This window comes from Actinotignum saccati, from assembly GCF_051265055.1.
Lineage (GTDB): Bacteria > Actinomycetota > Actinomycetes > Actinomycetales > Actinomycetaceae > Actinotignum.
On record NZ_JBOZCC010000013.1, the window covers coordinates 1 to 40,837 of the forward strand.

31 protein-coding genes and 2 tRNA genes are annotated in these 40,837 nt (G+C 63.4%); 24 read left to right on the forward strand and 9 right to left on the reverse strand.

The features are described from left to right. The 13 genes from manA to ACRQEC_RS08850 form a co-directional block, all read left to right on the forward strand. A partial coding sequence (gene manA / locus ACRQEC_RS08790; RefSeq protein WP_435729944.1) for a mannose-6-phosphate isomerase, class I occupies window positions 1–1,193 on the forward strand: 1,193 nt, incomplete at its 5' end. 310 nt (window positions 1,194–1,503) lie between these two features. Beyond that, the gene (locus tag ACRQEC_RS08795) at window positions 1,504–2,979 is read left to right on the forward strand and encodes an NCS2 family permease (RefSeq protein WP_284889479.1); all 1,476 of its coding nucleotides are present in this window, start codon (window positions 1,504–1,506) and stop codon (window positions 2,977–2,979) included. A gap of 226 nt (window positions 2,980–3,205) precedes the next feature. Beyond that, the gene (locus tag ACRQEC_RS08800; RefSeq protein WP_306471102.1) at window positions 3,206–4,810 is read left to right on the forward strand and encodes an MFS transporter; all 1,605 of its coding nucleotides are present in this window, start codon (window positions 3,206–3,208) and stop codon (window positions 4,808–4,810) included. Beyond that, window positions 4,803–5,507, forward strand: coding sequence for a metal-dependent transcriptional regulator (locus tag ACRQEC_RS08805; RefSeq protein WP_284889477.1), 705 nt, complete (start codon window positions 4,803–4,805; stop codon window positions 5,505–5,507). Before ACRQEC_RS08800 ends, ACRQEC_RS08805 begins: the two co-directional genes overlap by 8 nt. Before the next feature lie 413 nt (window positions 5,508–5,920). Continuing rightward, on the forward strand, window positions 5,921–6,655 hold the full coding sequence (locus ACRQEC_RS08810) for a C40 family peptidase (protein ID WP_284889476.1): 735 nt from the start codon (window positions 5,921–5,923) through the stop codon (window positions 6,653–6,655). 128 nt (window positions 6,656–6,783) lie between these two features. Next, on the forward strand, window positions 6,784–7,695 hold the full coding sequence (locus tag ACRQEC_RS08815) for a universal stress protein (protein WP_026428423.1): 912 nt from the start codon (window positions 6,784–6,786) through the stop codon (window positions 7,693–7,695). Window positions 7,696–7,892: 197 nt separating this feature from the next. Further along, window positions 7,893–7,964, forward strand: a tRNA-Arg gene (locus ACRQEC_RS08820). 219 nt (window positions 7,965–8,183) lie between these two features. Then, complete coding sequence (locus ACRQEC_RS08825; protein WP_051278161.1) at window positions 8,184–8,462, forward strand: hypothetical protein; 279 nt, start codon at window positions 8,184–8,186, stop codon at window positions 8,460–8,462. After that, window positions 8,455–9,270, forward strand: coding sequence for a zeta toxin family protein (locus tag ACRQEC_RS08830; RefSeq protein ID WP_284889472.1), 816 nt, complete (start codon window positions 8,455–8,457; stop codon window positions 9,268–9,270). The genes ACRQEC_RS08825 and ACRQEC_RS08830 overlap by 8 nt, the downstream gene beginning before the upstream one ends. Before the next feature lie 9 nt (window positions 9,271–9,279). Further along, window positions 9,280–10,593 carry a glycosyltransferase gene (locus ACRQEC_RS08835; protein ID WP_284889470.1) on the forward strand — a complete coding sequence of 438 codons (1,314 nt, stop codon included), beginning with the start codon at window positions 9,280–9,282 and terminating at the stop codon, window positions 10,591–10,593. Next, entirely contained in the window at window positions 10,590–11,594 is a 1,005-nt protein-coding gene (locus ACRQEC_RS08840) for a PIG-L deacetylase family protein (protein ID WP_284889468.1), read from the forward strand. The genes ACRQEC_RS08835 and ACRQEC_RS08840 overlap by 4 nt, the downstream gene beginning before the upstream one ends. Window positions 11,595–11,663: 69 nt before the next feature. Beyond that, a complete protein-coding gene (locus ACRQEC_RS08845; protein ID WP_284889465.1) occupies window positions 11,664–16,418 on the forward strand; it encodes a PDDEXK-like endonuclease domain-containing protein in 4,755 nt (1,584 codons plus the stop codon). Window positions 16,419–16,524: 106 nt separating this feature from the next. Further along, window positions 16,525–16,812, forward strand: a complete 288-nt coding sequence (locus tag ACRQEC_RS08850; protein WP_284889464.1) for a hypothetical protein — start codon at window positions 16,525–16,527, stop codon at window positions 16,810–16,812. 160 nt (window positions 16,813–16,972) lie between these two features. On the opposite strand, the gene mscL is transcribed toward ACRQEC_RS08850, so the two are convergent. The 4 genes from mscL to ACRQEC_RS08870 all read right to left on the reverse strand — a co-directional run bounded on the left by mscL (window position 16,973) and on the right by ACRQEC_RS08870 (window position 19,100). Continuing rightward, window positions 16,973–17,356: a large conductance mechanosensitive channel protein MscL gene (gene mscL, locus ACRQEC_RS08855; RefSeq protein ID WP_026428418.1), complete on the reverse strand. Its 384-nt coding sequence runs from the start codon at window positions 17,354–17,356 to the stop codon at window positions 16,973–16,975. Window positions 17,357–17,406: 50 nt separating this feature from the next. Further along, window positions 17,407–18,039 carry an SAF domain-containing protein gene (locus ACRQEC_RS08860; RefSeq protein ID WP_284889463.1) on the reverse strand — a complete coding sequence of 211 codons (633 nt, stop codon included), beginning with the start codon at window positions 18,037–18,039 and terminating at the stop codon, window positions 17,407–17,409. A gap of 108 nt (window positions 18,040–18,147) precedes the next feature. Next, complete coding sequence (locus tag ACRQEC_RS08865) at window positions 18,148–18,357, reverse strand: FmdB family zinc ribbon protein (RefSeq protein ID WP_081689984.1); 210 nt, start codon at window positions 18,355–18,357, stop codon at window positions 18,148–18,150. 107 nt (window positions 18,358–18,464) lie between these two features. Further along, on the reverse strand, window positions 18,465–19,100 hold the full coding sequence (locus ACRQEC_RS08870; protein ID WP_284889462.1) for a 5-formyltetrahydrofolate cyclo-ligase: 636 nt from the start codon (window positions 19,098–19,100) through the stop codon (window positions 18,465–18,467). Window positions 19,101–19,238: 138 nt separating this feature from the next. Between ACRQEC_RS08870 and ACRQEC_RS08875 the strand changes: the two genes are divergently transcribed. The 5 genes from ACRQEC_RS08875 to ACRQEC_RS08895 all read left to right on the forward strand — a co-directional run bounded on the left by ACRQEC_RS08875 (window position 19,239) and on the right by ACRQEC_RS08895 (window position 25,040). Further along, window positions 19,239–20,465, forward strand: coding sequence for a molybdopterin molybdotransferase MoeA (locus tag ACRQEC_RS08875; RefSeq protein WP_284889460.1), 1,227 nt, complete (start codon window positions 19,239–19,241; stop codon window positions 20,463–20,465). Window positions 20,466–20,593: 128 nt separating this feature from the next. Next, window positions 20,594–22,075: a DUF6667 domain-containing protein gene (locus tag ACRQEC_RS08880; RefSeq protein WP_284889459.1), complete on the forward strand. Its 1,482-nt coding sequence runs from the start codon at window positions 20,594–20,596 to the stop codon at window positions 22,073–22,075. 147 nt (window positions 22,076–22,222) lie between these two features. Next, window positions 22,223–22,298, forward strand: a tRNA-Ala gene (locus ACRQEC_RS08885). Between the two features lie 639 nt (window positions 22,299–22,937). Beyond that, the gene (locus tag ACRQEC_RS08890) at window positions 22,938–24,233 is read left to right on the forward strand and encodes a DNA cytosine methyltransferase (protein WP_284889456.1); all 1,296 of its coding nucleotides are present in this window, start codon (window positions 22,938–22,940) and stop codon (window positions 24,231–24,233) included. 9 nt (window positions 24,234–24,242) lie between these two features. Continuing rightward, window positions 24,243–25,040 carry an endonuclease gene (locus ACRQEC_RS08895; RefSeq protein ID WP_284889454.1) on the forward strand — a complete coding sequence of 266 codons (798 nt, stop codon included), beginning with the start codon at window positions 24,243–24,245 and terminating at the stop codon, window positions 25,038–25,040. 151 nt (window positions 25,041–25,191) lie between these two features. Here the strand turns inward: ACRQEC_RS08895 and ACRQEC_RS08900 are convergent, their stop codons facing one another. The 3 genes from ACRQEC_RS08900 to ACRQEC_RS08910 form a co-directional block, all read right to left on the reverse strand. Continuing rightward, window positions 25,192–25,836: an ABC transporter ATP-binding protein gene (locus tag ACRQEC_RS08900; protein WP_284889452.1), complete on the reverse strand. Its 645-nt coding sequence runs from the start codon at window positions 25,834–25,836 to the stop codon at window positions 25,192–25,194. Between the two features lie 8 nt (window positions 25,837–25,844). After that, entirely contained in the window at window positions 25,845–27,140 is a 1,296-nt protein-coding gene (locus tag ACRQEC_RS08905; protein WP_284889451.1) for an FtsX-like permease family protein, read from the reverse strand. A 104-nt stretch (window positions 27,141–27,244) separates the two neighbouring features. Continuing rightward, entirely contained in the window at window positions 27,245–28,609 is a 1,365-nt protein-coding gene (locus tag ACRQEC_RS08910; protein WP_284889449.1) for an ABC transporter permease, read from the reverse strand. A 244-nt stretch (window positions 28,610–28,853) separates the two neighbouring features. Here ACRQEC_RS08910 and ACRQEC_RS08915 point away from each other — a divergent pair, with 244 nt between their 5' ends. The 3 genes from ACRQEC_RS08915 (at window position 28,854) to ACRQEC_RS08925 (ending at window position 32,370) form a co-directional block, all read left to right on the forward strand. After that, the gene (locus ACRQEC_RS08915) at window positions 28,854–30,374 is read left to right on the forward strand and encodes a threonine synthase (protein WP_284889447.1); all 1,521 of its coding nucleotides are present in this window, start codon (window positions 28,854–28,856) and stop codon (window positions 30,372–30,374) included. 168 nt (window positions 30,375–30,542) lie between these two features. Then, window positions 30,543–31,457: a ribokinase gene (locus tag ACRQEC_RS08920; RefSeq protein ID WP_284889444.1), complete on the forward strand. Its 915-nt coding sequence runs from the start codon at window positions 30,543–30,545 to the stop codon at window positions 31,455–31,457. A 49-nt stretch (window positions 31,458–31,506) separates the two neighbouring features. Further along, window positions 31,507–32,370, forward strand: coding sequence for a Cof-type HAD-IIB family hydrolase (locus ACRQEC_RS08925; protein ID WP_284889442.1), 864 nt, complete (start codon window positions 31,507–31,509; stop codon window positions 32,368–32,370). A gap of 12 nt (window positions 32,371–32,382) precedes the next feature. Here ACRQEC_RS08925 and ACRQEC_RS08930 read toward each other — a convergent pair whose 3' ends face one another. After that, window positions 32,383–33,270 carry a hypothetical protein gene (locus ACRQEC_RS08930; protein WP_320756876.1) on the reverse strand — a complete coding sequence of 296 codons (888 nt, stop codon included), beginning with the start codon at window positions 33,268–33,270 and terminating at the stop codon, window positions 32,383–32,385. 389 nt (window positions 33,271–33,659) lie between these two features. On the opposite strand from ACRQEC_RS08930, the gene ACRQEC_RS08935 reads away from it, so the two are divergent. Next, window positions 33,660–35,051 (forward strand): NAD-dependent succinate-semialdehyde dehydrogenase, encoded by a 1,392-nt coding sequence (locus ACRQEC_RS08935; RefSeq protein ID WP_284889438.1) that lies wholly within the window; start codon window positions 33,660–33,662, stop codon window positions 35,049–35,051. Between the two features lie 115 nt (window positions 35,052–35,166). Here ACRQEC_RS08935 and ACRQEC_RS08940 read toward each other — a convergent pair whose 3' ends face one another. After that, the gene (locus tag ACRQEC_RS08940; RefSeq protein WP_284889436.1) at window positions 35,167–36,651 is read right to left on the reverse strand and encodes an amino acid permease; all 1,485 of its coding nucleotides are present in this window, start codon (window positions 36,649–36,651) and stop codon (window positions 35,167–35,169) included. Window positions 36,652–37,317: 666 nt separating this feature from the next. On the opposite strand from ACRQEC_RS08940, the gene ACRQEC_RS08945 reads away from it, so the two are divergent. Next, entirely contained in the window at window positions 37,318–38,127 is an 810-nt protein-coding gene (locus ACRQEC_RS08945; RefSeq protein ID WP_284889435.1) for a hypothetical protein, read from the forward strand. Between the two features lie 627 nt (window positions 38,128–38,754). Next, on the forward strand, window positions 38,755–39,945 hold the full coding sequence (locus ACRQEC_RS08950; RefSeq protein ID WP_284889433.1) for a cobalamin-independent methionine synthase II family protein: 1,191 nt from the start codon (window positions 38,755–38,757) through the stop codon (window positions 39,943–39,945). Window positions 39,946–40,837 lie beyond the last annotated feature (892 nt).

A 40,837-nucleotide genomic window follows, 5' to 3' on the forward strand; every position in this document is an offset into this window, starting at 1 on the left:
GGGCCGGCCCGGCGCGCGGCACCCGCGCGCCAGAGCGCACAGAACTTCGAGAATATCCGGAACTTCCGGACCGCCCGGATCGCCTACATCACATGGAATCCGTGGAGCTGTCGGAAACCGCGGCGCTCCCGGAAGAATCCACCACCCTGGTAGCGCCCGGCGGGCCGAGCCTACGCGATCTGATCGCCCGGGCGCCCGAGGAGATGCTCGGCGCGGATGTGGCCCGCCGGCACGGGGGCGAATTACCGTATTTACTCAAACTTATTGCCCCGCACCAGCCGCTCTCCCTCCAGGTTCACCCCTCCCTCGAGCAGGCCCGTGCCGGTTTCGAGCGGGAAGAAGCCGCCGGAATTTCCCGCACCGCTCCCCACCGTTCCTACCGGGATCGCAATCATAAACCGGAACTGGCCTACGCACTCACGCCTTTCGAGGCGATCTGCGGGCTGCGCACCCCGCGGCGCATCGCCGAAGTACTCGGCGGCCTCGGCCTGCCCCTCACCGACCGGCTTGCCGCCCTCGTGGAAGAACGCGGGGTGGGAGCGGTCTTTGCCGATCTCCTTTCCGCGGGAACCCGCCCCGAACCCGAGCAGATTGAGCAGGTGGTAGCCGCCTGCGCCGCCCGCCTGGAGCGAGGCGCCTCGCCCTCCCCGCGCGCGGACCGCATTGTGGAAACCCTGGCTCAGCACTATCCGGGCGACCCGGGAGTGGTGGCCTCCCTCCTCATGAATCCGGTGACCTTACGCCCCGGAGAAGCCCTCTTTATCCCCGCCGGGACGGTGCACGCTTACCTGTCCGGAACCGCGGTGGAAATCATGGCGGCCTCCGATAACGTGCTGCGCGCCGGCCTCACCCCGAAACACGTGGACGTGGCCGAATTGCTGCGGATTATGGACGACGCCGCAGTCCCGCCCATCCGTATCGCACCCGAGCATATGAGCGAAGCGGTTTCCACTTTCTATGTTCCCGTGGACGACTTTGAACTCTCGGTGGTTCACCTGCGCGATGCCACCACCGTTGAAAAGCTGCGCTCGCGCGGCCCGCGCACCGTGGTCTGCCTGGAAGGCGCGGTGGAAGTCTTCGCCGGGGGCCGGCGTGAACCGCTCAACTCCGGGCAAGCGGTTTTCGTGCCGCACTGTGATGGAGAATTAGCGGTCCGCGGGTTTGGCGACGTCGTCGTCGCATCTGTTCCGTAACAACCCGGGCCGGGCGCGCTGGTATTCGCATCGCAGCGAGATCCGGCGCTGCCGCGCGTGGCCGGACTCACGCGGGAGGTGCAGGGGTGGAAAACCGCGCCACCGCGCCATTTCTCCACCGCATCCCGCGCGCGTCTCGAAATATGAGATAAAAACAGCGAAAAAGCGTCCAAATAATGAGACGCGCCTTGCGTGGGTGGTGACCGCAGTTCAAGAATGGGTGCCGGTGGCGGTCAGGACCGCCCGTCAATCTTGCGGATCACGCGCTCGCCAGCGCATAACGGACCGCACGACTACCGAGGAGATCTTCGTGAGCGTAACTTCCACGCACGTCGAGACGAACCACAGCACAACCTCCGAGCCGAAGCGGGATTTTTTCCGGCTGCGCGAACGCGGGACCACCGTGGCCCGCGAACTGCGCGGCGGGCTGGTCACCTTCGTGGCCATGGCCTACATTCTGGTTCTTAACCCCATTATCCTGTCGGGTCCGGATTCCACCGGCGCCTACCTGGGCGGCGGCACCGAGGGCCCGAACCTCCCGGCGATCGCTGCCGGCACCGCCATCGTGGCCGGCCTCATGACGCTGCTCACCGGCGTCATCGCCAATTTCCCGCTCGCCATGGCGGCCGGGCTGGGCCTCAATACCATCGTCGGCGTAGTCATCGTGCAGATGCCCGGAATGACCTGGGCTGACGGTATGGGAATTATCGTTATCGAAGGTATCGTCATCACGCTGCTCGTGGTGACGGGCCTGCGTGAAGCCATTTTCCGGGCGGTGCCGAAGTTCCTGCGCACCGCCATTTCTGTGGGCCTGGGACTCTTCATCACCCTGGTCGGGCTGGTCAACGCCGGCCTCATCCGCCCCGGCGAAGGCACCATCATGTCCTTCGGGATCAACGGCTCCATCGCCTCCTGGCCGCTGGCAGTCTTCGTTTTCGGCCTCTTCCTCACCGCGATCTGCCTGCTGCGCGGGGTGCCCGGCGCGCTCCTCATCGGCATCGTGTCCTCGACCATCGCGGCCGTGATCGTCAATATTATTGCCAAGCCCGGAAGCGTGGCCGGCGGCGACGTGACCGGTTGGAACGGCGGGGCGCCCGCCCTCAACGGCTCCCCGGTGCAAATCCCCGACTTCTCCACCCTCGGATGCTTCTCCGTGGTGGGGCCCTTCCAGAAGCTCGGTGTTATTTCCGTGGTGGTGCTGGCATTCTCCGTTATGCTCGCCGACTTCTTCGACACCATGGGCACCATGGTCGCGGTCGCTTCCGAAGGTGACCTGCTCGACGAAGATGGCATGCCCTACCACACCTCGCGCATCCTGCTCCTCGATTCCCTCGCGGCGCTGGCCGGCGGTATGGGTGGCGTATCCTCGAACACCTCTTTTGTTGAGTCGACGACGGGCGTAGCTGACGGTGCGCGCACCGGCCTCGCATCGGTAACCACCGGCGCCCTCTTCCTGCTCTCCATCTTCTTCGCACCCCTCGTCACCCTGGTTCCTTCCGAAGCGGCCGCTCCTGCGCTGGTCGCGGTGGGCTTCCTCATGATGCAGCAGGTCACCGAGATCGACTGGGACGATCTGAGCGTGGGGATCCCGGCCTTCCTCACCGTTGCCCTCATGCCCTTCTCCTACTCCATTACGGTAGGCATCGGGGTGGGCTTCATCGCCTACGTCATTATGGCGGTCGCGGCCGGCAAGGCCCGCAAGGTTCACCCGCTCATGTGGGGCACCCTCGTTGCCTTCGTGATCTACTTCCTGCTTGACCCGATTCAGAAACTCCTGCTCGGCTAAGAACTTTGGCTGCCAGCTTATTCACGGCGGGGCCGCCCCTCAGGGGCGGGCCCGCCGTGCGTCGTCGTACTATTTTCGCCGGTGAGACAAAGGCGAGCTTTGCCTGGCCGTGCGTGATAAACTCACCGCAGATAGCGCAGCTGCGAGCCCGCCGCGCCCGTCGGCCGCTATAGTTATCGGATTTTTCCGCAGGGGGCAGGATTTAGTGGGGCGTACATTCGCCAGTTTGAAATACCGCAACTACGCTATTTGGTTCGCTGCCTCGTTGGTCGCCAATACCGGCGGGTGGATGCAACGCACCGCCCAGAACTGGCTCGTCATGAGCGACCTCACCAATAATGATGCTTTTGCCGTGGGTATTGTGACGGCGCTGCAATTCGTCCCTATTCCTTTTATTATGCCGCTGGCCGGCGCCCTCGCTGATCGCCTGGATAAACGCAAAATGGTGGTTCTCACCCAATTCGGGATGCTGCTCACCGCGGTGGCCCTGGGGGTGCTGGTGCTGCTGGGCTGGGCGAATGTGCTGGTGGTTTGCCTGTTCGCTCTGGCCATCGGGGTGATTCAATCCTTCGATAATCCGCCGCGCCTCGTTTTTATTTCCGAATTGGTGCCCCCGCGCTGGCTGCCCAACGCCGTGGGCCTGAACTCCATGTCCTTTAATATTGCGCGCCTCATCGGGCCGGCGCTGGGTGGTTTGCTAATCGGGGTGATCGGCACCGGCTGGGTCTTCATTATTAACGGCATCATGTTCGGGGCCACTCTTATTGCGCTGGCGCTTATGCGCCCGGAGGAATTCCATCCGGCGCCGCGGCCGGAAAAGAAAGTTTCCGCAATTCAAGGAACGATTGACGGCCTGCGCTACGTGGGCAACCGTTCCGACCTCCTCGTGATTTTCGCGGTGGTGGGCGTGGTGTCCTGCCTGGCTATGAATACCCCGCTCACCACGGTGTCCATGTCCACCATGGAATTCCACGCCGACTCCACCCAATTCGGCATTGTTTCCTCCATGGTGGCGGTGGGTTCGCTGTCCGGTGCCGTAGTGGGGGCGCGGCGCACCAAGCAGCCGCGGGTGCGTTCCGTGGTGGGAGCGGGCGTGGCCATGGGTATCGCGGTGACCGCGAATGCGCTGGCCCCGAACCTGCTGATCTACACCCTCACCCTGGTGCCGGTCGGTTTCTTCATGCTCATCATGCTCACCGCCGCCAATGCCGCGGTGCAGATGTCGACTTCTCCGCAGATGCGCGGACGCGTGGTCTCCCTCTACCAGACGGTTAACCAGGGCGTGACCCCGATTGGTTCGCTGGTGGTCGGCGGTATTTCCGGGGCGGCCGGGGCGCGCTGGGGCGTGGGCATCGGCGCGATTGGCTGCCTGGTGGCCACCGTGGGCGCCTACCTGTGGGGCCGGCGCAAATGGGATGTGGAAGTGCATTACCGGGTGCGCCACCCCTTCCAGCTGGAGATCCTCGGACCGCTCGAACACGAAAATGAGGAGCGCGAAGCGCAGCTGCGGGCCAATCGCACCGGGCAGACGGATAGCGGGCAAAGCTTCACCGCGGAGGATCACGACGAAGTCGAAGCCGATCTTTTCGAACCGGAGGACGAAGCACACGATAGCGAGTTGCGGTCGAGTGAGGCATCGGCCGCCGCTGTACAGGGAACGGAACCGAACGAAAGCGCGCCGGGCGAGAGTGCAGCGAGCGGCTCGGAAACTGGGCATTCCCCGCAGCGCGCGGGCAGCTTAGAATGGCAAGATACGCATGAGGAGCCGGATGCGGGCGGGCACCCGGATGCCGCCCCCGCCGCAGAGACGAAGGAGACGCGCGATGAGTGATGACCTTGTTGATACCCGCGAGATGTACCTCAAAGCGGTCTACGAACTCGAAGAGGAAGGAATCGTTCCGCTGCGTGCCCGGCTCGTGGAGCGCCTGAGCCAATCCAAACCCACCGTCTCGGAAACCGTGGCGCGCCTGGAACGTGACGGCATGATGTACCTGGATACCGACCGTGCCATCGTGCTCACTGACGAAGGCCGCCGCATCGCCACCAGCGTGATGCGCAAACACCGGGTAGCCGAGTGTTTCCTCCTCCACGTGCTGGGGATGCCCTGGGAGCACGTGCATGCAGAGGCCTGCCGCTGGGAGCACGTGATGTCTCGCGAACTGGAAGAACGCATTTCCCACGTGCTGGGCGAGCAGGGCTACGAACTCAGCCACGATCCTTTCGGTAACCCGATTCCCGCGGAAAATTCCATGGGCCCCGGCGCGGATATTGCCGCGCGCACCGGCTTGCTCGCCGTGGCGGATTACCTGGAACGTAACCCGAACGGAGGAAAGGTCACCATTGCGCGCATCGGCGAAGTGGTGCAAACCGACGACGATCTCCTCGAAGCCATGGCCGCGGCCGGCATTAAACCCGATGCCGCGGTGACTATCAGTGTTGAGGACGACGGCGGTATCCTCGCCCACGGGGCAAGCGGAGTTCTTCCTCTAACTGACTGGATTCGCAAACACCTGCTCGTGCACGCCTGAGGCGGCCGGGCTGGAGGCGGTGCGCTTCGAGTAGCCGTGGTGACGGCCGGGTGGCAGCGGTGAGTTCCGGGCGGCCGGACTGTATCAGGTAGCAATGAAAGCCGGATTATCGGCCTGGCGGAGCGGTAGTGCGGCGTCGTCGTGCCCGTGGTCTCCACCACAGTTCGTCACCTCAGCGTGACGTAAGCCGCGAAAAAGTATATCAAAACGTTATAAACGGGTGCTGGGGAAAGCCTGATATCACGCGAAAAAAGCGGAGGAAAGGCCGGGAGCTCGCCGTTTTGGGATGATAACGGCCCTCCTGTGCCACTTGTTACATAAACGTGACAATCCGTTGCCTAATCGTTACGCTAATGGACGTACCGAAAGTGCCCCGCGGGGCGCGCAGGAAAAGTTTTGTAGGAGATCATCCCATGACCGGACGCCACGCTCTTGATACGCGGTCGCAGGCTCACAACCTGGCGAACCCCGCAGTACGTGGTCTCACCGCAGCTCTCGTTGTGGGCGGCGCAGCAGCACTGATCGTTCCGAATGCGGCGGCTGATACCGCGGCGGCGCCCGCCAAGGCGGCACTGTCCAACCCGCACGCGCAGGACGTTGCCGCTGGCATCGCCGGCACCACGAGCGCCACCTCGGAATGGAAGATCGAACAGATCAACATTCAATCCGCAGCTCCGGCTATTGAAGTAGCTGCCCCGGCCGCCAGCACCACCACCGCCGCGGCTGAAACCGCCACTACCTCTTCTGATAATGCTGCCACTCCCGCCGCCGCGGGCATTGGCGTGGAAGTGGAAGCAGCGCCCAGCGCCATCGGCTCCTCCGTTCTTGACACCGCCCTCAGCGGCGTGGGCTCGCCCTATGTGTGGGCTGGCACCACCCCCTCGGGTTGGGATTGCATCGGCTTCGTGCGCTGGGTCTACGCCCAGCACGGCGTTGCCATCGGCGGGTACACCACCTCGGTGCTCTCGGTGGGCCGCCAGGTTTCCTACGCGGAAGCCCAGCCCGGTGACATCCTCTACTGGCCCGGCCACGTGGCGATCTCGCTGGGCAACGGCCAGAATGTGGCGGCGTGGAACCCGAGCATGGGTACCCGCGTGGGCCCGGACTCGTGGTGCGGTGATACCCCCATCGTGATTCGCGTTTCCTAAAGCGCGCCTGTCGCGAGGTTTGAGAAGATTTATGTGCGAACGCCGTCGGAGCTCCCGGCGGCGTTCGTATTTTACGCACAGTTCCACCCCGGGGCGGGCTCGTGGGAGAATGGGCAACGGAGGTAACGATGTACCAGCATGAGAATTCCGTGGTCGTCGGGGTGGATGGCTCCCCTGAATCGCGCGCAGCACTTGTGTGGGGCGCGCACGTGGCCGTGAGCCGCAATGCCACCCTGCGGGCCCTTACCTGCTACCAGGAAGGCCCTGATCCGCGCGGCTCCTATGAGAGCGCCATGAGTATTGCGCGGGAGGCGCTCGCCCAGGAAGGTGTGGCGAGCCTGGCAGGGCTGGAAGCCACCGCGGTAGCGCTGCCCGGGGATCCGGTTGAGCTGCTCCTGGCAGAATCCAAAACTGCTTCCCGGCTGGTGGTCGGGTATTCCGGGGCGGATACCGCGGATATTGACCAGCTGGGTGTGGTGGCCGGCGCGATTGTTTCCAAGGCGTACTGCCCGGTTGCTGTGGTGCCGCTCCAGCATTCGCGGCGCCTGCCGATCCGCCACATTGTGGTGGGCGTGGATGGCTCGCAGGAATCGAAATACGCGCTTAATTTGGCGGTGCGGATGGCCGGGCGCTGGGGTGCGCAGGTCTCCGCAATTAACGCGGTATCGGTGACGCGCGCCGGTGGCGGCCTGCTTCCCGGCGGGGATATGACCCGCGAAATTCTGGATGATACCCGCCTGGGCCTGGAAGAAACCGTGGCCGAAGTGCTGCGCGGGGATGAAACCGTGCAGGTGCGCTGCTACGCGGTGGAAGGCTCCGCGGCGGAAATCATGGCGGAGTTTTCTAGCTCCGTGGATCTGGTGGTCGTGGGCGCGCGCGGCCGCGGCGGAATTACCGGGCTGCTCTTTGGCTCCACCAGCCACACGCTGCTCCTCGGTACCCAATCGCCGGTGCTCGTGGTTCCGACCCACGCCACCAAGAACCTCCACGTTCCGGATACTAATGTGCCCTGGGATGTGCCCGATCCTTCGGCGCGGTAGCTGGCGCGGTGGCGTGAGGTGCCCGTGTGGTCTCGCGCGCAGGGACTGGGCAACAGCGCACATTCCGGCGGTAAGTAAGCCGCGATAAGTAGCGCGGCACTGCACGCGGTAAGTGGCGCCCACGGTGCCACGCAGAGTAACCTGGAACGGTTATCTTATTCCTACCGTCGTTCGGATGAACGGTCGGCGGTGGGTCCGCCCTCGTAGCTCAGGGGAAGAGCGACCGCCTCCTAAGCGGTAGGTCGAAGGTTCGAATCCTTTCGGGGGCACAGTAGATCGGTACGCGGGTGCGCGTAACCGGGCCGGCACATAGTGAACTGCTGGAGGATCATGGCAGCAATAATGCACGAGAGCAATGATCTGTTTGCTCACGCGCAGAGATATGGTGTTGGTGTGACAGAACTCGTATGCATAGTACGGTCAGCGTGGGGTAGCCCGTGTGGGGACTACTGCTTAGGATAGAACAAGGGCGAAAGGGGCGTGACACCATGACGGAGCCTTTTGGTTACGAGGACTATTCCGACACGGTTCTTTATGACGTGTTCTATGAAGCGGGAACGATGCTTTGCGGGCGGTATATTTCCCTCTCCAGGCAGGCGGATATTGCGGGTGACGAAGCACGTCGAGCGGTTTATGACGGTAAATACCTCGAGCTCATTGAGCAACGCGATGCCGTGAATGAAAATGATCGGGCGGAACAGATTCGCTGTATTCGCTCGTGGCATGCACTGCGTGAGCAATTACCCGCCACTCTTTCTCATGTGTGATCTTGATATCCGTGCAGAGTGGATCCGTCGCGTCAAACCGAGAGTATTCGCCAGATCTCGGGTATCGCTATCGCCAGTATCTATTTTTCTCGGTGGCCAGCCGGGTGCCGGTAAAACCAAAACACAAAAAACGGTAGTATCTCGCTATCTCGATGAAAATATTACGCGCATTATCGGCGATGATCTGCGAGCTTTTCATCCCGACTATGACTGGCTATGTCAGAACGATCCTCTCCAGATGCCTCACATAACTGCCCAAGCCTCTGGCCAATGGATCGCGATGTGCATCGATTGGGCGTCACAAAACTCATTTTCCACTCTGGTTGAAGGAACATGGCGCAATACCGCGATGGTAATAGCCGAAGCTAGGAAAGCGCGCGAGCTTGGGCGCCGCACGCACGCGATTATTGTTGCGGTTCCACCGGTGCTTTCCCAAGCAGGATTATTGGAGCGATTTTACGCGGATCGGTTACGCGGCTTGCCTGCTCGCTGGACGCCACCCGAAGCACATGAGGTGGCGGTAAACGCTCTTGACCAAACAGTTGCCGCGATATGCGCGAGCATTAGTCCTTTTGACCGTTTCACGGTTACGAATCGTTCGGGTAACTATCTTTACGACGGCGCACCAGCGAGCCGCGGTCGTGAAGTTTTCCGGCACGAGTTTCATAGGGGACTTTCCGTGCAGGAAAAGGAATATTTAGCGGAGCTCGTTCCTCGCTTGGATGAAGGTATACGGAAGTTCACTCCCGACGATATGCCTGTTATGGCACTTGTGGAGAATATTCGGAAAACCCTCGAATCCGGGTAGGCTGGGGGAATGACCTTGGGAAATACGCACCACGTACAAGAACCGGATAGGAACGACGGCGCGCCTGCCCCGCTCCATATCGCTATGACCTCGGTGCATACCTCCCCACTGGCCACTCCCGGATCTGCCGACGCCGGCGGCCTCAACGTGGTGGTGACCAATACCGCCCAGGCCCTGGCCCGTGCCGGGCACCGGGTCGATCTGGTCACCCGCGCCAGCGAACCCGGCCAGCCCTATATGCATGAGGTCATGCCGGGCGTGCGTGCTTTCTTCTTACCGGCCGGCCCGCGCCATCCCGTGGCGAAAAGCCACACCGATGGCCTCATCGCCCCCTTCACAGTGGAATTTCGCCGGTGGATGGCCGAGCACGGCAGCGGCGTCGACCTTATCCACTCCCATCACTGGTTCGCGGGCGTGGCCTGCCTGCCCATCGCCCAGGAAACCGGGCGCCCCCACGTGCAATCCTTCCATTCGGTAGCTGCGCGGCAAGGCCAAAATCTTGCCGATGGTGAACCGCCAGAATCCTCCGGGCGGGTGCCCGGCGAGGCGCGCTGCGTGCGCGAATCAGACCTCATTATTGCGGTATCCCAAGCGGAAAAAGAGATGATTGCGCAGCGCTACGGCACTCCGCCCTGCCCGGTCGAGATCGTGCACCCAGGCGTGGATATTGACATGTTCCACCCGGCCCGCGCTGGCGGACTCGTTGCCGCCTCACCGGCTTCCGCCCCCGCGGCCCCCGACTGCGTCACCGAGGTGACCGGAGGCCGGGACTACGTTTTCTTCGCCGCACGCCTCCAACCCCTGAAAGCCCCGGATTTAGCGATTCGCGCGCTCGCGGAGCTACCTGCTGGCACCCGCCCGCTCCTCGTCATTGCCGGGGCGGCCTCCGATGACTTTGCCGGCTACGAGGACCACTTGCGCGCCGTCGTAACAGAAACCGGAATGGAAAGCGACGTCCGCTTCATCGGGCCGCTTCCGCGCGCCGGCCTCGCGGCCTTCCTCGCCCACGCGCAGCTCCTCCTCAACCCCTCTTTCTCGGAAACTTTCGGGATCATCAACGTGGAAGCGGCCGCCTGCGGCACCCCCGTGGTGGCCTGGGATTCCTCCGGGATCCCCGAATCGGTGCACGGCGGCGTGACGGGCACCCTGTGCCGCAGCCGCGAGCCGCGCGAATGGGCCGGCGCGGTGCGGGCCTACCTGGACGATCCGGCCTTGCGGGCCCGGCACGGCGCCGCGGGGCGCGCTTTCGCCGAATCGCGTACCTGGGACGCGGTCGCGCGCGATTACGCCGCCGCCTACCGCACACTCGGGAGGCACGCATGAGCACCGCCGGCGGAACCAACGCGCACACTGACGCGCGCACGAACGCCCGCACTAGCAGCCAGGCCAGCGCGGGTACTAGCGCGATCCACTACACCTGGGACCCCGCCGACCCGCTCTTCGCCCGCACCCTTTTTCTCCACGCCCACCCGGACGACGAAGCAATCCAAGCCGGCGGCCTCACCGCGCTCCTCACCGCCGCCGGGCACCGCGTCAGCATCCTCACGTGCACGCGCGGCGAAGAAGGCGAAGCGGTCCCCGGAACCCTGTCCGCCGGGGCGGGGGAGGCCGAACTCGTTGCCCGGCGCGAAGCGGAAATCACCCGAGCGCGCGCCATCCTCGGGGTCACGGACGGCTTCTGGCTCGGCACCGCGCCCGCACTCGCCTCCGGCGCCGCGCCGCGCCGCTACCGCGATTCCGGGATGGCCTGGATTGCCCCCGGGGTCGCCGGCCCCGCGCCCAGCGCCGGACCGAACGCCTTTTCACGCGCGGACCTGAGCGAAGAAATCGCAGATGCGCGGGCACTCCTCGCGCACGTGCGGCCCACCGTCATTATTGGGTACGACGCCGCAGCAAGCTACGGCCACCCCGACCACGTCCGGGTGCATCACCTGGCTCGCGCCCTAGGCCGGGTGAGCGGAATTCCGGTGCTCGAGCTGGCATCCACTCCCGGGCAGGCCGGATGGTGCTACCGCAACGCTCGGGCTCATGAAGCCACCGTGGTGGCGGCGCTGCGCTGCTATTCCTCCCAGCTGACCGTAGTTGATCGCGCGGATCCCGCGTTGGCGGGCCTGCCGGTTATTGGCGCCCCGAAGCGGGCCACCATGTCGCCAGATTCCGAACCCGCCCCGCAGCTGCTTATCCGGCACGTGGGCGGCCAGCTCCAGGAGCTCCCTCTGTGGCCGGGATTGCGCCCGGCCGATGATGCGTCGTCGTTCCCCGTTTCGGATTCTTCCGCGTGGGCCGCTAGCATGCCCCAGCCTTCCACGCCGGTGGCGGAATAAGGCCGTAATTTTTGGCTTATTGCGGCGCGCATAGGGACTTTTACGCCGGACCTGAGTAGCGTTAAGGTTGTGACTCCTCTCTTCAGACGCTCATCTCGCCGGCATTCGGCTCGTGAATCTCTTTCTCGTGATACCGCCGCGGTTCCCGAGGCCTCCGCGGTGCCCGCGGGCGACCGTGACCCCGCAGAATCCGGGCAAGATACGCCCGTAGCTTCCTCACCGGCTCCGGCACCGGCCGCGTCCGCCGCCAGCGCGGAAGCCGCCGGACATTCCGCCACTCCAGCTCAGCAGGCACCGCAGGCCGGCGCTAGCGGCGTCGCAGCGCACGGCTCCCCGGAAACCGCAGCTGCGCAGCACGGAACCGAAAGTGACAGCAGTACCGCAGCGGCGGAGGAGCATCCCGCGCCGCTTCCCGCTCCGCAGCGCGAAGAGCTCGTGTCGCGAGCTTATGCGGCCTGGCAGGAGGAGCTGGCCGCGCGGGCCGAGCGCGCGGCGGAGAATGTGGCCGCGCGGGTGTGCATTGATCTCACCCATCCGCACCCGACCGGGGGCGCGCAGTTTTCTTCCGGGGCGCCCACCCGCCTCACCTCGCTTATTCGGGAGGAGCGCAGTCAGCAGGAGGCCCTCGCTACCTGGCGTACCCTGCGAGACCAGGTGGCGCGTGCCGCGGAAGAATACGGGTACGCCCCGATTCAGCTGGCCAGCGGCAATTTGACGTGGACGGAGCTCCCGCCGCGCCGGCCCAGTGATGAGCTGGAACCCGGCTATGAGGACACCGGCGAACTTAAGCTTGACCCGGAAGCGATGCGGGCCTGCGCGGAGGAAGCCGCTGGTCACGCGGTGGGCGAGGCCGCGCACGGGGCGGAGGCAGCCCTCGGGGAGGATACGGCCGGATTCGAGGAGTCACTCGAGCAGCCCGCCGCCCAAGCCGCCTCGGAAGCCACCGGGCAGCCCGGCGCTGCGGGTGAAACCACCGCGCAAACCGCCGCTCCCACTAGCGAAGAAACCCGGCAGGTGCGCGAAGTGAGCGTGCCGATTGTGTACCGTCTGCTGCAGGTGGAGGACGTAGGCACCGATGCCCTTATCCAAACCACCCCGGCCCTGTCCGTCAATCCGGATATTGTGAGCGCACTGCGCCAGCACGGTGCCCCGGTGCGCGAATTGGCCCAGCTCACCCGGGTCGAGCGGGCCACCGAAGATGAACTTATTACCCGGGTGCGGCGCCTATCGCATCTCTACCTGCCCGGGGCTTCTTACCGCCCGCAGGTGCTGCTGGGGATGTTTGCCGATCCGGCCGCGCGCGCGATTGCCGACGCGGAGCTGCTGCGCCCGGTCATGATTCGTTCCGGGGTGCTCGCGGCGATTGCCGGGGATCGCGGAACTCACCAGCTCACTAGCGCCCCGCTCCCGCCGGCCGAAAAACGCGACCGGGCCCCCGAAGGCGAACGCGGGGTGGGCGATTTGGATGTGGCCGAACTTGCCGCGGTGGAAGCCGTGGCAACTGGCCGCGACGTCGTGATCGATACCCCACCGGGAAGCGCGGACGTCACCACCCTGGTCGCGATTGCCGCGGACGCAGCCGCATCCAGCCGCTCCGTCCTCTATATTCCCGGCACTCGGGCGCGGCGCGCCGCGGTGACCGTGCGGGCCGCTGAGCTCGGCGTGGGTGAACTACTCATTGATCTTTCCGATATTAACGGTGCGGCTTTGCGGCTACGCCAGGGCCTGCGCCAAAAGTTCCCGCAGATCGACGAAGAACGCACCCTGGCCGTGCGCCGCGATCTCAAGGCGGCGCGCCGCAGCCTGCGCGGGTACGTGAATGCCCTGCACGCCGTCGATCCGGTGTGGAATACCTCGGTATATGACGTGCTTGAACATTTGGCTGAGCTCGCCGCCCAGCCCCAGGGCCCGGCCACGAAGGTGCGCCTGGATGCCACCGCCGCGGCCCGGGTGCGTGAGGATCGCGAGGCGGTGCTCGAACGGCTGGCGGAAGCGAGCCGCGCCGGGGCTTTTAGCGGGGGCGGGAATTCGGAATGGTTGCGCGCGCAGGTGCGCACGGAGGACGACGCCGCCCGCGCCTTCTCCACCGTGACCCGCATGGCCACCGAAACCCTTCCCCTGGTCATGGAGCAATCCCAGCGGGTGGCCGGGGAAACCGGTCTGGCTCGCCCGAAGACCCTGGCCCAGTGGATGGAACAAATCAAGATGCTCGAAGGGATCGCAGATACCCTCGAGGTCTTTAAACCCGCCGTGTATGAGCGCTCGGTGGCTGATATGGTGATCGCCACCGCGAGCGATGAATGGCGCGCCGAGCACGGCGAAAGCATGAAACGTGCCCAGCGTCGCGCCCTGACCAAGCAGGCCCGCGATTTTGTGCGCCCCGGGATCCGAGTGGCGGATATGCACGCGGCCCTGAGCGAAGTGGCACGCCAGCGCGATATTTGGCGCCGCTACAGCGCGGAAAGCGATTGGCCCACCCTCCCCGAAGGCATGACGATGATCCGGGCCACCGCCGCGGAAGTGGACGGGCAGGTGCGCGAACTCGAAGAATTCCTCCCGCACCGCGCCGGCCTGCGCCGCGAACCCATCGAAAACGTGCTGGCCCTGGTGCGCACCCTGGTCTCCCAGCGCCGGGTTCTTGATTCTCAGCCGCGCCGCATCGACCTGCTCCACGACCTCGAGGACAGCGGCCTGGGTGATTTCGCCCGCGATATGGCCCGCCGCGAAGTGAGCGGGGAAGCGGTGGCCGCCGAACTCGACCTGGCCTACACCAACTCTGTGTTCGAGCAGCTCATCGCCCGGAATACCGTGCTGGCCCAGGCCGGCCCGCAGCAGCTGGCCATGCTCGTACACACCGTGCGGGACCTGGATCGCGAACACGTGGAGAGCCTGCCCGGCCCGGTGCTGCGCGCCGCGATCACCCATATGCAATCGGTGGCCCGCAAGCAGCGCGAAGAAACCGTGGCGGTGGACCGCTACCTGGCCCGCGCCGGCGTGAGCGCGCTGGCCGACGTGGCCGCTTCGGCAACCGCGCTGGTCCAGGCGGCCCGCCCTGTCTGGGTGGTGCCCCCGGCTCTGGTCCCGGAGCTCATCCCCACCCTGCCCTGGGCGGATGTGGTGATTCTGGACGGCATCGAGGATGTTCCGCTCGCCGCGGTGGTCGCCCTCATGGCGCGCGGCTCGCAGCTCGTCGTCCTCGGTGACGTGGCGCGGGCGGGCGCGGATAGCGCGCTCGCGGCCCTGGCCGATGCGCTTCCGGTGTGCGAACTTCCCACGTTCCGTGCGCATCACGATGATCTTGCCCTCGCCTGCTTGCGCACCCTAGGGTACGACGACGCCGACCGCGCCGCTCCGGCGGGGCGGGTGCGCCGGGCGGACCGCCTGCAGGTGGTGGACGGGCGCGGGGTACCCTCCCCGAATACCGGAATGGTGGAAGCCCCCAGCGCGGAAGTGGATGCGGTGGTGGATGCGGTGGTGGATCACCTCCTCACCCGCTCGGAAGAATCCCTCGCGGTTATTACAATTTCGCGTTTGCATGCCGTGCACGTGCGAGCGGCGGTGGAACGCACCATCGCGAATAGCCCGGCGCTGGCCGAGGCGGGCGAATCCGCGTCCAGCCTGGTGCCGGTGGTGGATATTACCGGCGCGAGCGGGCTGCGGCGCGACCGGGTTATTTTCTCGGTGGGCTTCGGCAAGACGGTCCACGGCCGAGTGCTTCATACTTTCGGCCCGCTCACCGAAGCGGAAGGCGCGCGCTACCTGAGCGAGGCACTCCTGGTTCCCAGCCGCTATATGAGCGTAATTTCTTCCCTGGGCCCCGGCGATATTGGGGTCGATGACCTTTCCGGGGCGGCTCCCCGGCTTCTGGCCACCCTGCTGGAGACGGCCGCCCGGGAAGAACTACTTATCGGGGCGGACGAGGACGTGGCCAAGGCCAGCCCGTTGCTCTTCGACCTGGCCGCGCGCCTGCGCGGGCGCGGCCTTTTCACCGCCCTCTACTATGGCTACGATGCCGGCTTGCGCATCCCCCTGGTTGTTGCCGAACACGAAGGCGATTGGCGGGTGGCTGTTCTGACCGACGACGCCGATTACGTTGCCGAACCGTCGCTGCGCCGCCGGGACCGCTACCGGGTTGAGATGCTCGAGGATTTGGGCTGGAAGGTGGTCCAAACCTTCTCCTCCTCGATTTTCCTTGATCCGGAAGCTGAGGCGGACCGTATCGAAGCGCTCGTGCGGGTGGTGCGCCGCGATGAGGCCGCCGCGCGCCACCGGGCCGAAGATACCCCCGCATTTGGGGCGGACGTCGCGGAAGCGGATGTTGCTGGGGCGGGTGCTGCTAGTGAAGCTGGCGCATCGGGCGCCGCAGAGGTATCGGGTGCTACGGGCGTGCCCGGCGCTGGAACGTCGGGCGCTGCCGGCGCGGCTGGTGCGGCTGGTGCGGAAAGCGCGGAAGCATCGCCTGGCGATGGCGGCGCGGATGGCCAGCACAGCGCACCGGGCGTGGATACCAGTTCGGGTACGCACACCCCGGCCTCGGGTAGTGCGGCCGGCAGTGCACAGGCCGGAACTTCCGCGCCGGATCCGGAAGCATCGCGGCGAGCCCGAGGAAAGAAACCCGCGGTGCGGCCGGGATTGCCGCTGGCCGCCTACTCGGATGACCAGCTTGATGACATGGTGGCCTGGATTGCCTCCGATGGGGTGGCCCGTACTTCTGAGCAGCTAGTGGAAGAGCTACGGAGCGAACTTGATATTCGCCGCCGCGGGCCCCAGGCCGATGCGGTGCTCGGTAACGTGGTGCGCCGCTCCGGCCTGGCCCAGGATTAGGTGCGCGGTCGTGGCGAGCGAGGCACATTCCGGACACACCCGCCGGGCGGTAGATCACAGCCAGGAGGATGGTGCTCGGCAGGCAACACGCGTTCACCGAGCGGTAGTGCGCCTTTCCGAAGTGGATGCCCGGCGGGTGGAAAGCGGCGAACTCAAGGATGCCGCCGAAGCTCTCCAGCGCCTCGCACGCGGGGAGGGGCAAGCGGAGTTGCCAGGCACGGAGACTTCTAGCACAAGAGCTGGGTTAAAAAAGAGCGCCCCGGGGTCCACCACCGTGGTACCCCGGGACGCGGCCGTATCCGCACGCGATATTCGCACGCGGGATATCGTGGCGCGCACCGCTCACGAACAAAGCATTCTTGACGAACGCCCGCCCCACTTCGGCAAGCTCTAAATATCGGCAAGCTCTAAGCGGTAGTGGACTCCGGAAAACAGCGAAGCCCCGCACCCGCTCATAATCGCGCGAGTTCAGAACCGCACGTAGTCGAGCGATGAATCGCGCAGATTAGTCACGCGGATGAGTCGTGCAGATTAGCCGATTAGCCGAGCAAAAATTAGTCGCGCTTGGCCCGCAGCTCATCACGGATCTCCTTGAGGAGGATGAGCTGGGGATCTTCCGGCGCTTCCGCGGCCGGCTTGGCGTGGCGTTCACGCATCTTATTCATGGGGAGTACCAGGAAGAAGTACAGCGCGAAAGCCACGATGAAGAAATTGACCACCGCGGTGAGGAAGCTCCCGAATTGGATTTCGCCCCCACCCAGGTGCCACACAAAATTACCGTCAAAATTCGGCTGCCCGAAAATCGCGGCGATAAGCGGCATGAGAATATGGTCCGTCAGGGACTTCACCACGGCTGAGAAAGCCGCACCGACGATAACACCGACGGCGAGGTCCATGACGTTACCCTGCATAATGAATTTCTTGAAACCCGCGAGCACCTTCCATCCTTTCGCGCGGAGCGCCACCGGGACCACCCCGGTGGCAGAAACTATGGAGGGGCTACCAGCACTGCCCGCAAAGAATCCGCGGCAGCATAGCCCACGATAAGATTAGCGTCTTTTTCGCGAACAACCAGGTAGAGCACTCGATATGTGACACCTTCGGAGAGCATGCCGGCATTCTTTTCTTCTTCCCCGATTCCCACCACAGCGGCCCGTTCCACCACCCGGATCGCTCCGGCCTCCGTGCTATGTTCCGGGGCTGGCGCATATAAGCCAATAAAATTACCCGGCTCGATAAAACTTCCGGTTCCATCGGAAGCCACCCGCACCGCCACCACCACGTGCCCGGCGGGTGGGTCGCGCAAAAATTCTTGGGAGAGCAGCACCCCGCGGGCCAGGGGATACCCGGCCGGGATATTAGCAGCCAGGCGCTGCCCGCTGGCCTCAGCTGCCGAAGAAAGCGCATTCTCCGGAATAAGATCCCGGGCCACGGTGCGCGCCTCCACATCACGCCCGCTCAGCACATGCCCGGCCGATAGATTGCGGCGCGCGACCAGCACCTGAGCGGTTTCCGGGTAGCGGCGCTCAATGGCCTGAAGAATAGTGAAAAAAGCCAGGAGGGCAACCCCGGCCAGCAGCAGATGGCGTGCCCGCCACAGCCGCGTGTGGATACCAGTCATAGCTCGAGGCTAGCGAGGAATACTCAGCCGCAAACCAGAAGTGGGCCCGTCTGTGGATACCGGCAGCGTTTCGCGAAGCTGGGGATAAACCGAGCTGCGTCGTCGTACTTAGTTCTGCGTGGAGCTCCCACCCGAAGAACGTGAGTCATTGTGGTAGAAACCCGAGCCCTTGAACACGATTGCGCTAATCCCTGCCATTACCTTCCGCAACGCGTCTTTCCCGCACTCCGGGCACGTGACCAGGGCGGCGGCTGTCATCGACTGGTGCGCATCAAAATGGTGACCGCAATTGTCACAACGGTAACTGTAGGTAGGCACGTTCTTCCTTTCCGGGCCGGTGGCCAAGCCGAGGGGCGGCCGGCACAAGCCGTACGGCGCATTATTCTAGCGCGTGACACGTGCCCTCGGGGAAGTCGCCCGCAACCCTAGTGCAGGGGAGAATGTCCGCCCAGGTCCACCACGGTTTCGGGGAGGAGAACGTAGCGCACCGGCACGTCCATCTCATCGTGGGGGAGAGGCGTATGCACGTATTCTTCGGGCCATATCAGGGCGCCGACCGGGGTGGCGCTATCGAGCTGCTTGAGCACGCGGTCATACCAGCCCCCGCCCTGGCCCAGGCGCACGCCGTCGTGATTGACGAGCAGCGCGGGGATAAAAGCGGCGTCGACCTGGCGCAACACCGTGGAATCGAGGGCTTCACCCCGGGGTGCGGGCGGGCGGCCGGGCGCCTGGTCGGTGAGATTGTCCGCGCCGGTGTAGCGCGCCCACTGGCGGGTGAGCCCGGGACCGAGCTTGGGGACAAGAAGCGTGCGCCCGCTGGCCACAATGGCATCGCACAGCGCCCGGGTGCCCGGTTCGGTATTGACGGAAATATAGCCGGCAACCGTGGTGGCGGTGCCGAGGAAATCCAGCACGGTGGTGACCCAGCGGGCTTCGGCTTCCTCACGGGCGGCGGGCGTGCGCTTAGCCCGAGCCGCGCGCACCGTTGCGCGCAAGGCTTGTTTGGCTTCCGGCACCGCCATCGCGGAGACATCAGGAAGAGATATGGTGTGGTCGGTCATGGCACCAGTGTGGCACGAGGTGCTGGATGACCGCTAGGAGTAAGGCCCTTGTGGTTTGGAGTCAAGGTCCGCGCGCGCGGCGTGAGCGCCGGCAGGCCCCCAAACCGGTACGCTGTGCTGTGTACCGAGGAGGAATACGTGAAAACAGTAGCCGAGCAACTCGATGAATTCTTAAAGGTCGCCCAGCCTTTGGAGGCTCTCGATGTGGAGCTTGCCGATGCGATGGGCTGTATTCTTGCCGAAAACGTTGTCGCAACTGTTGATGTTCCTCACACCGACCTGGCGGCCCTGGATGGGTACGCGGTGCGCGCGGACGAAACTTTCGGTGCCGAGCCCGCTCGCCCGGCGCATTTCCCGGTCACCGATGATATTTTCGCCGTCACCACCGACCGCATCGCCCACACTCCCGGCGCGGCGGCCCGCATTGCTTCCGGAGCGCGGATGCCCACGGGCGCGGACGCCGTTGTTCCCCTCATCGATACGGATCACGGGGAAGCGCAGGTGGATATTACGGCGCGCGTGGCTCCCGGGGAGAATGTGCGCGCGCAGGGCGAGGACCTGCGGGCCGGCACCACGATTCTGGAGGAAGGCACTCGTATTGGGGCGCGCCATATTGCCTTGCTGGCGGCGGCCGGGCGCGACCGGGTGCGGGTGCGGCCGGCGCCGCGCGTCGTCGTCATGTCTGTGGGCGATGAGCTCGTGGCGCCCGGAAAAGCTTTGGGTAACGGAAAGATTTACGACGCGAATTCGCACGCGCTTGCCACCGCGGTGCGTAACGCCGGGGCGGTTGCGTACCGCGTACCGGCGGTTTCCGATGACCGGCATCTCTTGCGCGAGTCTTTGGAAGACCAGCTGTTGCGCGCCGACGTTATCCTCACCACCGGCGGTTTGAGTTACGGGGGTGGAGATACCCTCAAGGAGGTCCTGTCCCCGCTTGGGTCGATGCGGTTCGACGCCGTCGCTATGAATCCGGGCCGGCACGTCGGGGTGGGTACCATCGGGGGCGACGGTGCAAATTCGGCGCTCATGTTCTGCCTGCCGGGCAACCCGGTGGCCGCGCTGGTGTGCTTCGAGGTGTTTGTGCGCCCCTCGCTGCGGAAAATGGCCGGCTACAAGCATGTGACCCCGCGCTCGATCCGGGCTCGGGCGGCGCGCGGGCTGCTGTCTCGACCGGGCGTGCAAGATTACGTGCGGGTGCAGGTCTATGGCGATCCGCGCGCCGGCTACGAATTTGACCCGGTGGGGGATGTGGAGCTGCTCTCCCTGGCGAATTTCGCGAAATCGAACGGGCTCGCGGTGGTCCCCGCGGATAAGGAAAGCGTGGGCATCGGCGACGAATTGGAGTGCATGATTCTCAACGGGTAGGCCTAGCTTGAGGGGATAGCCCAGCTCAACAGCCCCATTCGTCCCACGAATCACACCGTTGTTATTCTCTCTACGAAAGTAACGGCGCGTCCCTGCCTGAGCGCCCCGCGATTGGTTAAAGTGGCTGTGTGGGATTCCAGGGATACGCGTTGATGGCAGTGGTTGTGCTGCTCATGGTCTATGTCATCCCTGGTGTGTATCGGCGGCGCGTCATCCTGGCGGATGTGCGCATCGACGAACGCTATTCACCCCAGCTACGCACCCTCGCGCTGCCGGAAGGAACGGCGGGCGTGGAAACTGGCGGGCCAACCGGGGCCATTTTTTTCCGGAAGCCGGAGGTCATCATGGCAGAGAACGACGAACGCGATATTCTTCCACCCAGCGCGGGGCGTAATGTGCGCACCCTGGCGCGGGAACGCGCGCGCCGTAAGGCACGTATTTCCCAACGCGCGGCAAATCGGCAGCGCGGTTTTGTGGTTGCGGGCGCTTTAGGCTTGCTCATTGTGGTGCTCGGCGCTCTTGCTTTTACGACGACGATGCCACGCTGGATTTTCTGCGTTGCTCTGGGCATCGGGGTGCTGTACGGGGCGGGCTTCGGCTACCTCCTCAGTGAAATGGGGAAGGCAACCGCTCGCGACCGTGAGGATATTGCCGAGCTCACCGAGGAACTTGGTATCCGGAAGACCCGCGGGGCACAGCGCCATTCGCGCCGCCCGGCTCGCCCGCGCCCCGGGCGTTCGGCGGTTTCGGCTGCTTCCGCGCATTCGGCTTTGAGTGCGGCTAGCGCGGCCCTGGGAAGTGATGACCTCGGGGCGCTGACGGCTGATGCGAGCCGGAGCGCGGACCTGGGGCGGAGTGCTGATCTCAGCCGGAGTGTCGCGAGCGCGAGCGCGGGGAGTGGGAGCGCGGCTACCACGCCGACGGCCGCCTCCGCGGCCACTGGGGGCGCAGATGCGGCTGGCGAAGGTGAAGCTGCTGGTGAAGCTCGTGACGGTGGCGCTGGTGAAGCTCGCGATGCTCAGGCTGTGAACGCCAAGGAATATGAGGCCGGGGTGAACCCGGGAAAAGCACGGAGCCGGAACGCGGGGGCGCGGGCGCCTAAGCGCCGTTCCGGCATTTCGGTGACCCTTGAGCAAGGGATTATTGCCGCGGAAGATTTCGCTCCTATCGCCGGTTCGCAGCGCGAACAAGCGGAGAAGCTTCCCAAGCGTTTCGTGGCCGGGGCGGTCCCGCGCCGCCAGCTGCCCAGTTATACGCTCAAGCCGCAGATCCAACAGCGCACGGTAGCGCCCTACCAGGCTCCCGAAGCCCCGGTAGCGCCGGTGCCGTACCGCCCCAAGGAGATCGGCGAGCGGGTGACTTTTGTGGATGCTGTGGCGCAAGGTGTGGCGGTATCGGCAGCGGCAGCGCCTGCGGGCCAAGCTGCTCCGCAAGGTACCGCTCAGGCTGCGGTGGGGCAGGCAGCCGCTGTGACAGCGCCTGCTGGCCAAGCAACGCCGGCATCGATGGCCGAAGCTGCATTGCCTCCCGCACAGGCAGCTGCACCTGCGCATGATGGTCTTGCAGGTGGGGCGGCTCTGGACGAGCTGCTGCGCAAGCGCCGCGCGTAGCTGTGGTAGGCCGGGGCGGCCTGGTTGAATGCTGAGTTGCCGCGCCGCGGGTACTAACTGAAAACGGAGATCGGGGAGTGGTGTAATGGGAACCACTCCCCGAGATTTCATTCCGGGCCGTTCGGGTGCTAAACTAATCAGGTCTTTGGGGCTATGGCGCAGTTGGTAGCGCGTCTCGTTCGCAATGAGAAGGTCAGGGGTTCGAATCCCCTTAGCTCCACCACTCTGACTGATAAATACCCACACCACGTTTCTGTTCATTTACCGAAGTCCGCTTTTCGGGAGTCAGGGATTCAGCTGGACTTCTTCTGCTGGTAAAGCGCGAACATCCAGATTTAACGCTGGAGCTTCAGTTTTAACAATGACCTTTTCGATCCTCCCCACAGTCGTGCAGTGTTGTGGAGCATTCGGCGGTATTCCCTCGATAACTGCCACCTCAATGCGTCCATTAGTTTCTTTGGCGACGGTGCGCAACTTGAAACATTTGGGGTCACCCGTGATAGCGGTGAAAGTCAGCTCGTGTGAATCTGTAACTTCGTACTTTGTCCATCTTATTAACTTTTCCGAGTGCAAAGTGGTTTCGTTGCCTGAGCAGCCGGAGAGTGTAACAACGACCCCTAGGAGTATGGTTAGCCCTCTTCCGATTTTTCTCGGTGGCCATTTAAGCATTCCGACTCCTAGCCCGGTCTATTACCCTGGTTTGACGTATGTGCGGATCCTGGAAAGCCGTAACCCCGCCGATTTAGCCGAGGTTGGGGGATCGTTCCGGGGTATTCGATTGTCAGACTACCATGGGCGATACGGTCGTGGAGGCCTCCTTCTGCTGCAAAATTCTGTCGTAGGCCACTGATAAACTGCGAGCATGTCACAGAGTATTCATCGTCCCATTGCTGTGGACCTCTTTTCGGGTGCCGGCGGGCTTTCTCTCGGCCTTGAGGAAGCCGGGTATGACGTTACCGCGTCCGTTGAATATGATCCGATCCATGCTGCCGTCCACGAATTTAATTTCCCCTACGGCAAGACATTCTGCGCGGACGTGCGCAATGTCAGCGGCGCTATGATCCGCTCCGAATCGAATATTCAGGACCAAGAGATTCACCTTGTGGCAGGTGGTCCACCCTGCCAGGGCATCTCACTGATAGGTAAACGCGCTTTGGATGATGAACGTAATTCCCTCCTCAAGGAATTTGTCCGTTTAGTCCTGGAATTGCGCCCGCGCTACTTTGTTATGGAAAACGTTGCGGGGCTAACCGTCGGCTCGCACCGGCAGCTCCTTGACGAAGTTATCGCACTATTTAACTCTCACGGGGACTACCGCATTGTGGAGCCAGTATCGGTGCTCCAAGCAGCAGATTTTGGCACGCCACAATCCCGCAGAAGGCTCTTCTTATTAGGCTATCGGCAGGACTGCCCGCGCCCTAGCTACCCGAGTCCACGGTATACCCCACGCCGTATCGATGGTTCATTTCCGGAAGGGAGTCTGCTCCCGTTGGGGCCTAGTGTGAGTGACGCTTTTGCAGATCTACCCGACGCGGATATTTTTGAGGAGTTGCTGCGCGGTGATTCGGTGGCGAGCGTTAGATACGCGGAACCAAGCCCCTACGCGGCAATCCTGCGTGGTGTCACACAAGATCTGAGGAATTACGCCCGGCCTCGCCCATCTGTGGGTAACCGGCTTACTGCATCCGCGCGAACAGTGCACACCCAGAAATCAATTGATCGCTTCACTGCTACTCTTCCCGGAACAACCGAACGCATCAGCAGATTCCTTCGGCTTCACCCAGAAGGAATCTGCAATACCTTGCGTGCCGGTACCGCGTCAGACCGCGGTGCGTACACAGCTCCCCGCCCTATTCATCCCGTCCATCCCCGGGTGATCACAGTGCGGGAAGCAGCACGTTTGCACGGCTACCCGGATTGGTTCAGATTCCACGTAACCAAGTGGAACGGCTTCAGAGAAATCGGAAACTCCGTTCCCGTTATGCTTGGCCGCGCGGTAGCCGCAGAGCTACTCAAGGCTGATAACGTAACGCCTACCCGCGGTGAATTCACCTCGCTCGGCGATGAAACATTACTTTCTTTCACCGCGACCGAGGCCCAAACATATTTTGGCCTGAAAGAACGTGTTATCCCGCAACGTACCAGAGCTGCAGGTTAGGAGATTGGGATGGCAAGCCAGAATAGATACGCACAACTCATTAATTGGGTGTTTCATCGTCATTACAAAAGCGGCGACACGGAAGTATTGTGGGAACGCCACGAACTGATCGAGGCCGCACAAAACCTAGATGTTGCCGTTCCAAAAAACCTTGGCGATGTCATCTACTACGTAAGATTCCGGGCTCCTATGCCCCCAGAAGTAGCCCAGACAGCTCCTGATGGGAAGGAATGGGTGATCAGGGGTCGAGGACATGGAAAATACGCCTTCCGTTTAGTCAACCGGATCAGAATCACACCTAACCCCGCACTGGCGGTGATAAAGCTTCCGGATGCTACCCCTGAAATTGTTTCCAGTGCTGCGCTTGGTGACGAGCAAGCACTCTTAGGGCTCGTACGCTACAACCGCATTATCGATATTTTCCTAGGTATTGCGGCATATTCGCTTCAAAACCATTTACGTACGTCGGTGACTGATATCGGCCAAGTAGAGACTGACGAAGTATATGTCGGAGTTGATAGCAATGGCCGCCAATACGTTATTCCAGTGCAAGCAAAAGGGCACCAGGATGACATCGGTATTACTCAGACCGAACAAGACATCGCCCTATGCGCTGAAAAATGGCCACATCTTGTGTGTCGCGCGGTCTCGGTGAAATTTGTTTCTGGACGGCGTCTCGCCATTTTCGAGTTGACTGTGCAAAATGACGAAATTCGCGTAGTGCGGGAAGCCCATTATGATCTGGTTCCTGCGCACGATATCTCACCCGATGATTTACTCCAGTATGGACAGATTGCTAGCCGTTGATCGGTATCGAGCACCACGGCCGGAATACCTGGTGAAAATCAATCATGGTGGGCCAGCAAGGAACTCTCGCTGGCCCACCGATGTTGATATACGTGGGCAGATCCAGCACGTGGGTAGGCGTGAGCCGTTGTCACCCACTGTTTCACCCTGCTTAGCGCACAGCCGTACGCTCGGTGAGGCGCCGGTGGGAGAGCGTGAGAACGCGATCCGCGCCGCGGGCAATATCCGCGGAGTGCGTGACAAGAATGACGCACTTGCCGTGCAGATGTGCGGCGTCGTGCAAAATCTGGACCACGCCGCGCGCGGTGTCCTCATCAAGGTTCCCCGTCGGCTCGTCCGCAAGAATCACCGGCGCGGGGGAGGCCAGCGCCCGCGCAATCGCCACCCGCTGCTGCTGCCCACCGGAAAGCCGCAGCACGTTACGGTGAATCTCATCCTCACTCAAACCCAGCTCCAGCAGCACGGAACTATCCGCCCGCCGATCCACCAGCCGCACATTCTCCAGCGGCGTCAAGTAATCAATGAGATTGTAATTCTGGAACACCAGCGAAATATGGGCGCGGCGGTGATAGGCGTAGCCCGTCGTCGCAATATCCACGCCCTCAAAAAGCACCGCGCCCTTCGTGGGCGTATCCAAACCCGCGAGCAAACTCAACAGCGTCGATTTGCCGGCACCCGAAGCACCCAGCAGCGCCGTAACCGTACCCGGCTCGAAACCCGCGCACACATCGGTCAGCACCTTCGCGCCGCTACCCGGGTAGCTGTAACTGACGTGATCAAGTTCCATAACATTCATAATTTTTCCTAACTCAGTGACGAAAGAATCTGCCGGGGAGACCGGCGCATGATCGGAAACAGCGCAATAGCCAGCGCCACGGCAAGAATCCCGGCGCCAACGCCCAGCGCCCACGCAATATCCGCGCCGCTCACCGCCGCCGGAGGCAAACCGGCCAGCGCGCCCGGCGCCGCACCGTCCACAACGGCTCGCCCGACGAGCGCGGTGAGCTGGCGTCCCGCAAGAATAGCGACGACGCCGCCAGCCAGCGCCAGCGCGCCCAACTCAAGCGCGAAACCGCCGGCAATCACGCGGCGCCGCTGCCCGAGCGAAAGCAGCACCCCAATTTCGCGCATACGCCCGCGCACCCACAGGGCCAACACCGCCGCGGCAATCACCACGCCGGCCGCGCAGGCACCGCTGAGCAGCGCACTCAACAGGCCCTCCACGCTGTCCACCGCGCGCAGCACCCCGGTGAAACTCGCGGCATTGTGCTCGTAGGTGAGATCGGGAAGCACGGCGCGGGCCGCGGCCAGGCTCGCGGGTAACTCGCTCGCGCTCGCGGTGAAACACCGCACCCGGGTGGCACCCGCGTCCCCGCTGAGCTCGCGGCCGGCCGCGCTATCCACAAGGATGCGATTCGCGGCTGCGCTTGCCGGGAGCCCGGAAGGATTCGGGGTGGTGCCGTCGAAAATCCCGGTGACCTTGCGGGTGACTTCGCCGGCAGGGCCGCGCAGCCGCAGCTCATCGCCGACCCGCAAGCCATTCGCCTCGGCGAAATCGCGGTGAATGAGGGCGCCCGGTTCCGCGCCGCTGTTCATCTTTCCGGACGTGAGCCGGTAGAGCTTGGCCGCGAAAGCCGGGAACCGCGCCGGATCCGAGCTTGCGGTTACCGTCACCGCGCCCATGACGCCGGCATCCAGCTGCACCCCGCCCGCGGTGGCCACCGCTGTGGCACCTACCGGAGTGGCCAGAATATCTTGCTCGGTGGTCGTGCTCGCCACGCCGGGAAGCGCCGCGAGCTGGCCGGCCTGGGCCGGAGTTAGGGTGGGTGCGGCTTGGGTCAGCGGATTATCACCGGGGTTGGTGTTGGGGCTATCGCTTGGGACCGCATCACCCGCATCGTCCGCCGAAGCAGCCGGAGCGCTCGCCACGAACCCGGCTCCCACCTGGGCATCAATGGCGGTGCGCAGCTGGCCCATGGCCCCGCGCACCCCGGCCTGCGCCACCAGCGCTGTAAAAATAACGCTAATAACCACGAACAGCAGCACATTGCGAACCGGGCGGCGCCGCAGCGCGAGCCCGGCTCGCGTCCCCGCGCTCATGGGCGCAGGAAGCCGAGTCCCCGGTGGCGCGCTCTCGCGCACTCGCGTTCCATCGCCCACTCGCGTACCGCCGCCCACATGCCCACTTTCGGGAGTCACCCCACTCATGCCGCACTCACCAGTAGCTTGCGCGGGGAGGTACGCAGCATGGGGAGAGCCGCCAGCACGGTTGCCCCGATAAGCACGGCGAGGGTGAGGGCCAGAGCGAGCGTCGTCGTACCCGCACTTAACTGAACCGAAAGGTCATCCAAGGTTCGCGTGGCCGTGGTGACATCCACCCCGCCCCCGAGCGGTGCCTGCGAAGTGAGCTCCTCCATCCCGGATTTCTTCACAGAGGCCAGCACGCTGGTCCCCACCCGCTGGGCGACCACGCTGCTGAGCGCCACCCCGCACGCCGCCGCCGGAATAGTAATAAAGAGCAGCTCCACCAGGTACTGGCCCAGAATCTTCGCTTTCGAGGTGCCGATAGCGAGCAGCACCCCGGTTTCGCGGCGGCGTTCGCGCAGCCACAGCACCAGCACCAGGCTGAGAAGCGCGAGGGCGAGGAGCGCCGTCGTTATAATCGCGCCGGTCATGACGCTCTGTACCCCGGCCACCGCGCCGGTAATCCCGGTGAGCAGCTGGGAAGTGCGGGTGAGTTGATAGTTACGCCAATCAATAGGCAGGCCGCGCGCCTCGTTCATCACCGTTTCGCTATCGGCGCCCTCGGTCACGAAGAAGGTGGTGTCCTGGTAGATCTCGGTTTCCGGGGTGTAGGCGTACAGCGCGCGGGTGGTGGCGAGGTCCGTGTAAACCGCGTTGGCGAAAAGCTCGAGGCGGCGGGCGGCCGGCTGCGGATTATCCCCGCGCACCAGCCCCACGATTTCCACGGTGACTTCCGCGGTGGATTTCTTCGTATTGTCGTAATCGTAGGGGTTCCCGCGCAGGGTGAGTTTCGAGCCAATGGTCAGGCCGTTGAGCCGCGCCAAATCCTCGTGAATAATCGCCTTATTTTTATCTTCGCGGGTAATATGCCGCCCGGCCACTAGCTCCAGGGTGCCGCTGCGAATATTCGTTTCATCCGCGCTGGCGCTCACCCCGCGCACGCTCACCGCGTTGCCGAGCTGCGCCTCGCGCTTGGCGTCATATTCCTGGCGATCCAGCCGGGCCACCTTGGCGCCCACCAAATCGGCGGTCACATCCTGGCGTGCGGTGTAGCGATCCACCCCGGGCAGGGCGGCGATTCGCTCCACGTCCGCGGGTTTGACGGTGCCGCCCCCGCGCGGGGTGCCGGAATTGTAGGGGGAGTTCTCCAGCACGAAACCGGAGCCCAGGGTGCGTTCCGCGTCGCGGCCCGCGGCGGCTGAGGCTGTTCGCACCGCCCCGGCCGAAACCAGCACGGTCACCACCGCCGTGATAATGACGAAAAGAAGCAGGGTACGGATATGTTTTCGGGTGACGTAACGCCACGCGCGTCCAGCTAAGGTCACTACCGGGTACCTTTCACGTCTTCGGGAAAATTTCTGATAGGTAGTAGCTTTTCTCAGCTTACTGGAGACTTCCTGGAGGCTTCGTGAAGAGAATGTGAAGAGCCGTTCGCGGGCGGCTGGGCGCCGGGCGGCCCGCTCCGGGCCATGCGCCAGCACTACAGCGGCCGCCCGTATTGCGCGCCGGGAGCCACTATGATGGGAGAGCGGCCTTCTTCCCCGCGCCCACCCTCAGCGAAAGGCGAGCATGCAGTTCATCTCCACGCGTTCCGGGATGGAACCGGCTTCTTTCACCGATATTCTGCTCGACGGCCTGGCCCCGGACGGCGGCCTGGTGGTGCCCGCCAGCATCCCGCAGGTGAGCGCCGCGCAGCTCGAAGCTTGGCGCACCCTGAGTTACCCGGAGCTGGCCGCCGCGATTATTGGCCTGTACGCCACCGATATTCCCACCGCGGACCTCGCGCGCCTCACCGCGGCCGCCTATAGCCCGCAGAATTTCCCGGGCGGGGTGCCGCTGCGCCGCGTGGATAATACCCTCGTGCTGGTGGGCCTCTCCGAAGGCCCCACCATGGCGTTCAAGGATCTCGCCATGCAATTCCTGGGCCAGGCCATTCCTTATGTGCTGGCCGCCACCGGGCGTGAACTCACCATCCTGGGCGCCACCTCGGGGGATACCGGCTCCTCGGCGGAATACGCTTTCCGCGGCCAGCCGGGCGTGCGGGTGGTGATGCTTTCCCCGCGCGGGCGCATGTCCGCGGTGCAGCGCGCCCAAATGTATTCCCTCCAGGATGCCAATATCCACAACCTCGTTGTCGATGGCGTTTTCGACGACTGCCAAGACATCGTCAAAACCCTCAGCTCGGATATCGACTTCAAAACCCGCTACCGCATCGGCGCGGTCAATTCCATCAATTTCGGGCGGATCGCCGCGCAGATCGTCTACTACTTCTGGGCGTGGTTGCGTTATACCGATGGCCCGTTCTCGCAGGATAGGAACGACGACGCCGCCGCTGCCGCGGCGCCCACTCCCGCTCCCAGCGGGACCTGCGGGGCGGGGGCCGAGGCCGGCGGTGTGGGTGCCGGAGCTGGCGATGCGGGCGCTGATTCCACCCGGGTAGATTTCTGCGTGCCCTCGGGTAACTTCGGCAATATTTACGCCGGCCACCTGGCCCGCTGCATGGGCCTGCCCATCCGCCGCCTGCTGCTGGCCACCAACGAAAATAATGTGCTGGAAGAATTCTTCACCACGGGGCGCTATACCCCGCGCTCGCGCGAGCGTACGTTTGCAACCTCCAGCCCCTCTATGGATATTTCCAAGGCCTCCAATGTGGAGCGTTTCATCTGGCAGGTGCTGGGGGAGGACTTCTCGGCCGCCTGGGAGCAGCTGGGCGCCACCGGGACCTTGGATATGCGCGATTATCTGCCGGAATTCGGGGAGACATTCGGTTTCGCGGCCTCCTCATCCCACCATGCGGACCGCCTGGCCGCTATTGAATGGACCTACCGGACCAGCGGGATCCTCATTGACCCGCATACCGCGGACGCGGTCACGGTGGCCCGCCGCCTGGGCGACGGTGCGGTCCCAGTGCTCGCCATGGAAACCGCCCGCCCGGAGAAATTCGCGCATACCGTGCGTGAAGCGGTCGGGGATGTGGCCGATGGCCTGGAGGAACGTCTGGCCGGGCTGCTCGCCCTCCCGCAGCGTTCGACTCAGGTTCCCGCCGATCCGGAAGCGGTGCGCGAGTATATCGCCACGCACTGCGCTTAGCGGGCAGGGGGCGGGTTCCCCGCGCGGCGCTGCGCGCCGCGCGCGTCGTCGTACCACCTTTGGGTGAGCGCGCCCGGAACCGGAGCGGCTCCGGGTAGTATGGGGGTGATGAGCCGCGCGATTGGCGCCGTCGCCCGCGCACGAGCCTAAATAGAACGGGGTGTATCCATGGCACGCATTTTCGTTGTTGGAAGCATGAATTCCGATACTTTCCTCAAGGTGGAGAATTTTGTGGAGCCGGGAGAAACAATTTCCGCGCTCAGCTCCCACACCGCGCTGGGCGGGAAGGGCCTCAACCAGGCGGTTGCCGCGGCTCGCATGGGGATTCCCGTCACCATGGTGGCCGCGCTCGGGCGCGATGCGGTGGGGGATGCCGTTGCCACTGAGCTCGCCGCGGAAGAGAATCTTGATATGGCTGCCGTGCTGCGGGTGAGTGAACCCACCGGGCAGGCCATGATCCAATCCGATGCCGATGGCGAAAATGCCATCGTGGTGGTGGCCGGCGCGAACGCCGCGAATACCCCGGAGAATGTGGTGGAGCGCCTCGCCGCGGTGCAGGCGGGGGATATTGTGGTCTGCCAGCTGGAAATTCCCGAACCGGCGGTGGCGGCTGCCCTGGCGGAGGCGAAGAAACGCGGGGCCACCACGGTGCTCAACGCTGCCCCGGCCGCCCCGGTGGGCCACCTGCTGGAGAACGTGGACGTGCTCATCGTCAATGAAACCGAGGCGGATACCATCCTGGGGACCAAGGTGACCGACCGCGCCCAGCAGCTCCACCTGCGTTACGGCGGTTCCATCGTGGTGACGTTAGGAAGCCACGGCTGCCAGTATATTGACGCCTACCTGCCCGATGCTGATGTCAAGGCCGATGCGCTGCCCGCCCACCACGTGGATGTTGTGGATACCACCGGCGCGGGCGATGCTTTTGTGGGAGCTTTCGCGGCCGCCCTGGCCGTGGGCGAATCCCTGGCCACCGCGGCGCGGTGGGGCACGGCGCTTGGCGCTATCGCCACCGGGGCCTCCGGGGCGCAAGGCTATACGGCCAGCCGCGCGGATGTGGTGGCCCTGGCCGGTACCGAGTAAAGCTAAGCCAGTCGCGTACCGTTCGCTTCCTACCCAGAAAGGTTTTTTCGTGCCTCCCGCACCTACCGAGCCCGCACCTACCGACCTGAGCCTCCTGCGCGAGGCCGCCGCCAGCGTGAAACTCGTCGTTGTTGATATGGATGGCACCTTCCTCCTGCCGGGCAAGATTTTCCCGGAACGCGGCAATGAGCTGGTGGCGCGCCTGCGGGAGCGTGGCATTATTTTCTGCCCGGCCTCCGGGCGCCAGTACCAGACCCTCGCGGATATGTTTTCCGCCCACGTGGAAGGCATGCCGATTATCGCGGAGAACGGGGCGAATGTGCGCCGGGACGGCGCGCCGCTGGCCACGACCACCCTGCCGCGGGAAACGAGCGCGCGGGTGGTGGAGATCGTGCGCGAGCTCAGCGCGGCCGGGGAGGACGTGGGCACGGTGCTCTGCGGGGAGAAAGCCTACGCCGAACGCCGCGATAGCGCGTTCCTGGACGAAACCCTCGCTTACTATCACGCGAATGCGATCGTCCCCGACCTCATGCCCCATACCGAGGGGATTTACAAAATTGGGGTGCTCAGTTTCGCTGACCCGCTCCGGCGCGTGATCCCGCTGCTGGAAACCCTCGGGCCGGGCGTGGATGTGGTGCGCAGCGGGCAGCTGTGGACGGACGTCAATCCCTCCGCGGCCACGAAAGGTACCGGCCTGGCCGGCCTCCAGGCCAGCCTCGGCATCAGTCCGGCTCAAACCCTGTGCTTCGGGGATTTCAATAATGACATCCCCATGTTCGAGCACGCTCGCTTCAGCTTCGCCATGGCGAATGCCCAGCCCGATGTGGTGGCGGCCGCCCGCTACGTGGCGCCCTCCAATGCGGAAGAAGGCGTGCTCACCGTGCTCAACGACCTCTTCGAGCTGGGCCTGTAACCGGCAGCGCCGCTAGTTGTGCGGGGCCGGCGGGTTCTGCGGGGCTTCGCCCTCGCGCGGTTCTTCGCCCTCGCGCACTTCTTGCGTGGGCTGCGTTTCCGCGGGCGCTGTGCTTTCTGCGTGGCCCGTATTTTCGGGCGACGACGCCGCTGCTGGCGCAGCGGGCGGTGCCGGCGGGAAAACGGGATCCTGCGGCGGGAACTGCGGGCTCTGGCCGGCGAAGGGCGCCTGCGCGGCTGCGCCGGCACCGGTGCCGGGCTGCGCGGGGCTGGCTACCGTGGCCGGAGTCTTGGCGATTTGCCAGATTCCGAAGCCCAGCATGAGTACCGCGGCCACCGCGAGCAGGTAGTAGCCAATACCGGGCGCAATATCCACATCCACGCCCTGGGCCTGCCCGTAAGCGATGATGGTATCCGCATCCGAGGGCTTGATATTAATAACCAGGTAAATTCCCACGATAACCGCGCCGACGATGCCGCCCGAGGACCACGTCTTCCGCACCGCGGCGGGCGCTTGGCGCACCAGCCCCACGAAAGCGCCAATCGCGCCCAAGGCCAGCCCGATGGTGATGAAAATGGCCACCGACTTGGTATCGGTTTCCCACAGCTTGACGCCGAAATCTTCCGACTGAGTGCCGGCGCTCATATGCAGAGTCCAGAAATGCAGCGCCGTGCCAATAAAACCGATAATGGACCCGGCCAGCACGCCGAGCGGAGCCGCCAGCGGCGGAGTGGTGCGAACCGCGGGCGCTGGCGCTGGCATTGGTGCAGGTGCGGACGCTGCCATTGGTGCAGGTGCGGGCATAGGCGCTGGCGTAGGCGTGGGAGTACCACTGGGCTCAGGCGGATTCGAGGGTTGCTCCGAGGGCACATCTGCCCCCTGGGGGAAAGTATTACTCATACCCCTAGTTTAGGGGCCGCGCCCCGGTGGCGGGCACGGCAAGCACATTGCAGCGCGAGGCGCATGGGAACGACGACGCAGCACCGGGACAGGGGTCCCAGGGCTGTCCCATGTTCACCCAGAGATATGAAACCCCTCACATGTGCCCAAAAATAGGTAGAGTGATAGATAGGAATGCGGGAGATTCCGCGTTCCGTTCATAACCGTATATGTGCTCTCTTCCCGCGGGTAGCGAAGCGCCGTCGCCTCTCTACCCGGCCCTAAGTCCCTGTATCTGCGCTGCTCGCGCAGGGGGTCAGGCGCGCGGGATACGCCGGGAAGCCCATCGAATTTATCCACTACGCGGGCGGGCCGCGGGCCTGCTCGCACCGATACGCGGAGGTCGAACAATGGCGTACAAGACAGTCAGTCCGTACACCGGTGAAACACTTAAGGAATATCCCACTGCCACTGATGAGGAAGTCAAGAAGGCAGTAGACGTTGCCCATCACGCCTTCGTGGCGTGGCGGGAAACATCGTATGAAGAGCGCGCGCAGGTGCTCCAGAAGGCTGCCGACCTGCTGCGCGAACGCCGCACCGAATACGCCTCGATTATCACCAAGGAAATGGGCAAGGTGATCGGGGAAGCGGAAGCGGAAGTCGATATCTGCATCGCGATGTTTGAAGACTACGTGCGCAATGGCGAAAAGTATTTGGCCACCCGCACGCTCCCCTCGGATAAATACGGGAAGGATGCCGTGCAGCTGCTCTTCCAGCCGCTCGGGGTGCTGTTCATGGTGGAACCGTGGAACTTCCCCTACTACCAGATTGTCCGCGTGGCTGCCCCGCAGCTTTTCGCCGGCAATACTCTCATTCTCAAGCATGCATCTATCGTTCCGGAATCGGCCGCTACCTTCGTGGAGATTTTCCGCGAAGCGGGCCTGCCCGAAGGCTGCTTCCAGAATCTCTACCTCTCCCACGACCAGTCGGAAATTGTGCTGGCCGATCCGCGGGTGCGCGGGGTGGCGCTCACCGGTTCGGAAGTAGCCGGGGCGGCTATTGCGCAGTTGGCCGGCAAGTACATTAAGAAGTCCACGCTGGAACTGGGCGGGGCCGATGCTTTTATCGTGCTCGAGGATGCCGATATTGATAAGACGGTCGCCTGGGCGGTCACCGGCCGGCATTGGAATGCCGGGCAGGTGTGCTGCTCCTCCAAGCGCATGATCGTGGTGGATTCCGTGTACGACGAATTCCTGGAGAAGTACCGGGAAGGCGTCAAGCAGCTCAAGGCTGGGGACCCGATGGATCGGGATACCACTCTGGCTCCGCTGTCCTCCGCGGCAGCGAAGCGCGATCTGGCCAAGCAGCTTGAGGAAGCTATTGCTGAGGGCGCTAAGGCGGAAGAAGCCGGAATTGAGCTACCCGAGCACGGCAACTTCTTCCAGCCCACTATCCTCACGGACATTCCCGAGGGCGCGAAGTGCCGCTATACGGAATTCTTCGGGCCGGTCTCCCAGATTTACCGGGTCAAGGACGAAGAAGAGGCAATTACCCTGGCCAATGATTCGCCCTACGGCCTGGGCGGCTCGGTCTTTACCGAGGATCTGGAACGCGGCAAGAAGGTAGCCGCGCGGCTGGATACCGGGATGGTCTACCTCAACCATCCCACCGCGGTCGCGGCGGATATCCCCTTTGGCGGCGTGAAGAACTCCGGCTACGGCCACGAGCTCATTGACCTGGGTATTCACGAATTCGTCAATATCAAGGTGGTGGCCAATTCGCCCATCGACGGCGAATTCTAAGCCCTGATCGCCCGCGGCCCCAAGTAGCTGCATCTGGCCCAATCTCCCGTGGGCCAGATGCACCGGGCCGGGATGCTCGCATCCCGGCCCGGTCGTCGTCGTACTTTATTAATAATTACGCGCGCGCATGGCGCTTCTCACGCGAAACCTTCACCTGGTAGGCGACGGTGAGGAGTAGCAGCCAGGCCGGGCCAACGAAAACGGCCACGCGGTAGGCGTCTTGGAACAGCATGAGGACCACGCAGGCCGCCAGCGCCACCAGCACGAAAATGCTCGAGGCGAGGCCGCCGGGGAGCTTGTAGCTGAGGCCCGCCACGTGTTCCGGGCCGAGCGCGGCGCGGAATTTCAGCTGCGTGATCACGACCATCGTCCAGTTGATAATCCCGGCGATGAGGGCGATGGACAGCAGATACCCGAAAGCGAAATTCGGGAACGCGAAGACCACAATGACCGCCACCACGGTCACGGCCGAGGACGTCAAAATTCCCACGTACGGCGTGCCCGCGCGCGAAAGCGTGGCGAAAATCCGCGGGGCGTTACCCTGCTGCGCCAGCGAATAGAGCATGCGGCCGTTGGAATACAGGCCGGAATTGTAGACGGAGAGCGCCGCGGTGAGCACCACAAAATTGAGGATATGGGCCGCAAACGTGATCCCCACCGAATCGAAAATCTGGACGAAGGGGCTGGCGTGCCCGTCGATGGAGCGCCACGGGATGACCGCCATGATGATGGCGAGTGACAGCACGTAGAAAATGAGGATGCGCTGAATCACCAGGTTGATGGCGCGGGGGATGGACCGGCGCGGGTCATCCGCCTCCCCGGCGGTAATGCCGATAAGTTCAATGCCGCCAAAACTAAACATAACGACGACGAAAGCGAAGGTCGCCCCCTTGAGGCCATTGGGGAAAACCAGCTCGGCGAAAGAGGTTCCGGGCGGAACCTGGTGGGGTTCTTGGAGCCCGACGACGAGCACCAGGATTCCCAGCACGATCATTCCGATAATGGCCACCACTTTGACCAGCGCGAACCAGAATTCGAATTCGCCGAAGGCGCGTACCTCGAGTAGGTTCACCGCCGTGATGAACACCAGGCAGAAGGCCGCGGTGAGCCAGGTGGGGACCGCAGGGAACCAGTAGTTGATATACAGGCCGACGACGGACAGCTCTGACATCGCCACGAAAATGTAGTTAAACCAGTAGTTCCAGCCCGAGATGAAGCCGGCGCGCGGGCTCCAATATTTGTAGGCGTAGTGGGAGAAGGCGCCGGGGACCGGCTCGTGCACGCTCATCTCGCCCAGGGCGCGCATAACAAGGTAGATCGTGCAGCCGCCAATGAGGTACACGAAGAGGATCGCCGGGCCGGCCAGGCTGATGGAGGAGGCCGAGCCGTAGAAGAGGCCCGTGCCGATGGCACCGCCCAGCGCGATCATTTGGATATGGCGATTGTGGAGGTCGCGGTGCAGGTGGGTGGCATGAGGCTTGGTGTGAGTGCCCGGTGCTGATGTGCCCGCGGTCGCGGGTGAGGTGGACGTGGGCGTGCCCGGTGCGGGCGTGCCGGGTGCTGGATTTCCGGCGGGTGCCGGCGTGGAATTCGTGGACATAGAGGTCTTTCCCGATATGTGAGGAATGTGCTTATAGCGCCTTGAGCTTATCGCCTTGGGTGCCCGGGTGGGGAATTATGGGTGCGTGGTGGAAGGCGGCGAGGGTGAGAGCCGCTGACCGCGCGTAGTTCGCCTGCCGCTGTGGCCCCTTTCTGGCGAGTAGTTGGTGGTAGCCATCGTGCATAGTGAAACATCTTGCGCTCGCGGAGTGACACAGGCCTCAATTGTCACTATAACCACAGAATTAACATCCGATGCCATGAGGTCAGATTTTAGAGAGCGAGGTATATTAATACGTACTCATGCACTTCTACCTGGGCAATTACATTTCTTCAATAAAAAGTACGTGTTAATGTGGCGCGGAATTGCAGCTTAAACTACGCGCTGTGGCGATGGTCACAAGGTTTCGAAAATCTCATCGTTCCCGTATATTAATAGAGCGCAATAAAGTATTGTGACTGTTGTGGCAGGTGCTCAGTGGAGTGCACGGCTGGCGAATGGGATCGGTCGGTAAAAGGGCTCTTCTGGGGTAGGCATGCCATGGACATACGTTTATAGGAGTAGACATGCAGTTGAAGAAGATTGTGGCTGGCGCTACCTTTGGTGTGATGCTCGCCGCGGGGGGGTGTAGCTTACGCTGCTCCTGCCGCGCCTGATGCACCCCAGGTGACCGCTGCCGATACCACGGCGGCTGAAAAGGCTGTGGCCGACGCCAAGGCGAAGGTTACTGCCGCGGAAGCTGAGCTGAAGGCCGCTTCCGAAAAGCTCGAAAAGCTCGAGATCGCCGTCTCGAACGCGAAGGCCAAGCTGACCGAACTTGAGGTCGCTAAGGCTGAACTTCCCAAGGAACTTAAGAAGGCTGAGGCTGCCTACGCGGCTTTGGCTACCGCCCAGGAGAATTACAACAAGGCTCGCGTGGCTTTCGAAGCCAACCCGAACGATGCGGCTCTCCAGAAGGGTATGGCTGAGGCCAAGAAGGCTATGGACACCGCCAAGGCTGGCGTTGAGGGTCTCCGCGCGGTGGAAGATATCAAGACTGATATCGCTGACATCCAGGGTTACATCGACATCCAGAAGGGTACCCTCAGCTACGCTGAAGAAGCCCTCGATGCTTTCCCGGGTGTTGAGGCGCTTCAGGGCGCCTACGACAAGGCCGTTGCTGAACTGGATGCCGCCCAGAAGGCTCTTGACGCTCTGAAGGGCCAGACCCCGAAGCCCGAGCAGCCCAAGGTTGACCCGAAGAAGGACGGCAACAAGGTCGATCCCAAGGCGGACCCGAAGGCTGAGCCCAAGAAGGATGCCGATAAGAAGGCTGATCCCAAGGCTGAGAAGAAGGCTGACGCTAAGAAGGAAGCCAAGAAGGCCGAAGGTAAGAAGCTGGCCAACTCCGGTGTTGACGCCGGTGCGGCTGCTGGTGGGGCTGCTCTGCTCCTCCTGGCCGGTGGCGCCTTCGTTGCCTACCGCAAGTTTGCCTAAGCAAACCTGCCTCTGGCACTGGTAACAGTTCCGAGGCTGGTTGCCACTAGGTAATTCATCCTCAACTGTTTCATCGTTTCACGCTGAATGGGTCCGGGTTTTTACCCGGGCCCATTCTGTATCTCTGGCGGGTCCCGTGTATCCGGCAGGTCCTGTATACCTGGCGGATTCTGTACACGCGGCGGGTCCAGTGCGCCGGTCCGTTATTCGTATCAAACTGCCCAAGCACCTGGCCTTATAGCCCAACCTATAACCCTCGTCTCATATAGTGGTCAACAGTTTGACGTGGCTTAATAATTCCCTCTAGGCTACTGGAGGTAGGTGCCCACAACGGGTATCACCTGATAACAACGCCGGCGGTACGGCCCCGGCGCCCCGATTCGGACGGAAAGGATGCACCATGGTTCTCACTGATCCTCGCTCTGCCATGACGATGCCCGCCGCCCGAATGCGAATGCTGGGCTAGCGCGGATTCCACTTGGCCTTCGGGCGATTCCGCGCGCGAGGACATCTCGCCCCGGTCCGTTACGTCTCACTGAGCACCCGCCGCTGCGGCGTCGTATCGTTGATGGGATACGCTAAGTCGGACCGATCTCCATCACCACACCCAGCACAAAGGATATTAATATGACGAAGATCAAGACCACCCACGTCGGTTCCCTCCCGCGTACCGATTCGCTGCGCGCTACCAACGAAGCGCACCAGAACGGCCAGATTAGCGAGGCTGAATTCAAGGAAAAGCTCGACGCCGAAGTTGCGGGCGTTGTTGCGCGCCAGAAGGAGATCGGCCTCGATATTATTAACGACGGCGAATACGGTCACGTCATGACCGAAGTAACCAATTACGGTTCCTGGTGGTGGTACTCTTTCTCGCGCCTGGGCGGGCTGGAATTCACGGATAACGAATTCCACGCGGCTGCCACCGCGGGTGGGGGAGCGGTTGAGCTCGTTCCCTTCGACCAGCGCCGGGATTGGCAGCGGTTCAAGGATGCCTACACGGATCCGGAATCGGGAATCCACCAGGCCAAGCGCCAGGAAGTGGCCATGCCCACCATCACCGGCCCCGTGACCTACATCGGTGCCGAACAAACTCAGCGCGACGTCGACCTTACCCTCAAGGCACTCAAGGCCAACGGGCTTGATGCATCTTCCGGGTTCATCGCGGCGCTGTCTCCCGGGTCCGCGGCGCGTATTTCCAATACGCATTACAAGTCGGAAGATGAAGTCCTCACCGCGATGGCCGATGCCCTCCACGAGGAATACAAGATCATCACCGATGCCGGCCTGACCGTCCAGATCGACGATCCCTCGCTGGCGGAAGGCTGGGACCAGGTCAATCCGGAACCGGCGGTTGCCGATTACCGCACCTGGGTGGCTCGTCGTATTGAAGCGATCAACTACGCGCTGGAAGGCATCGATCCGGAACTCGTGCGCCTGCACGTGTGCTGGGGTTCCTGGCACGGCCCGCACACGACCGATATTCCCTTCCGCGATATCGTGGATCTGTGTCTGAAGGTGAAGGCGCACGGCCTGACCTTCGAAGCGGGCAATGCCCGCCACGCACACGAATGGAAGATTTGGGAAGATATCGCCCTGCCGGAGGACAAGGTGCTTATCCCGGGCGTTGTTTCCCACTCCACGAACGTGGTGGAACATCCCGAGCTGGTGGCTCAGCGCATTGAGCATTTCACCTCGCTGGTGGGCCCCGAGCGCGTGATCGCTTCGACCGATTGCGGGCTGGGCGGGCGCATCTACCCGTCCATTGCTTGGGCGAAGCTCGAGACGCTCGTGGAAGGCGCCCGCCTCGCCTCGAAGTAAAGTCTCCAGGGCAGCGGGCCTGATGATCCCCGCGCCTTGAAGTACCGGAGCGGCACGCCGCTCCCTGTGGAACACCGAAGGGGACCTGTGCAGCAGAAGCTGCACAGGTCCCCTTTAGTATTCCGGCCGCGAGTTACGGCGGCGCGGTGGTCCGGTTCTCTGCGGAGTGCGGCCCCGGTTTACTTCCGGCCGCCAGTTCTGGTATTCCGGCCGCGCCGCCTCCCGCTTAGTTCACCGGCGATTCGCCCAGCGTCACCTCCTGAGTCGTGCAACTTTAGTGACCCAGTTGTCCACGCGCATGTTAAATCTGCACGACTAGCGCAATACGAATTGCGCGACTCAAGCGCCACTGCGTGCCGAGTATCCGACACCATCGCTCCTCAAAGCACGCCGGTGCCGTTGGGGCAGGCGTAAGCCACGGCCGAAAAACAGCCCCGAGCCGCTGCCATGCGCCACAGCCACGAGGTGGGCAGAGGTGTCAAGTGCGCATTCTGGACCGTGTAGGCACCGTAGTGCGCGTTACAGACACGAAATCAGGTGCAAACGGTGCTCTCCCGCGCACTTCGTTTGCTAACCCAGTGCGTGCAGGTCCGCACCCGGATCCATCCCAACGATACGCCACCATCAGTAACTATTTTGTCTATTGGCCCCAGGCGTGACACCCAAGAAGGTGCCCAATTTACACAGAAAATGCGGCACGACCCCGGTCAAGCTAAAACACCGCTACCTATTAGTGACCCAAAACCACCAACCACAACCCCCTGAACAGGGCAAACATCGAAGAAAATCCTAAAATCCAAAAAGTTGCACGACTCAGGTTGAAGTACCGGAGCGGCACGCCGCTCCCTGTGGAACACCGAAGGGGACCTGTGCAGCAGAAGCTGCACAGGTC

Coding starts and splice junctions, on each gene's coding strand:
- ACRQEC_RS08920 (WP_284889444.1), top strand. CDS start 30,543: ATGGCACGCATTTTCGTTGTTGGAAGCATGAATTCCGATACTTTCCTC.
- ACRQEC_RS08810 (WP_284889476.1), top strand. CDS start 5,921: ATGACCGGACGCCACGCTCTTGATACGCGGTCGCAGGCTCACAACCTG.
- ACRQEC_RS08835 (WP_284889470.1), top strand. CDS start 9,280: ATGACCTTGGGAAATACGCACCACGTACAAGAACCGGATAGGAACGAC.
- ACRQEC_RS08890 (WP_284889456.1), top strand. CDS start 22,938: ATGTCACAGAGTATTCATCGTCCCATTGCTGTGGACCTCTTTTCGGGT.
- ACRQEC_RS08840 (WP_284889468.1), top strand. CDS start 10,590: ATGAGCACCGCCGGCGGAACCAACGCGCACACTGACGCGCGCACGAAC.
- ACRQEC_RS08915 (WP_284889447.1), top strand. CDS start 28,854: ATGCAGTTCATCTCCACGCGTTCCGGGATGGAACCGGCTTCTTTCACC.
- ACRQEC_RS08930 (WP_320756876.1), bottom strand. CDS start 33,270: ATGAGTAATACTTTCCCCCAGGGGGCAGATGTGCCCTCGGAGCAACCC.
- ACRQEC_RS08870 (WP_284889462.1), bottom strand. CDS start 19,100: ATGACCGACCACACCATATCTCTTCCTGATGTCTCCGCGATGGCGGTG.
- ACRQEC_RS08905 (WP_284889451.1), bottom strand. CDS start 27,140: ATGAGCGCGGGGACGCGAGCCGGGCTCGCGCTGCGGCGCCGCCCGGTT.
- ACRQEC_RS08805 (WP_284889477.1), top strand. CDS start 4,803: ATGAGTGATGACCTTGTTGATACCCGCGAGATGTACCTCAAAGCGGTC.
- ACRQEC_RS08935 (WP_284889438.1), top strand. CDS start 33,660: ATGGCGTACAAGACAGTCAGTCCGTACACCGGTGAAACACTTAAGGAA.
- ACRQEC_RS08860 (WP_284889463.1), bottom strand. CDS start 18,039: ATGACTGGTATCCACACGCGGCTGTGGCGGGCACGCCATCTGCTGCTG.
- ACRQEC_RS08940 (WP_284889436.1), bottom strand. CDS start 36,651: ATGTCCACGAATTCCACGCCGGCACCCGCCGGAAATCCAGCACCCGGC.
- ACRQEC_RS08825 (WP_051278161.1), top strand. CDS start 8,184: ATGACGGAGCCTTTTGGTTACGAGGACTATTCCGACACGGTTCTTTAT.
- ACRQEC_RS08830 (WP_284889472.1), top strand. CDS start 8,455: ATGTGTGATCTTGATATCCGTGCAGAGTGGATCCGTCGCGTCAAACCG.
- ACRQEC_RS08900 (WP_284889452.1), bottom strand. CDS start 25,836: ATGAATGTTATGGAACTTGATCACGTCAGTTACAGCTACCCGGGTAGC.
- ACRQEC_RS08815 (WP_026428423.1), top strand. CDS start 6,784: ATGTACCAGCATGAGAATTCCGTGGTCGTCGGGGTGGATGGCTCCCCT.
- ACRQEC_RS08950 (WP_284889433.1), top strand. CDS start 38,755: ATGACGAAGATCAAGACCACCCACGTCGGTTCCCTCCCGCGTACCGAT.
- ACRQEC_RS08895 (WP_284889454.1), top strand. CDS start 24,243: ATGGCAAGCCAGAATAGATACGCACAACTCATTAATTGGGTGTTTCAT.